48 protein-coding genes, 1 tRNA gene and 1 pseudogene (1 of these 50 running past the window's edge) are annotated in these 57,671 nt (G+C 31.8%); 31 read left to right on the forward strand and 19 right to left on the reverse strand.

Annotated elements, in window-relative coordinates; all coding sequences use genetic code 11:
• The first annotated feature begins 488 nt into the window (after positions 1–488).
• From rnr to FBFL15_RS16255, 4 genes are all read left to right on the forward strand, one after another.
• Positions 489–2,669 (forward strand): ribonuclease R, encoded by a 2,181-nt coding sequence (rnr, locus tag FBFL15_RS00030; protein ID WP_014082640.1) that lies wholly within the window; start codon positions 489–491, stop codon positions 2,667–2,669.
• Between the two features lie 21 nt (positions 2,670–2,690).
• A complete protein-coding gene (locus FBFL15_RS00035; RefSeq protein WP_014082641.1) occupies positions 2,691–3,356 on the forward strand; it encodes a head GIN domain-containing protein in 666 nt (221 codons plus the stop codon).
• 53 nt (positions 3,357–3,409) lie between these two features.
• Positions 3,410–4,084, forward strand: coding sequence for a LysE family translocator (locus FBFL15_RS00040; RefSeq protein WP_014082642.1), 675 nt, complete (start codon positions 3,410–3,412; stop codon positions 4,082–4,084).
• Between the two features lie 56 nt (positions 4,085–4,140).
• A tRNA-Cys gene (locus FBFL15_RS16255) sits at positions 4,141–4,211 on the forward strand.
• Positions 4,212–4,241: 30 nt separating this feature from the next.
• On the opposite strand, the gene folB is transcribed toward FBFL15_RS16255, so the two are convergent.
• Positions 4,242–4,601: a dihydroneopterin aldolase gene (gene folB / locus FBFL15_RS00045; RefSeq protein ID WP_014082643.1), complete on the reverse strand. Its 360-nt coding sequence runs from the start codon at positions 4,599–4,601 to the stop codon at positions 4,242–4,244.
• 418 nt (positions 4,602–5,019) lie between these two features.
• On the opposite strand from folB, the gene FBFL15_RS00050 reads away from it, so the two are divergent.
• Entirely contained in the window at positions 5,020–7,119 is a 2,100-nt protein-coding gene (locus FBFL15_RS00050; protein WP_014082644.1) for a glutamine--tRNA ligase/YqeY domain fusion protein, read from the forward strand.
• A 460-nt stretch (positions 7,120–7,579) separates the two neighbouring features.
• Here the strand turns inward: FBFL15_RS00050 and gltX are convergent, their stop codons facing one another.
• Complete coding sequence (gene gltX, locus FBFL15_RS00055; protein ID WP_014082645.1) at positions 7,580–9,091, reverse strand: glutamate--tRNA ligase; 1,512 nt, start codon at positions 9,089–9,091, stop codon at positions 7,580–7,582.
• A 324-nt stretch (positions 9,092–9,415) separates the two neighbouring features.
• On the opposite strand from gltX, the gene FBFL15_RS00060 reads away from it, so the two are divergent.
• The 6 genes from FBFL15_RS00060 to FBFL15_RS00085 all read left to right on the forward strand — a co-directional run bounded on the left by FBFL15_RS00060 (position 9,416) and on the right by FBFL15_RS00085 (position 19,784).
• Positions 9,416–12,571 carry a hypothetical protein gene (locus FBFL15_RS00060; RefSeq protein ID WP_338030117.1) on the forward strand — a complete coding sequence of 1,052 codons (3,156 nt, stop codon included), beginning with the start codon at positions 9,416–9,418 and terminating at the stop codon, positions 12,569–12,571.
• 3 nt (positions 12,572–12,574) lie between these two features.
• Entirely contained in the window at positions 12,575–12,994 is a 420-nt protein-coding gene (gene ybeY / locus FBFL15_RS00065) for an rRNA maturation RNase YbeY (RefSeq protein ID WP_014082647.1), read from the forward strand.
• A gap of 96 nt (positions 12,995–13,090) precedes the next feature.
• Complete coding sequence (mnmG, locus tag FBFL15_RS00070; protein WP_014082648.1) at positions 13,091–14,962, forward strand: tRNA uridine-5-carboxymethylaminomethyl(34) synthesis enzyme MnmG; 1,872 nt, start codon at positions 13,091–13,093, stop codon at positions 14,960–14,962.
• 105 nt (positions 14,963–15,067) lie between these two features.
• Positions 15,068–15,916: a class I SAM-dependent methyltransferase gene (locus FBFL15_RS00075; RefSeq protein ID WP_014082649.1), complete on the forward strand. Its 849-nt coding sequence runs from the start codon at positions 15,068–15,070 to the stop codon at positions 15,914–15,916.
• Between the two features lie 953 nt (positions 15,917–16,869).
• Positions 16,870–17,442: an OmpH/Skp family outer membrane protein gene (locus FBFL15_RS00080; protein ID WP_014082650.1), complete on the forward strand. Its 573-nt coding sequence runs from the start codon at positions 16,870–16,872 to the stop codon at positions 17,440–17,442.
• Between the two features lie 92 nt (positions 17,443–17,534).
• Positions 17,535–19,784 carry a helix-turn-helix domain-containing protein gene (locus tag FBFL15_RS00085; protein ID WP_014082651.1) on the forward strand — a complete coding sequence of 750 codons (2,250 nt, stop codon included), beginning with the start codon at positions 17,535–17,537 and terminating at the stop codon, positions 19,782–19,784.
• A gap of 27 nt (positions 19,785–19,811) precedes the next feature.
• Here FBFL15_RS00085 and FBFL15_RS00090 read toward each other — a convergent pair whose 3' ends face one another.
• The gene (locus FBFL15_RS00090; protein WP_014082652.1) at positions 19,812–20,558 is read right to left on the reverse strand and encodes a lysophospholipid acyltransferase family protein; all 747 of its coding nucleotides are present in this window, start codon (positions 20,556–20,558) and stop codon (positions 19,812–19,814) included.
• A gap of 228 nt (positions 20,559–20,786) precedes the next feature.
• Between FBFL15_RS00090 and FBFL15_RS00095 the strand changes: the two genes are divergently transcribed.
• The 5 genes from FBFL15_RS00095 to FBFL15_RS00115 all read left to right on the forward strand — a co-directional run bounded on the left by FBFL15_RS00095 (position 20,787) and on the right by FBFL15_RS00115 (position 25,654).
• On the forward strand, positions 20,787–21,797 hold the full coding sequence (locus FBFL15_RS00095) for a sugar phosphate nucleotidyltransferase (RefSeq protein WP_014082653.1): 1,011 nt from the start codon (positions 20,787–20,789) through the stop codon (positions 21,795–21,797).
• A gap of 69 nt (positions 21,798–21,866) precedes the next feature.
• Positions 21,867–23,213, forward strand: coding sequence for a tetratricopeptide repeat protein (locus tag FBFL15_RS00100; protein WP_014082654.1), 1,347 nt, complete (start codon positions 21,867–21,869; stop codon positions 23,211–23,213).
• Positions 23,213–24,001: a lipoprotein insertase outer membrane protein LolB1 gene (gene lolB1 / locus FBFL15_RS00105; RefSeq protein ID WP_014082655.1), complete on the forward strand. Its 789-nt coding sequence runs from the start codon at positions 23,213–23,215 to the stop codon at positions 23,999–24,001. The genes FBFL15_RS00100 and lolB1 overlap by 1 nt, the downstream gene beginning before the upstream one ends.
• Before the next feature lie 12 nt (positions 24,002–24,013).
• A complete protein-coding gene (locus tag FBFL15_RS00110) occupies positions 24,014–25,276 on the forward strand; it encodes a murein hydrolase activator EnvC family protein (RefSeq protein WP_014082656.1) in 1,263 nt (420 codons plus the stop codon).
• A 132-nt stretch (positions 25,277–25,408) separates the two neighbouring features.
• Positions 25,409–25,654, forward strand: a complete 246-nt coding sequence (locus tag FBFL15_RS00115; RefSeq protein ID WP_044031936.1) for a hypothetical protein — start codon at positions 25,409–25,411, stop codon at positions 25,652–25,654.
• 191 nt (positions 25,655–25,845) lie between these two features.
• Here FBFL15_RS00115 and FBFL15_RS16050 read toward each other — a convergent pair whose 3' ends face one another.
• Complete coding sequence (locus FBFL15_RS16050) at positions 25,846–25,977, reverse strand: helix-turn-helix domain-containing protein (protein ID WP_014082657.1); 132 nt, start codon at positions 25,975–25,977, stop codon at positions 25,846–25,848.
• 184 nt (positions 25,978–26,161) lie between these two features.
• On the opposite strand from FBFL15_RS16050, the gene FBFL15_RS00120 reads away from it, so the two are divergent.
• Together FBFL15_RS00120 and FBFL15_RS00125 are read left to right on the forward strand one after the other, a co-directional pair.
• Positions 26,162–28,828, forward strand: a complete 2,667-nt coding sequence (locus FBFL15_RS00120) for a T9SS type A sorting domain-containing protein (RefSeq protein WP_014082658.1) — start codon at positions 26,162–26,164, stop codon at positions 28,826–28,828.
• A 6-nt stretch (positions 28,829–28,834) separates the two neighbouring features.
• Complete coding sequence (locus tag FBFL15_RS00125) at positions 28,835–29,989, forward strand: hypothetical protein (protein WP_014082659.1); 1,155 nt, start codon at positions 28,835–28,837, stop codon at positions 29,987–29,989.
• 432 nt (positions 29,990–30,421) lie between these two features.
• On the opposite strand, the gene FBFL15_RS00130 is transcribed toward FBFL15_RS00125, so the two are convergent.
• The 3 genes and pseudogenes from FBFL15_RS00130 to FBFL15_RS00135 all read right to left on the reverse strand — a co-directional run bounded on the left by FBFL15_RS00130 (position 30,422) and on the right by FBFL15_RS00135 (position 32,307).
• Positions 30,422–31,132 carry a tRNA1(Val) (adenine(37)-N6)-methyltransferase gene (locus tag FBFL15_RS00130; RefSeq protein ID WP_014082660.1) on the reverse strand — a complete coding sequence of 237 codons (711 nt, stop codon included), beginning with the start codon at positions 31,130–31,132 and terminating at the stop codon, positions 30,422–30,424.
• A 10-nt stretch (positions 31,133–31,142) separates the two neighbouring features.
• Positions 31,143–31,304 (reverse strand): annotated as a pseudogene (locus FBFL15_RS17175) (restriction endonuclease subunit S); the annotation flags it as partial.
• A gap of 106 nt (positions 31,305–31,410) precedes the next feature.
• Positions 31,411–32,307: an IS1595-like element ISFbr1 family transposase gene (locus tag FBFL15_RS00135; RefSeq protein ID WP_014082661.1), complete on the reverse strand. Its 897-nt coding sequence runs from the start codon at positions 32,305–32,307 to the stop codon at positions 31,411–31,413.
• Positions 32,308–32,655: 348 nt separating this feature from the next.
• Between FBFL15_RS00135 and uvrC the strand changes: the two genes are divergently transcribed.
• The 5 genes from uvrC to FBFL15_RS00160 all read left to right on the forward strand — a co-directional run bounded on the left by uvrC (position 32,656) and on the right by FBFL15_RS00160 (position 37,124).
• Positions 32,656–34,455 carry an excinuclease ABC subunit UvrC gene (uvrC, locus tag FBFL15_RS00140; RefSeq protein WP_014082662.1) on the forward strand — a complete coding sequence of 600 codons (1,800 nt, stop codon included), beginning with the start codon at positions 32,656–32,658 and terminating at the stop codon, positions 34,453–34,455.
• 122 nt (positions 34,456–34,577) lie between these two features.
• Positions 34,578–35,393 (forward strand): SDR family oxidoreductase, encoded by an 816-nt coding sequence (locus FBFL15_RS00145; protein WP_014082663.1) that lies wholly within the window; start codon positions 34,578–34,580, stop codon positions 35,391–35,393.
• An 11-nt stretch (positions 35,394–35,404) separates the two neighbouring features.
• On the forward strand, positions 35,405–35,704 hold the full coding sequence (locus tag FBFL15_RS00150) for a putative quinol monooxygenase (protein ID WP_014082664.1): 300 nt from the start codon (positions 35,405–35,407) through the stop codon (positions 35,702–35,704).
• 17 nt (positions 35,705–35,721) lie between these two features.
• Positions 35,722–36,213, forward strand: a complete 492-nt coding sequence (locus FBFL15_RS00155) for a hypothetical protein (protein WP_014082665.1) — start codon at positions 35,722–35,724, stop codon at positions 36,211–36,213.
• Positions 36,214–36,215: 2 nt separating this feature from the next.
• Complete coding sequence (locus tag FBFL15_RS00160) at positions 36,216–37,124, forward strand: helix-turn-helix domain-containing protein (RefSeq protein ID WP_014082666.1); 909 nt, start codon at positions 36,216–36,218, stop codon at positions 37,122–37,124.
• 55 nt (positions 37,125–37,179) lie between these two features.
• On the opposite strand, the gene dprA is transcribed toward FBFL15_RS00160, so the two are convergent.
• Positions 37,180–38,286, reverse strand: coding sequence for a DNA-processing protein DprA (gene dprA, locus FBFL15_RS00165; RefSeq protein ID WP_014082667.1), 1,107 nt, complete (start codon positions 38,284–38,286; stop codon positions 37,180–37,182).
• A 104-nt stretch (positions 38,287–38,390) separates the two neighbouring features.
• Between dprA and FBFL15_RS00170 the strand changes: the two genes are divergently transcribed.
• On the forward strand, positions 38,391–39,341 hold the full coding sequence (locus FBFL15_RS00170) for an HU domain-containing protein (RefSeq protein WP_014082668.1): 951 nt from the start codon (positions 38,391–38,393) through the stop codon (positions 39,339–39,341).
• Between the two features lie 52 nt (positions 39,342–39,393).
• Positions 39,394–39,903: an acyl-CoA thioesterase gene (locus tag FBFL15_RS00175; protein ID WP_014082669.1), complete on the forward strand. Its 510-nt coding sequence runs from the start codon at positions 39,394–39,396 to the stop codon at positions 39,901–39,903.
• Between the two features lie 135 nt (positions 39,904–40,038).
• Here the strand turns inward: FBFL15_RS00175 and FBFL15_RS00180 are convergent, their stop codons facing one another.
• Positions 40,039–42,090, reverse strand: a complete 2,052-nt coding sequence (locus tag FBFL15_RS00180; protein ID WP_014082670.1) for a M13 family metallopeptidase — start codon at positions 42,088–42,090, stop codon at positions 40,039–40,041.
• 215 nt (positions 42,091–42,305) lie between these two features.
• Positions 42,306–43,328 (reverse strand): hypothetical protein, encoded by a 1,023-nt coding sequence (locus tag FBFL15_RS00185; protein ID WP_014082671.1) that lies wholly within the window; start codon positions 43,326–43,328, stop codon positions 42,306–42,308.
• Between the two features lie 102 nt (positions 43,329–43,430).
• On the opposite strand from FBFL15_RS00185, the gene FBFL15_RS00190 reads away from it, so the two are divergent.
• The 5 genes from FBFL15_RS00190 (at position 43,431) to FBFL15_RS00210 (ending at position 48,317) form a co-directional block, all read left to right on the forward strand.
• A complete protein-coding gene (locus FBFL15_RS00190; protein WP_014082672.1) occupies positions 43,431–44,015 on the forward strand; it encodes a thymidine kinase in 585 nt (194 codons plus the stop codon).
• Between the two features lie 14 nt (positions 44,016–44,029).
• Entirely contained in the window at positions 44,030–46,468 is a 2,439-nt protein-coding gene (locus tag FBFL15_RS00195; RefSeq protein ID WP_014082673.1) for a bifunctional UDP-N-acetylmuramoyl-tripeptide:D-alanyl-D-alanine ligase/alanine racemase, read from the forward strand.
• 64 nt (positions 46,469–46,532) lie between these two features.
• Positions 46,533–47,120, forward strand: coding sequence for a Uma2 family endonuclease (locus FBFL15_RS00200; protein ID WP_014082674.1), 588 nt, complete (start codon positions 46,533–46,535; stop codon positions 47,118–47,120).
• A 10-nt stretch (positions 47,121–47,130) separates the two neighbouring features.
• Positions 47,131–47,718, forward strand: a complete 588-nt coding sequence (locus tag FBFL15_RS00205) for a Uma2 family endonuclease (RefSeq protein WP_014082675.1) — start codon at positions 47,131–47,133, stop codon at positions 47,716–47,718.
• 11 nt (positions 47,719–47,729) lie between these two features.
• Positions 47,730–48,317, forward strand: a complete 588-nt coding sequence (locus tag FBFL15_RS00210) for a Uma2 family endonuclease (protein WP_014082676.1) — start codon at positions 47,730–47,732, stop codon at positions 48,315–48,317.
• Here the strand turns inward: FBFL15_RS00210 and FBFL15_RS00215 are convergent.
• The 3 genes from FBFL15_RS00215 to ruvC form a co-directional block, all read right to left on the reverse strand.
• On the reverse strand, positions 48,305–48,898 hold the full coding sequence (locus FBFL15_RS00215; protein ID WP_014082677.1) for a hypothetical protein: 594 nt from the start codon (positions 48,896–48,898) through the stop codon (positions 48,305–48,307). The two genes, FBFL15_RS00210 and FBFL15_RS00215, sit on opposite strands and share 13 nt — an antisense overlap.
• 3 nt (positions 48,899–48,901) lie before the next feature.
• Complete coding sequence (locus FBFL15_RS00220; RefSeq protein ID WP_014082678.1) at positions 48,902–50,251, reverse strand: ATP-binding protein; 1,350 nt, start codon at positions 50,249–50,251, stop codon at positions 48,902–48,904.
• Positions 50,252–50,425: 174 nt separating this feature from the next.
• Positions 50,426–50,980 carry a crossover junction endodeoxyribonuclease RuvC gene (gene ruvC / locus FBFL15_RS00225; RefSeq protein WP_014082679.1) on the reverse strand — a complete coding sequence of 185 codons (555 nt, stop codon included), beginning with the start codon at positions 50,978–50,980 and terminating at the stop codon, positions 50,426–50,428.
• A gap of 79 nt (positions 50,981–51,059) precedes the next feature.
• On the opposite strand from ruvC, the gene FBFL15_RS00230 reads away from it, so the two are divergent.
• Positions 51,060–51,986 carry a hypothetical protein gene (locus tag FBFL15_RS00230; RefSeq protein WP_014082680.1) on the forward strand — a complete coding sequence of 309 codons (927 nt, stop codon included), beginning with the start codon at positions 51,060–51,062 and terminating at the stop codon, positions 51,984–51,986.
• A 176-nt stretch (positions 51,987–52,162) separates the two neighbouring features.
• Here the strand turns inward: FBFL15_RS00230 and FBFL15_RS00235 are convergent, their stop codons facing one another.
• The 6 genes from FBFL15_RS00235 to FBFL15_RS00260 form a co-directional block, all read right to left on the reverse strand.
• Positions 52,163–52,816, reverse strand: coding sequence for a CoA transferase subunit B (locus FBFL15_RS00235; protein WP_014082681.1), 654 nt, complete (start codon positions 52,814–52,816; stop codon positions 52,163–52,165).
• 30 nt (positions 52,817–52,846) lie between these two features.
• Positions 52,847–53,545 carry a CoA transferase subunit A gene (locus FBFL15_RS00240; RefSeq protein ID WP_014082682.1) on the reverse strand — a complete coding sequence of 233 codons (699 nt, stop codon included), beginning with the start codon at positions 53,543–53,545 and terminating at the stop codon, positions 52,847–52,849.
• 240 nt (positions 53,546–53,785) lie between these two features.
• Positions 53,786–55,003, reverse strand: a complete 1,218-nt coding sequence (locus FBFL15_RS00245; protein WP_014082683.1) for a TCR/Tet family MFS transporter — start codon at positions 55,001–55,003, stop codon at positions 53,786–53,788.
• A 172-nt stretch (positions 55,004–55,175) separates the two neighbouring features.
• A complete protein-coding gene (locus tag FBFL15_RS00250; protein WP_014082684.1) occupies positions 55,176–56,402 on the reverse strand; it encodes a M23 family metallopeptidase in 1,227 nt (408 codons plus the stop codon).
• A 38-nt stretch (positions 56,403–56,440) separates the two neighbouring features.
• The gene (locus tag FBFL15_RS00255) at positions 56,441–57,379 is read right to left on the reverse strand and encodes a tryptophan 2,3-dioxygenase family protein (RefSeq protein ID WP_014082685.1); all 939 of its coding nucleotides are present in this window, start codon (positions 57,377–57,379) and stop codon (positions 56,441–56,443) included.
• On the reverse strand, positions 57,379–57,671 hold the final stretch of the coding sequence (locus tag FBFL15_RS00260) for a DUF3108 domain-containing protein (protein ID WP_014082686.1). Its footprint extends 484 nt past the window's final position; the window shows 293 of its 777 coding nt (coding positions 485–777); the start codon falls outside the window, past its right edge; its stop codon occupies positions 57,379–57,381. Before FBFL15_RS00260 ends, FBFL15_RS00255 begins: the two co-directional genes overlap by 1 nt.

Raw genomic sequence — 57,671 nt, forward strand, 5'->3', positions numbered from 1 at the left:
GGTTTTTTACAAAATTAATGTAATCAAAAATTGAAATTTAATATCCAAATTTAGTTTTGTTATTTTTTTATTTTTTTATCAACAGTTTTCAACAGTTTATTCCTATTTTTAAATAAAAAACTTATTTACATTTTGAATCCTTTTTTAGTTATCAACATAAGTGAATAATTGAATGTAATGTATTGTTTTTAAAATAATTATAAATAATAACATTGTTAATAACATCTTGATAAACTAAATGTTTCGTAAATTCAAAACTTTTGATATAAAAGTTATACTAACAATTAACAAGCCATAATAAGCACCATTTTTTATTTTAAAATTTAAAAAATCTTTTTTATTATTTAATTAATGTTGAAAACCTTTTACGTTAAAAAAATTTAAAATTTTGATTAGAATGTATTTCATAAATATTAAAACAATTATCTTTACTGAAATTTTAAGACATCGAATAGTCTTTTAAATAAAATAATGAAGTAATTGTACCAATGACAAGAAAGAAAAAAAAGATAGGCAATAAAGACAGCCATTTTGCCGATAAAATATTAAAAATTTTAGCAAAAGAAGCTAATAAAACTTTTGATTACAAACAGTTGGCCCTCAAACTCAAATTAGATGATACGCAAGGTAGGAATCAAATTATAAAAGATTTGAAAATATTAGCTTCGCAAAAAATAATTATCGAATCTGAACCTGGTAAATATTTGATTAAAGCTGAAAGCGAAGATTATTATGAAGGTGTTATTGACATGACAGGCAGAAAAACTGCTTATTTTGTTTGTCCTGATTTAGATGATGATGTTTTTATTCAAAATAATAATTTGAATCATGCTTTAGACAAAGATACGGTAAAAGTATATGTTTATAACCGTAGAAAAGGCAAAAAACCCGAAGGCGAAGTAGTTGAAGTGATAGAAAGACACAAATCGGAGTTTGTAGGAGTGATTGAAATTCAAAAAAATTTTGCTTTTGTTACTACTGCCAACCCTAAAATGTACACTGATATTTTTATTCCAAAGGATAAAATTGGCGATGCTACTCACGGCGATGTTGTTTTAGTACATATTGAAGATTGGCCAAAACGAGCCGATAGCCCTTTTGGTGCGGTTATTAAAGTACTTGGTAAACCTGGCGAACACAATACAGAAATTCATGCCATTTTAGCGGAATATGGTTTGCCTTCTGAATTTGATTTGGATGTAACACTATTTGCACAAAAAATTGATACTTCTATACAAGAATCTGAAATTGCTAATAGAAGAGATATGCGAGATACGCTTACTTTTACTATCGATCCAAAAGATGCTAAAGATTTTGACGATGCCTTGTCTTATAAGGTTTTAGATAATGGTAATTTTGAAATTGGCATTCATATTGCAGATGTTTCTTATTATTTGAAAGAAAATACGATACTTGACGATGAAGCTTATCAACGAGCCACATCTGTTTATTTGGTGGATAGGGTAGTACCCATGTTGCCCGAAGTTTTAAGTAATTTTGCTTGCTCTCTTCGACCAAATGAAGAAAAATATACTTTTTCTGCTGTGTTTGAAATCAATTCAAAAGCTCAAGTGGTTTCAGAATGGTTTGGGAGAACTGTTATTTATTCTAATCAACGATTTGCTTATGAAGAAGCACAGTATTTAATTGAAAATCAATCAGATACTATAATACCTTCTGCTATTTCTATAACAGGAACGGCTTATGAAGTAGCACAACCCGTTATAGATGCTGTTTTGAAATTGGATACTTTGGCCAAAATTTTACGAAAAAAACGCATGGCCGATGGTGCTATTTCTTTTGATAAAGTCGAAGTTAAATTCCATTTGTCAGAAGACGGCAATCCTGATGGGGTTTATTTTAAAATTTCCAAAGATGCCAACCATTTGATAGAAGAATTTATGCTTTTGGCCAATAGAAAAGTTGCTGAATTTATTGGAAAACAAAAGAAAACTTTTATTTATCGTATTCATGATGAACCAAACGAAGACAAACTTTTTGCGATGCAAGATTTAATTTCTAAATTTGGTTATAAAGTCAATTTCAAAAAAGGCGATGTTTCTAAAGCTTTAAATCAATTGATGCAAGATGTTCATGGCTCAAAAGAACAAAACTTGATAGATACTTTAGCCATTCGTTCTATGAGCAAGGCCAAATATACTACTCAAAATATTGGTCATTATGGGTTAGCATTTGATTATTACAGTCATTTTACATCACCTATAAGACGTTATCCCGATGTTATGGTACATAGATTGCTTCAATTCTATTTGGACGGCGGAAAATCTGTTGATGAGGACGAATATGAAACCAAGTGTTTGCATTGTTCTAATATGGAAAGTTTAGCTACTAATGCCGAAAGAGATAGCATCAAATATATGCAAGTTAAATACATGCAAGATCATAAAGATCAAGAATTTTTAGGCGTTATTTCAGGAGTTACAGAATTTGGAATTTATGTAGAAATTGTCGAAAATAAATGCGAAGGCATGGTTAGAACCCGAGACATCAAAGAGGATTATTATACTTTTGATGAAAAACAATATGCCCTTGTTGGGGCTTCTACAAAAGCTTTGTTACAATTAGGCGATCAAATTTTCGTTAAAGTTAAAAATGCAGATTTAATTAAAAAACAATTGGATTTTACGTTTATCAAACGTTTTGAATAAAAAACATTATTTTATTGAATTATGAAAAAAATATTTATTTTATTGCTTTTATCTCAATCTTTATCAAGTCAGATAACCAAAAACATGGGCGATTTTAATCAATTGAAGGTTTTTGATCAATTGAATGTACAACTTATTCCATCTGATGAAAATGTTATTGAAATTCAAGGCGATAGGGCAGAGGAGGTACAATTGGTAAACAACAATGGCGAACTTAAATTGCGAATGGGTTTCAAAAAGTTGTTAAAAGGCGAGGACATCACTATTAAATTGTATTTTAAAAACCTACAATACATTGATGCTTCAGAAGGTTCTTATATCATTTGTGATGAACCAATAAAACAAACCATGTTGGATTTGAATACCAAAGAAGGTGGTGAAATAATTATGATTTTAGATGTGGAACGAGCCAAAGTTAGAGCTGTTTCAGGAGGCAAAATATCTATTTCTGGTACATCCAGTGTATTAGATGCTACTATTGGAACAGGTGGTATTTTAGATGCTCAAAAGTTTGAAACTACTCAAACCGCAGTTTCTATTACTACAGGTGGCGAAGCAGCTGTTTTTGCAACAGATGTTGTAGATGCAAAGGTGAGGGCAGGAGGCACTATTACTATTTTTGGTAATCCTAAACAAGTCAATCAGAAAACGATTCTTGGCGGCAAAATTATTCAATCAAATCGATAATTTCGAGTAATTTATATTAATTCTATTATATTTGTCAGTATAAATTTTTTTTCATGATTCAAGATATTTTACTTGGTATTCCTTTAGGGTTTTTATTGGCTTTTATGATAGGCCCTGTTTTTTTTATTGTTTTAGAAACATCTGCTCTAAAAGGATTTCGTGCTGCCATGATTTTTGATTTAGGTGTAGTTTCTGCAGATATTTTTTTTATTGCTATAGCTTATTTTAGTAGTTATAGGTTAATAAATAATATCAAGGACGAACCTGCTCTCTATATTTTTGGTGGTTTAATTATGATTACTTATGGCATCATTTCTTATTTAAAATTAAAAAAAGCCGATCCAGAAGAAGTTGTTGATACGGAACTAATCAAAAAAAATTATCTTAATTTATTTATTAAAGGATTTATTCTCAATTTTATAAATGTGGGAGTGCTTGGCTTTTGGTTATTGGTTTTTATTACATTTGGTCCACAATTAGAACTCAAATCTTCTCGATTGTTTTTGTTTTTTAGTTCAGTTATTATAAGTTATTTATTAGTAGATGTACTAAAAATAGTTTTGGCAAAAAAGTTAAAAAACAAAATGACTGTAAAAAATGTATTATTAATCAAAAAAATTACTAGTTTTATATTAATTATTTTTGGCATTACAATCATGCTACAAGGCTGGTTTCCAAGTGATCAGAAATTAGTTAAAAATGCTTTAGAAAAAATTGAACCAAAGTAGATAATTTTATTTTTTTAATTCAAAATAAATAGTACATTTGCAGTCTATTATTTCAAGGCGTCGTGGCCGAGCGGCTAGGCTGGGCTCTGCAAAAGCTCCTACTCCGGTTCGAATCCGGACGATGCCTCTAAAAACCTCTCTTTTTGGGAGGTTTTTTTTATACTCTATATTCTTCCATTACAATGGTTACAGCTGCCACATCGCCACCAATTGGTGGATTCAATTTGGATACTGCTACTTTTACTCTTGATACAGCTGCCGATTCCTCAAAAATTCTCTTGATAATTCTATGTGCCACATGTTCTAATAATGCTGCTCTAATTGCCATTTCTTCTACTACAATTTGGTTTAATAATACATAATCAACTGTATCAGACAATAAATCACTTTCTGCAGAAATACGTAAATCTGTTTTTATTTCTAAATCTATTTTATAATTTGATCCTATTTTAGATTCTTCAATTAAACATCCATGATATGAAAAAGTTCTTATATTTTCTAATTTTATTATACCCATTTTTTATTTTTATTAACTTTGTTTTTATTGTTGATAATTTCACGTGATGACATGCATACTTTTTAATTTCCTTTTTCATTTACATAAAAAAATGAATAAAATATAAAATTTTTAAAGCTACAATTTTTCATAATCTTCTGATTTTTTTTTAAAATTGTTTATTCACTAATTCTTGTTCTCTTAAATCTACTTCCTATTAGCTTTTTTTTATTTAAGATAATTCTTGTATATTATATAATAATGTTTTAAATAGTCATCAATTTCATCTGTAATTGTTCTGTTATTTATCTCGTAGTTATTACTTATTAATTATTGATAATTAGTTGTCTTTACAAATTTACAAATATTTTCATTATCATTCTGTTATCCTCTTTACTTCTATCCTTTTTTTTTATCTTTGCTAAAATAATTATTATTTATGTCAGTAGAATCAAAATCTCTTCATTTTATAGAACAAATTATCGAGGACAACCTTCAAAATGGTTTTTCTCAAAATCAGTTACGTTTTAGATTTCCACCAGAACCTAATGGTTATCTTCATATTGGACATGCTAAATCAATTTGTTTGAACTTCGGTTTAGGCATCAAATACCAGGCTCCAGTCAATTTACGTTTTGATGATACCAACCCAGCAAAAGAAGAACAAGAATATGTAGATGCCATCAAAAAAGATTTGCAATGGCTTGGTTTTCAATGGGATAAAGAGTGTTATGCTTCTGATTATTTCCAACAATTATATGATTGGGCTGTTTTATTAATTCAAAAAGGTAAAGCATATATCGATTCACAATCTGCTGAAGAGATTGCCTCTCAAAAAGGAACTCCAACCCAACCTGGCACCGATAGTCCTTTCCGTAATCGATCAGTCGATGACAATTTGACTTTATTTGAAGCCATGAAAAGAGGAGATTTCCCCGAAGGCAGTCATGTTTTACGTGCAAAAATCGATATGTCATCTTCCAATATGCTCATGCGTGATCCTTTGATGTACAGAATTTTACACAGACACCATCACCGAACAGCAGATGAATGGAAAATTTATCCTATGTACGATTTTGCTCATGGTCAATCGGATTATATAGAGCAAATTTCACATTCTATTTGTACTTTAGAGTTTGTTATGCATAGGGAGTTGTATAATTGGTTTTTAGATCAAATTTATGACAATACTTTAGTACATCCTAATCAGTATGAGTTTGCACGTTTGAATTTGAACTATACTGTAATGAGTAAACGTAAATTATTACAATTAGTTCAAGATCAAATTGTTACAGGTTGGGACGATCCACGTATGCCTACTATTTCTGGTTTGCGTCGTCGTGGTTATACTGCAGCTGCTATTCGTAATTTTTGTGATAAAATTGGTGTTGCAAAACGTGAAAATATTATAGATATTTCCTTATTAGATTTTTGTTTACGTGAGGATTTGAATAAAACAGCCCCTCGTGTGATGGCTGTTTTAGATCCTATAAAAGTCATTATTACTAATTATCCAGATGACCATGTCGAATGGCTTGATGCCGAAAATAACCCTGAAGATGTTACTGCAGGTTCTAGAACTTTACCTTTTTCTAAAGAGATTTTTATTGAAAGAGAAGATTTTTTAGAAGTTGCCCCACCTAAATTTTTCAGATTAAGTTTAACTACCGAAGTGCGTTTGAAAAATGCTTATATTATTAAAGCTCAATCTGTTAGTAAAGATGAACATGGTAAAATTACTACTATTTTTGCTACTTATGACAATGATTCTTTAAGTGGTAGCGGTTCTGAAGCTAGTAAACGAAAAGTAGCAGGAACTTTGCATTGGGTTTCTGTTGCTCACGCTATAGAGTCTGAAGTTCGTTTATATGATCGTTTATTTTTAGACGAAGCTCCTGATAGTCATAAAGAAAAAAATTTCTTATCTTTTATTAATCAAAAATCTTTACAAACAGTTACTGCTTTTGTAGAACCTAGTTTACAAAATGTAGAGGCGGGACAACATTTTCAATTTCAACGTTTAGGGTATTTTGTTGTAGATACTTATGTAACTACCTCTAAATTAGTATTTAACAAAACTGTCGGGCTCAAAGATTCTTGGGAAGAAAAAGGTAAATTGGATGCTAATTTATTGATGAATACTCAAAAAGAAATTAATAAGTATGTTAAAGAACAAAATCATATTCATGCACAAATTATTTTAGATATTATCATTAAAAATATTCAAAGTATTGAGAATTTTTCTCTTTTGCATCAAAATATTATCAAAAATATAAAAAATGATAACAATGCTTTGTTATTTTCAAATTTAATATTTTTACATTCTAATGTACTTACTATTTCTGATTTTGAAAATGATCAAATTGATAAATTAATTTCGATGTCTTTAAAATCTAATATATATGTTGTTCGTTTGTATGCTTTAAAAGTTTTATCAAAATTTGCTTTAATTTTCAAATATCAAAATGAAATTAATCAATTGGCCTCTATCGAAAAAAATGATATTGTTTTGAATTTTATTCATGATATAAAAATCTAATTATAGTTATTATTTTTATAAATAATAACTATAATTAATTATTACTATTATTTTTATAATTATTATAAATTTCATTTATATAAAACAACACTATTATTTCAATTTTAATCTATTTATTTTTTTTAGTGTTATATTTTATTGTTTTTTATAAATTAGTGGCTTAAATTAACTAAAATGAAAAGAGACTCTTTTGAGTCTCTTTTTTTTAAGTAAATATTCATTTTTTTTTTATTATTTTTTATTATATAGTTTTAATATTTTATCATTAATTTTTATAATAAATATTATATATTGTAATTTAGTTTTTTATCAATATAATTTATAAATATTCATGCATTTTAATTACTTTTAAAGCCTTTTTAATTTTTAATTGAAATAGTTTACCTTTTAATTTTTTAAATGTCTTGAATGCAACTTATTTAATTTTAATTTTCTAAATTTAATAATTTTCTTAATATATTTAAATTTTTAAAGTATTTATAGCTAATTCAATTCTTCGGATTGTTTCCTCTTTTCCAATTATAGCTGCAATATCAAAAAGATGTATTCCTTTCAAATCTCCAACCAAACACAAGCGAAATGGTTGCATAATTTTTCCCATTCCTATTTCATTGCTTGTCATCCAGTTTTTTATTTTAGTTTCTATTGCTACCGATTCAAAAATTTCAATTTTATTTAATTCATTTATCAAATCCACCATCAATTTTGATGTATCAGCTTTCCAATTTTTCAAAGCCTTTTCTTGGTAATGTTTTGGAGCTTCAAAAAAATAATCTGTCAAAGCTTCAAAATCTTTTACAAAATAAGCTCGCTCTTTAGTTAATGAAATTATTTTTATTAATTTTTCATTTTCAATACTGATATTTTTTGTTGCTAGGGTAGGGGCAAACCATTTTGCTAAATCTTCCTCTTTTTGTTTTTGAAGGTATTGATGATTGAACCATTTGTTTTTTTCTGGATCAAATTTGGCTCCCGATTTATGAATTCTTTTCAAATCAAAATTAGCAGCTAATTCCTCCAATGTAAAAAGCTCCTTTTCTGTACCATCATTCCAACCTAGTAATGCCAAAAAGTTGATTACTGCTTCAGGAAAATATCCGTTTTCTTTATAACCACTCGAAATTCCTTCTGCTGTTTTCCATTCTAACGGAAATACTGGAAACCCCATTTTATCGCCATCTCTTTTGGATAATTTTCCATTTCCAATAGGTTTTAAAATTAATGGTAAATGTGCAAATTGTGGTGCATCCCATCCAAAAGCTTCATATAACATAACGTGTAAAGGCATAGATGGCAACCATTCTTCTCCTCTTATCACGTGAGTTGTTTCCATTAAATGATCGTCAACTATATTTGCCAAATGGTACGTAGGCATTCCATCACTTTTGTATAACACTTTATCATCCAATAAGTTAGAATCAAATTTTACTGATCCTCTAATCATATCTTCTAATACTAATACTTTATTTGAAGGTGTTTTAAAACGTATTACATAAGGAGTACCTTTTTCAATTCTCAATTGAACTGTTTCTTTTGATAATTGTAACGAGTTATCTAATTGTGCTCTATTTTCTTGATTATATATAAAAGTTTTGCCTGCTGTTTCATATTCCTTTCTGTACTTTTCTAAATCTTCAGTAGTGTCAAATGCGTAATAGGCAGCACCATTATCTATTAAAATTTGAATATATTTTTCATAAATTGCCTTTCTTTCTGATTGTTTATAAGGTCCAAATTTTTCATTTTTACCTATTGTTTCATCTGGAGCAATGCCTAACCATTCCAATGCTTCAAAAATATATTGTTCTGCTCCAGGTACAAATCTGTTTTGGTCTGTATCTTCTATTCTTATATAAAAGACTCCATTATTTTTTTTAGCAAATAAATAATTAAATAAGGCAGTTCTTACGCCTCCAATATGCAAAGGCCCTGTTGGACTTGGTGCAAATCGCACTCGTACTTGTTTTGACATTTCTTTTTTTTTCTTTGCAAATATACAATTCCTTTTCATTGTTAATATTTTAAATAATATTATTATTTTTACTTTATAATTATTACTTTTATCGGTTATTATAAACATGTTATTTTGGAAAATAATGTTCAATTAATTTACGATAAATTAGAACTTTTTATTAAAAAATTCTATACTAATGAATTGCTACGAGGCAGTATTTTTTTCGTAGGAATAGGGCTTTTATATTTTTTATTTACATTGATAATCGAATCTTTTTTTTGGTTATCCCCTTTTTTTCGTGCTATTTTATTTTGGTTATTCCTTTTTGTCGAACTTTTTTTGTTGCTTCGATTTATATTTTTCCCTTTATTTAAGCTATTCAAACTTCAAAAAGGTATTGATTATATAGCTGCTTCTTCCATTATTGGCACTCATTTTACCGATGTCGATGATAAATTATTGAATTTTTTACAACTCTCTCAAGATACTACACAATCTGATTTATTGTTAGCTGCAATACATCAACGTGCCCTTTCACTTAAACCTTTTAATTTTTCTAATGCTATTCATTTTTCTAAAAATAAAAAGTTCATTCCTTTAGCTTTATTACCTATTTTACTTTTTATTTTCTTTTATATAAGTGGACACGGTGTTTTATTAACACAAAGTTTCAACAGGGTAGTGCATTTCAATACCCCTTTTTCGCCACCAGCACCTTATCAATTTATTATTCAAAATGCTTCTTTACAAACCCAACAGCACGAGAATTTTACTTTAAAAGTTAAAACTACGGGTTCTGTTATACCAGATAATATTAGTATTTTAATTGAAAATGAAGCTTATTTTTTAGAAAAATCGAATCAAAATGAATTTTATTTTACATTTGAACATCCTTCTAAATCTCTTTCATTTCAATTGAGTTCTAACCAAGTTCTTTCTCCTTTATTTCATTTAGAAGTATTTACGGTACCTACTATTTCTAATTTTAATATGTTTGTACAGTTTCCTGCTTATTTGAATAAGAAACCGCAATCAATATCTGGTACAGGTAATGCCATCATTCCTGAAGGGGCTACTATTACTTGGACTTTACAAACATTAGCTACACAGCACATTACTTGGTTTGATGGTGTATATAATAGCCCTTTTTTACATGAAAATAATTCATTTAAATTAAGTAAAATTATTACTCAAAATACAGATTATCAGATATTTACATCGAATAACAAACTTAAAAATTTTGAAAAATTAAGTTATCAAATTGCGGTAATACAAGACCAATTTCCAACAATAAATGCCTCACAAGTTCCTGATTCATTACAGATCAATAAACCTTATGTAGTTGGTCAAATTGCAGATGATTATGGTTTATCAAAACTACAAATTGTATATTATCCCATTGGTCAAAATCAAAAGGCTACACGTGGAACAATGGCCATACAAAACAAGCTTGTTGATCAATTTGTATTTGCTTTTCCAAGTAATCTTCCTGTTCAAGCTGGTATTACGTATGAATATTATTTTGAAGTTTTTGACAATGATGCACCACATCATTTCAAATCTACAAAGTCTGATGTTTTTTCAAATACCATCCATACTGCATCTGAATTGAAAGTCCAACAATTACAACAACAAAACAATACTATTAACAGTATTTCAAAATCTTTACTTTCACAAAACAAACAACTTTCTGAACTAGATAAAATTCAAAAATTGAACAAAGAAAAGGATATTCTTGATTTTAAAGACAAACAAAAGATTGATAATTTTATTAAAAATCAACTCAAACAAGATGAAATGATGCATGATTTTACTGAAAAATTGAAATCTAATTTACAACAAAATCAGGATGCTAAACAAGATAAAATTAAAGATGAATTATTAAAACGCTTGGATAATTCCCAAAAAGACGTTGATAAAAACAAACAACTTTTAGAGGAATTAAAACAACTTAATAATAAATTAGAACAAGAGGATTTGCTTCAAAAATTAGATCAATTTAAACAGAATGCAAAAAACCAAGCAAAAACTTTAGAGCAATTGGTAGCTTTAACCAAGAAGTTTTATGTTGAAAAAAAGGCAGAACAAATTGCGGATCAATTGAACGATTTGTCTAATAAGCAAGATAAATTAGCACAAGATGATAAACAAAATGCTGCTGATAAACAAGAGGCTATCAATAAAGATTTTGATAAAATTAAAAACGATTTAGATCAATTAGATAAGGAAAACCAACAATTAAAATCGCCACTTGATCTTCCAAATCAAGAGGAGGAACAACAAAGTGTGTCTGATGATTTACAAAAAGCTAAAGAAGCATTGCAAAAAAACAGTAAAGAGAAGGCCAAACCCAAACAAAAAGATGCTGCAAAGAAAATGAAAGAGATGAGTCAAAAAATGTCTCAACAAATGGATGCTGGCGAACAAGAACAATTGGAAGAAGATATTAAAATCTTAAGACAAATTTTGGATAATCTTCAAACATTTTCATTTGCTCAAGAAGAGGTTATGAAAGATTTTCGTGGATTGAAATCAAATGCTATTGCTTTTAATAAAAATTTAAAACTACAACAAAACCTAAAAATTCAATTTAAACATATAGATGATAGCTTGTTTGCTTTCTCTTTAAGAAATGCTCGACTTACTGAAAAAGTTACAAAAGAAGTTGGTAATATAGCTTATTCTCTGGATAAGTCAATAACACATTTAGTAGAAGCACAGGTTTATCAAGCTGTTTCAGACCAGCATTATACCATTTCAAGTGCCAATATTCTTGCCAATATGTTGGCCTCTATGTTAAATAATATGCAAATGGATATGAATGGGGCTGGAAAAGGCTCCTCTAAATCTGGTAAAGGGTCTAGTTCTGGTATGCAATTGCCAGACATTATTAAGAAACAAGAACAAATTGGCGATAAGATAAAAAAACAGCAAAGCAAGGGCAAGCAACCTGGTGGCGAAACTGGATCAAAACCTGGTAATGGTGCTCAAGGTCAATCAGGTTCTGAAGGTCAGAAAGGTGAAGGATCTTCTGGAAAGAACGGAAATAACAATGATAGTAAAGGTAGTTCACAAAATGGATCCAATGGTGAATCTGACGCTGAAGCGATTATGCAAATTTATAAAGAACAGCAACTTTTACGTGATGCTTTACAGCAACAATTGGATAAAAATGGTGTAGGAGGTAGTGGTCAAAATGCTATCAATCAAATGAAAGATATCGAAAAACAAATATTAAATAAAGGTTTTAAAAATAATATACTTGAATCTATTAAAAATATAAAGCAAGAACTTTTAAAATTAGATAAAGCCATTCAAGAACAAGGTGAAGAGGAACAGCGACAATCCCAAACTAATACAAAACCGTTTGTTCCAAATCAAACACCTTTACCAATTCAAGTGCAACAATACATCAAAAGTATTGAATTATTAACACGTCAAAACATACCCTTTCAAACAGAGTTTCATCAAAGGGTACAATACTATTTTAAACCATAAATTATGATTGAATTTAATTACGAAACCGATTTTTCACTAGAGAATGAAACAGCTATTTCTCAATGGATCACACAAGTTATTGAATCAGAAAATAAAACTTTAGGAGAAATAAACTTTATTTTTTGCGTTGATGAATATCTTTTAGACATCAATAGAACACATTTACAACACGATTATTATACTGATATTATTAGTTTTGATTATACGTTTGGTAACGAAATTGCTGGTGATTTTTTTATAAGTATTGATAGGGTTCGTGAAAATGCTTTGGAATATCTGGAAACTTTAGCTAACGAATTGAATCGTGTTATGGTTCATGGTATTTTACATTGTTGTGGCTATAATGATAAATCTCCCGAAGACGAAGTTATCATGCGTTCAAAAGAAGACGAAAAACTTGCATTGTTTCACGTGGAACAATAGTTTCTTTGTTTATATAATATGTTCCACGTGGAACAAATAAGTGTTTACTAAAAAATTAATAATACTGTTCCACGTGGAACAATTAATATATAAAAAATGTTTCAAGAAGTTTACGATGTTATTGTAGTAGGTGGTGGACATGCGGGCTGTGAAGCCGCTGCAGCGGCTGCAAATTTAGGTTCCAAAACCCTATTGATTACGATGAGTTTACAAAATATTGCTCAAATGTCCTGTAATCCTGCTATGGGTGGTATTGCAAAAGGTCAAATTGTTCGTGAAATAGATGCACTAGGTGGTTACTCTGGTATTGTGTCTGACTTGACTGCTATCCAATTCAAAATGTTGAATAAATCTAAAGGACCAGCCATGTGGTCTCCTCGTGTTCAATCTGACCGAATGAGGTTTGCAGAAGAATGGCGTTTCATGCTCGAAAGAACTCCTAATCTTGATTTTTATCAAGATATGGCAACAGGTTTGGTTTTTGAAAATGGTACTGTAGTGGGTGTACAATCTTCTTTAGGGTCTATAATTAAAACCAAATCGGTTGTACTTACTAATGGTACTTTTTTAAATGGTTTAATACATATTGGCGAAAAACAATTTGGTGGGGGTAGGGCAGGAGAACGGGCTGCTTTTGGTATTACGGAAGATTTAGTAAAAGTTGGTTTCCAATCTGGTAGAATGAAAACGGGTACTCCTCCTCGAGTAGATGGTCGATCTTTGGATTATTCCAAAATGAACGAAGAAAAAGGGGATGCTATTCCTGATAAATTTTCCTATTCTAATCTAACCAAACCGCTTGCTATTCAAAAATCGTGTTACATGACTTATACTTCAAACGAGGTACATGATATTTTACGTGAAGGTTTTGATAGATCGCCAATGTTTAACGGAAGTATTAAAAGTCTTGGCCCCAGATATTGTCCTTCTATCGAAGATAAAATCAATCGTTTTGCAGACAAAGAAAGGCATCAATTATTTGTCGAACCCGAAGGATGGCATACTGTCGAAGTTTATGTGAATGGTTTTTCTACATCTTTACCCGAAGATATTCAATTTAAAGCCCTACGTTCTGTTGTTGGTTTTGAAAAAGTTAAATTTTTTCGCCCTGGATATGCTATTGAATATGATTATTTTCCACCCACACAACTCAAACATACACTAGAAACCAAATTAATTTCTGGTTTGTTTTTTGCTGGTCAAATCAATGGTACTACGGGTTATGAAGAAGCCGCTTCTCAAGGTTTGATGGCCGGAATTAATGCCGCTCTCAAAGTACAAAATAGAGATCCTTTTATCCTGAAAAGAGATGAAGCTTATATTGGGGTTCTTATAGACGATTTAATTACAAAAGGCACTGAAGAGCCTTATCGTATGTTTACTTCTCGTGCCGAATATAGAACATTGCTTCGTCAAGATAATGCAGATTTTCGTTTGACTCCAAAAGGGCATGCTATTGGTTTGGCATCTGATGAAAGAATGAAACGAATGGAATACAAATTTCTTGAATCTGAAAAAATGGTTCAATTTTTTAAAGAGACCTCTGTTACGGTTGCTGAAATTAATCCTATTTTAGAAGCTAAAGCTTCTGCTACTATTTCTCAAAGTGATAAATTATTTAAAATATTTTCACGCCCCCAAATGGAATTATCCGATATGCAACAATTATCCAAAGTACAATCGTATATTGAAACACATCAATTGGATACAGAAATTTTAGAACAAGCAGCCATTCAAGTCAAATACTCTGGCTATATTGAAAAAGAACGAAACAATGCTGATAAATTGACAAGGTTAGAAGATTTAAAAATTCCTGAACATTTTGATTATGACAAAATCAAATCGCTTTCTATCGAAGCCCGACAAAAATTAAACAAAATCAAACCTGTAACGGTTTCTCAAGCTTCTCGAATTAGTGGTGTTTCACCTAGTGATATTTCCGTTTTATTAATTCATATTGGAAGATAATAATGATTTAATATATAATGTTCCACGTGAAACTATACCGTGAAGCCTTGTATTGACTAGCTTTTTATAAAATAACAGAATATATAATACATAAAAAACATAATAATGGACATTTCAAAACACAAACATTTTTTAACAACTAAGGATTATTCGGTATCTCAAGAAACTTTTGAATTGTATCATGATCAAATGTTAGATATGCTGATTACATATCCTCAACCTGAATTAGATGTTTTGGATAAATACTACGAAAGCGAAGACTATATCTCTCATACCGATGCTAAAAGATCTTTGTTTGAAAAAGCATATCATGTTGTAAAAGGTATTGCTCTCAAAAACAAACTCTCTATCATTAATAATAATCAAAAACAAAAAGGAATGATTCTCGATATTGGTGCTGGAACTGGCGATTTTTTATTTGTTGCTCAACAAAATGGCTGGAAAACAGTAGGAGTAGAGCCAAACGAAAAAGCCAAAACAATAGCAAAAGCAAAAGGAGTACCTTTTGTTGATACTACCAATGAATTATCATCAGCATCTTTTGATGTAATTACGATGTGGCACGTGTTAGAACACGTGCCTGATTTGGAAAAACAAATTGTGGAACTCAAAAGATTACTCAAACCTACAGGTACATTGATTATTGCTGTGCCCAATTTTAAATCGTATGATGCCTATTATTACAAACAATTTTGGGCTGCTTTTGATGTTCCTATTCATTTTTGGCATTTTTCAAAAACGGCAATTCAAAAAATATTTTCTAAATACGATTTCAAATTACAATCTGTTTTACCAATGAAGTTTGATGCTTTTTATGTAGCCCTACTTTCTGAAAAATACCAATCTGGAAAAATGAATTTTATCAAAGCTTCCTGGATTGGTTTGAAATCCAATTGGAAAGCAAAATCCTCTGGAGAATATTCTTCTCATATTTATATTTTAAATAAAATTTAAAATAATACCAAATATATTTATAAAATAGACCAAAGATGCGTAGTTATTTTTTAGAAAAAATTTTCAAAAAAAATCGATGCATAGCTGGGCTACGGAACTAATTTTTTTTAATAATTTTAGCAAAAAAAGGAACAAGTAGATTGGACTATTTTATAGGTATATTTGGTATAAATTTCAAAATGCCTCTTTTTATCCTAAAAAGAGGCATTTTTTTAATTTTTAAAACCTAAAATCGATTATAAACCACTTATTTTGTTTTAAAAACCTTTAAAATGCGATACAATATCAATTTTTTTTAAAAATGCCTTAAATCGAATGTATGAAAGCCATTTTTTTGATGAATTATGAAAAAAATGGAAGTTTTAAGAAAGTTTGATTCGGATTTTAAAAAATAAAATAAACTAAATACAATTTGTTAATCTAATTTATTAAAGACTTTGTATTTGAAAAAAAATTGGATTTGTGTAACGATTAAATACCGAAAGTCGTTTTATAATAGATTGTAGCAATTATAGTTTTTTTTCTAACAAATTAAACATGTTGTTCGTGGTGGTGGCTTTTTATAAAAATGTATCATTGAAATATTTTTATAGTAATACAATATTCAGTGCTGTCTCGATTGGCGAAGTCCTAATTTAATGTTTTCTATTTTGGGCGAAATTTTAACTTTTATTATCAATTTTAACAACAATTTTTAATTAAAATAAATGAAGTGGATATACAATTCTATTTTGTTACATTTTTAAAAATATACTACTTGATTCCTCTTTTCTTTGTGGTTTTGTAACTTGGCGACTGTCATTTCACATAAACATCCAAAGATGCAAAGAAAATGAGATGCTTTCTCTATTTGGTAGGAGTAACGGAATGTCTTATAAAAAAAACAATTATTTTTCGTTTTATAATTAAAAATATATTATTTTTGAAAACTGAAAAAATTACATAAAAAAACAATGAAAAAATCTATTTTAATTATTGCATTAGCAATATCAATTATTTCTTGTGAAAAGAAAGTAGCCGAAGTTAAAGAAGTAAAAACGGCGTATATAGACACCGCAAAACTGATGGAAGAATATACAGAGTCTAAAGATATTCAGGCTAAATACAAAGATAAATCGGAAGTAATGGGCAAACAACTTGAAGCCGAAGCAAACAGATTAAAATCTGAACAGCAAAATTTTCAGGCAAATGCTCAAAAAAATGGGCAAGAATGGGCCCAACAAAAATATGCAGAATTACAAAAAAGAGACCAACAATTGCAAATGGCTCAACAACAAATGTTGCAACAATTACAACAAGAAAGCGGTGCTGAAATGGATTCTGTAGTAAAAACAGTTAAAAAATTCATTAAAGATTATGGTAAAGAAAAAGGCTATGCTTATATTTATGGAACTGGTGAAACAGCTACCGTATTGTATGCACAAGACCAATACGACATTACGAAAGACATTATCAAACTTTTGAATGATAAATACAAATCACCTGCCAAAAAGGAGGAACCAAAAAAAGAAGAAACCAAAAAATAACATTATAGCCTCCTATTTTTAGGAGGTTTTTTTTTGGGATACATTTTTCTAAATCAATTCTTTTTTTTAATTTTATGCTTTAATTTTATACCATGCAAACATTATCTGAAGCCGCAAATTTTACACTCAAATTTATCAACCAAACACAAAAATCTGTTTTTTTAACTGGAAAAGCAGGTACAGGCAAGACCACTTTACTTCACGAAATTATTAAAACCACACACAAAAACACCGTGGTTGTAGCCCCAACAGGAATTGCAGCGCTCAATGCAGGAGGTGTTACCATACATTCGATGTTTCAACTGCCTTTTGGAGGTTTTATTCCCAATTATAAAGAAATGACTTGGGAAGACAATGTCAAGTTTGAAAACAAAAATACCCTAGTAAAGCATTTTAAAATGAACAACATCAAGCGAAAAGTAATTCAAAATATGCAATTACTTATCATTGATGAAGTAAGTATGTTGAGACCCGATTTATTGGACGCTATAGATTTTATGATTCAAAATGTTCGAAAAAACAGCTACCCTTTTGGTGGGGTTCAAGTATTGTTTATCGGCGATTTGCTTCAACTTCCTCCAGTAATTCGTGAAGAAGAATGGCGAACTTTGAAACAATTTTATAAAGGCAAATTCTTTTTTCATGCCCATGTGTTGCAACAGCATCCGCCCTTGTATATAGAATTATCTACAATATACCGTCAAAACGACCAACTTTTTATAGATGTTTTAAACAATTTGAGAAACAATACTATTACCAAAAAAGATGTATTGTTTTTGAATAAATATGTAAACCCAAATTTCGATTTCAAACAAAATCAAGGTTATATTACATTAACCACTCACAATGCAAAGGCCGATAGCATCAATACCACTGCAATTGATGATTTGAAAGGAAAGTTGTTTACTTATCAAGCCGAAATACAAGATGATTTTCCCGAAAAAATGTATCCTTTAGACAAAGTTTTAAAACTCAAAAAAGGAGCTCAAGTGATGTTTGTAAAAAACGATTTGTCGAGCGAAAAACAATTTTTTAATGGCAAAATGGGGGTTGTTCACAGTTTAACAAGCGAAGCAATTTTTGTAGCATTTCCAGAAGATCAAACCATTATTGAAGTTGAAAAATACGAATGGGAACACATCAAATATACTGTAAACCCATTAACTAAAGATATTGAAGAGGAAGTTTTAGGCACTTTTGTTCATTATCCGCTCAAACTGGCTTGGGCCATAACAGTTCACAAAAGTCAGGGTTTAACATTTGATAAAGCAGCCATTGATGTGTCGCAGGTTTTTGTGCCAGGTCAGGCCTATGTAGCACTTTCTCGTTTAAGGTCGTTAAACGGGCTGGTTTTGCTTTCTACACTGCAAATGAATGGCATTTCAAATGATGCTGATGTCATGCAGTATGCCGAAAATAAAACCTCCGAAACGGTTTTACAATCTGTTTTAGAGACCGAAACTAAAAATTTTGTTCACCACTTTCTAAAAAATAGTTTCAATTGGAACCTTTTTGCCAACGAATGGCGGTCGTTTTTATTAGATTTTCCAGAGGAATCCGAAAAATCTTTTAAAACACAACAAGTAGATTGGGCCAAAAAACAAACGGAAATAATTTGGCAACTTATAGAGGCTGCCAATAAATTTATGGCACAGTTAGACAAACTTTTTGGTCAAAATCATTTGGATTTAGATTTTATTTTACAACGTTTTTTAGCAGCATATCAGTATTTTTTTGAACCGTTAGATGGTATGTATTTTGAAATTCTTTGGAAATTAGAGGCTGCCAAAAAAAATCAAAAAGCCAAAGGTTTCTTTGACGAAGTTTCGGATTTAGAATCTATGTTGTTGGACATTATTTTGCAATTGATGAAGGCTAAATTGATTATTCAAAATTATGCTAAAGGTCTTGCTATCAATAAAAACACTATGATTTCTGATGAAATTAACCATTATAAAAACAATAAAATTCAGTTTGTTGTAAAGGCATTTGACAAACAGTTTTTAGACCTTTCATCAACAGAAAAAATAGAAAAGAAAGTTACTAAAACTTCTTCAAAAAAGTCAACTTTAAGCCTTACTTTGGCACTTTGGCACGAAGGAAAAAAAATTCATGAAATAGCTCAAATCCGAAAGTTGTCGGAATCAACCATTTACACCCATTTTATAAAATTGGTAGCAAGCCAACAAATAGCCATTCAAGAAGTTGTATCTGAAGAAAAATGGCAAGCCTTGAAAGATACTTATGCTTTATATAACAACCTAACTATTCAAGAAATAAAAGAAAAAACTGGGAATACCTTTAGCTGGAACGATTTGAAATTGTTTCAAGCAAGTTTGTAAGTTTTTATAAGATAATATTTATGTTTTTTATTTTTTATTTTGTTCAAATTGTTGCAATTGATTCCAAATCAATTGAAATGTTTGCTCTTTAAGTGCTTTTTTGGCTTCTAATGTTTTACCTTCTGTTTGAATAAATGTATGTGCATGAACCCTCATGATACCAGGACTTCCGCTTAAAAATGTAAATGAAAAACGTTTTTTATTATCGGCAAATGTAAATGGAACTATTGGAATTTGATGCTCAATAGCCAATCGGAATGCTCCATCTTTAAAATCGTCAAGCATTACAGTCTCTTTAGGAACGCCTCCTTCTGGAAAAATACAAATACTCAGCCCTTGGTTCAATCGTTTTTGAGCTCTTTGAAAAACTTCAAACCTACTTTTGGAATTGCTTCTATCCACTAAAATACAGGTACGTTTGTAAAAAAAACCAAACAATGGTATTTTTGATAATTCTTTTTTTCCAACAAATACAAATGGATTTCTATTGATGGCCAACATCAGCATAATATCGGTCATAGAGGTATGATTGGCAACAAACATGTAGCTTTTATTAGGAAGAAGGGCAGCTTCTTTTTCTACTTTATAATAAAAACCCATACCATACAAGATGAATTTTGCCCAAATGCGAGCCATTACAAAAAAATAAGGGTACCATTTTTCTTTTAAAATAGAGATAATTAAAAATGGCAACATGGCCAAAATAGGCAAAGCCATTAGGATATAAAACCAAATCCGCCACAAAATCCAAAAACAAATTCTTAAAAATCGCATTTTTATTTTTTTTATGAATCGTCAAATATAATAATAAACCCATAAATTGTACAAGCTAAAAACTCTTTTTGAAAAAAAAGCATAAAAAAGCAACAAAGCATGGTCTAAAATATCCAAAACTTTACGAACTTTGCCCTAATTTTTAATAATATAACATTTACGTTTTGAATTTTAGTGTTTCAAAATGTAAATCGTTATGGATTGTATAACACTAAATACGCTTTTTTTATGAAGATAATTGTACCTATGGCTGGTCGTGGATCTCGATTGAGACCGCACACTTTGACTGTTCCAAAACCCCTAATACCTATTGCTGGTAAATCTATTGTTCATCGGTTGGTCGAAGATATATCTAGTGTAATCAATCAAAAAATTGATGAAATAGCCTTTATCATCCACAAAGATTTTGGGACTCAGGTAGAAAAAGACTTAATCAAAATTGCCGAAAACCTAGGTACAAAAGCCAGTATATATTTTCAAACAGAACCCCTTGGAACTGCACATGCCATAATGAGTGCCAAAGAAAGCATGACAGGCCCAATAGTAGTTGCTTATGCAGATACCCTTTTCCGTGCCGATTTTACTTTGGATACTACTGCCGATAGCGTTATTTGGGTAAAACAAGTGCCAGACCCTAGTGCCTTTGGCGTTGTACAACTAAATGAACAAAATGATATTGTTGATTTTGTAGAAAAACCAAAAGAATTTGTATCTGATTTGGCCATTATTGGCATTTATTTTTTTAAATCAGGCGAAACTTTACGTTCAGAGTTGCAATATTTGCTAGACAACAACGTTGTAAAAGGTGGCGAATACCAATTGACCGATGCTCTTGAAAACATGAAAGTAAAAGGATATCGATTTGTACCAGGACAAGTAGATGAGTGGATGGACTGTGGCAATAAAAATGTAACGGTGGAAACCAATAGCCGCATGCTACAATTTTTAGCCAACGATGGTCATGATTTGGTTTCTAAAAACGTAAAACTAAACAATGCCACTATCATACCACCCTGCTATATTGGCGACGATGTAGTGCTTATCAATGCAACCGTTGGTCCAAATGTGTCTTTGGGCAAAGGATGTCATGTGGTAGAGGCTACCATCAAAAATAGTTTAATTCAAAATCATGCACACATCAAAAATGCTCATTTGGATAATGCCATGATTGGTAATCATGCAAGTTTTGATGGCCATTTTACAAGTATCAGTATTGGCGATTATTGTGTTTTAGAATAATAAAATTGGTTTGAAAAAAGGGTATTGAAAGCAATGCCATATAAGCTATTGTAATAGTTTTTATACATCATGAATCATAAAGCAGCATGTGTTTGGATAAGTTTTTTTTGTTGTTCCAATGTACTTTTGGGACAAAATAATCCATTGGAAAAACAGTCGCCAGATGCTGCTTTTCAGTCGCATTATTTTGAATCGTTGAAACAAAAAGCAATTGAAAATTATGATAAATCGATTTTGGAACTCGAAAAATGCAACCAACTGATTCCCAATAATTCCGTTATATATTTTGAATTAGGAAAAAATTATTTGGCACAAAAAGATTATATAAAAGCACTAAACTTTTTTGAAAAAGCCACAAAGCAGGACAACCAAAACAAATGGTATTGGGTAGGGATGTATGATGCCTTATATGCGTTGAAAAATTATAAAAATGCCATTCCTATCGTAGAAAAACTAATCAGTTTTGACGTCATTTACAAAGAAGACCTTACCTCGTTGTACATGGAAACCAAACAGTTTGATAAAGCATTAATACTGATCAATGAATTGAATGAAACCATTGGTAGAACCGATAAAAGGGATTTGTATAAGGCCGACATACTTAAAAATAGTCCAACACAACCCTCGGATATAGCCCATTTGTTGCAACAAATCAAACAAAATCCTCAAAACGAAGCTAATTATTTAGATTTGATTTTCTTGTATTCCAAAAACAATCAAGACGATCAAGCAATAGCCATTTCAAAACAACTCGAGCAAGCCATTCCTGGATCTGATTGGGCTCAAGTAAGTTTATTCAAATCCTATTTGACAAACAATGAAGGCAACAAGGCCGTAAAAGCCATGAATATTGCTTTGCAAAGTCCCAAAATAGACATCAAAATTAAACACAGGATATTGAACGAATTTTTGATATTTGTAAAAAAAACACCTGAATTTTATCCCGATTTAGCTCCAGCTGTAGCATATTTGAAGGAAGATCAAGACGTTATGGTAACTAAAGAAGTAGCTAAATTTTTTCATAAAGCAAAAGAGTTTCAAAAAGCCATTACCTATTATGAAATGTATGTCAAAGAAAACCATGCCGATGATGTATCCACAACTCTTTTGTTGTTTGAATGTTATGCCGCTACACAGCAATTTGAATTATTACAAACAAAAGCGGAACAATGGATAGATTTATACCCCTCGCAACCCGAATTGTATTACTATGCAGGATATGCCAATAACCAACAAAAACAGTACAAAAAAGCCCTTATTTTGTTAGAAACAGGAATGGATTTTGTGGTTGCAAACAACAATTTGGAAATCAATTTTTACAAACAAATGAGCGACTCTCATAACGGATTAGGCAATATGGAAGAAAAAAATAAATATGCCACATTGGCCAATCAATTAATTAATAAAACAAAATAATGCAACGCTATATTGGACTTTTTCTTTTAATAGGTATGTTTTCTTGCAAAACAAAATCGGTAGTAGTAACTCCAGTAGTACCAGTAGATACTACAAATGTGGCAACAGCAAAAATGATTGCCCAATATTATACCAAAATAACCCCAAAATTTAATTCCATCAGCATCAAATCTAATGTAAAATATGCAGACGAAAGGATGTCTCAAAATGTCAATGCCGAAATTCGGATATTGAAAGATCAAAAAATAATGGTATTGGTGAGGGTATTAGGCATTACAATGGCAAAAGCATACATTACTCCAGATAAAGTACAGTATTACGAAAAAATAGGAGGCAAATATTTTGATGGTAATTTTGAAGTTTTAAGCCGTTGGCTTGGTACCGATTTAGATTTTCAAAAAATACAAAAATTACTCATAGGTGAAGCTTTAGACACGTTGAATAGTCAAACAGGTAACGTAAAAAGCGACATGGGTTTTTATAAAATAGAAACTGACAGCAACCAAGGGGTGCAAAAACAATTTTATATTGACTCTAATGATTTATTGCTCAAAAAAGAGCTCATTTTTCAGACAGAAAAAGACAGAATGTTACAAATATTGTATCCTACTTTTGCCACACACGAAAAAGCTTTTTTGCCCGAAAATGTATTGATAGAAGCCAGTCAGGGCACTAGCAAAACCAATATTGAAATGGAATACAAATCTGTTACTTTTGACGAAGAATTGACATTTCCATACCAAGTACCAAACGGTTATGAACCCATCATCATATCAAAAACAGAGTAAAAAAATAGCAACATGTTAAAGAAAATTTGTTTTTTTGGATTAATTATTTGTACTTCATGGAGTTGGGGACAGATGACGCAGGAAAAATTGGAAGAAAAAAAAGCGCAATTACAAGCTCAAATTCGAGAAAATGAAAAATTATTGCAGAACGTAAAAAAACAAGAAAAAACCGTTTTGACAATAATTAATTTAAAAAATCAAAAAATCAAACTCAAAGAAGAATTGATTAGAACAAACGAGTTGCAAGCCCAACTTTTGAATAAAAACATGCACAAAAACCAAGTCAAAATCCAGCAATTGCAAGGCGATTTGGAGTTACTCAAAAAAGATTATGCTGCCATGATAGTAAAGTCATACAAAAGCCGATCGGAACAAAGTAGGGCCATGTTTTTATTATCGTCTGAAAGTTTTTTGCAGGCATATAAAAGGGCCCAATACATGAAACAATATGCCAGTTTTCGAAAAATTCAAGGCGAAGAAATTGTTCAAAAAAGCAAAGAATTGAATGGTTTTAATAAAAAATTAACCGTTCAAAAAACGGTAAAACAAAAACTGATTAAAGAAAATTTAGACGAAAAATTAGTACTTGAACAAGAAAAACAAGAGCAATTAAAGCTGGCTAATTCAATAAAAAAAGACAAAAAGAAATTGGCTGCAGAAATCAAACAAAAACAACGAGAATCAAAAGCAATCGACCGACAAATAGATAAATTAATCCGAGATGCAATTGCAGAAGCCAATAGAAAAGCAGCCGCTAGGGCCGCAAAAGCCAATCCCAAAAAAGTAGTTACACCAGCAGCAAGCAAAGCCACAGAATCGTCCACCAAAATTGTGCTTACCTCTGAAGGAAAAATAGAGTCGGACAATTTTAAAAACAGTAAAGGCAAATTGCCTTGGCCTGTAGAACACGGTACGGTGTCGTTACGTTTTGGCGATCAAAGGCATCCAGAGTATCCGTCATTGACCATACACAACAGCGGGGTAGAAATTTCAACAGAACCCGGAGCCAATGCCAGAGCCGTATTTGCTGGCGAAGTAACTCAGGTTCAGGTAGTTTCGCCTGTAAACAAAGCAGTTATCATCAAGCACGGTGATTTTTTTACGGTATATCAAAACCTCAAAACAGTCAATGTTAGAGAAGGAGATAAAGTGTTTATCAAACAAAATTTAGGACAAATAAGAACTAATGGCGATACCGGCAAAACCATTATCAAATTTATGATTTCACAAAATACTACTTATGCAAACCCTGCCAATTGGATTCATGGGATGTGATGTTTTTTTAATGAACGTGAGATATATGAATAAGAAATAAATGTAATTTTATACATTTATTTCTTATATTATGAATGATAAATTAAGGTGTTTTCAAATTATGTTAGGGTTGAATTTGTACTTGTACTTGTAATGAACGATTATGATGCCGCTTACAAACTCATCGTAAACGGAAAAGTGCGTGTGCGTAACGAAGTATATGTCAAGGAAGCAGGACTAACTTGGCCCGACTACGTTTTTGCAAGCGACTACAAACTCATGCCACTACAACAAGTAGCACAACACATACAAGAAAAAGGCCACTTGCCTAACATGCCAAGTGCTACCGAGGTAGAAAAAGACGGCATAGCAGTAGGAGATTTACTTATCTTTTGCTAACTTCTTTTCTAATTCATCAATTCTTTTAATTAGAATTTGCAAAATATCTTCGGGAATATTATTAATTAGTACCGTTATTACACCCAACAACCCTACCATTATTTTTTTTTACTTTGTTTGAAGTTTTATCATCAATAAAATAATCAAAATCTACATCAAATTCATTACAAATTTTATTCATCAATAAAAAATCAATTATTAGTATTACCACTTTCAATACTACCTAATGTTGTTTGCTCTATACATATTTTCACAGCCAATTCATTTTGAGACATTTTTTTATTCTCTCTTAATTTTCTGATTTTAATTCCTATTGACGTCATACTATTTGTTTTTCCCTCAAAATTAGCATTATTTCTATTAGTTGCAAATTTAATAAGATTTAAGTTTGCTTTAACAATAAAAAATTATAAAAAATTATAAAAATTAAATAAAAAAGCAAAAACATTTGCATAATTAAAAAATAAGTGTTAAAATTACTTAAAAATAAATATAACACAAATAACTATGAAAACACTAAAAACACTTTCGCTTTTATTTTTTGCCATAATAAATAATGTGTATGCTCAAGACTCTTTTCTTGATGCAACTTTTGGCAACAGTGGAAAAGTAATTTTTAATAAGGTTGATGATACAGAGCAAGCTACGTGTTTAGCAAAACAGTCTGATGGAAAAATTATTGCAGCAGGTACATTTATTACTCGCTATAATTTAGATGGTAGTATTGATACTAGTTTTGGTGATAACGGATTTGTTAAAATATTACCTTTTAAATATCTAAATGAGAATGGAAATATAGTAACAAATTTTATTAAATGTAAAATTACTGCTCTTGGAGTTAATTCAGATAATAGTTTAATAATTGCTTATAAACCAGCTGAAAACATAGACTATTTTCTTTATAATGTACTAAAATTAGATGCGAATGGCACTATTGACAATAGCTTTGTTTATACTGTTCCTTATATATATAATTTAAACAGAAGTGTTAATGTTATTAAATGTCTTCCAAATGATAAAATTTTAATTGGAGGCGGGTCATACAGTCAAATGGGGCAATATTCAACTCTTTTTACTCAACTAAATGCAGATGGTAGCATAGATACTTCTTTTAGTACAGATGTTTACTTTCATGCAGGTATGGTGTCCGATATTCAAATTCAATCAGATGGCAAGTACATAATTGTGGGCAATAATCCTATTGGAGAGATGTATCAGAGTTCCTATTGCGGAAGAATTAATCCAGATGGCTCTACCGATGTGTATTTTGGAAATCTAGGCTTTATTTCAATAAGTCAATTTATCTCTAATGAAGTTTATAATTGTGTTATTCAATCGGATGGAAAAATAGTAATTTTTCAAAATAGTGGTTATTGGGCAAGCGTTCCGCTACCAAATAATCCTAATGAATTTATCTATGATGTAAATTACTTATCAAGATATAATAATAATGGTGCTATTGATACTACTTTTGGCAACAATGGTAGAGTGATTAAATATCAATCCATGAATAATGATTCACGAAGAAAAGTTTTTCTTGATAACTTACAAAATATTTATACCACTTACAGCTACAACAACAAAACTCAAATAGATAAATTTGACAGTAACGGACAGTTTTTAACTAGTTATGAAAAAGGGGCAAGTATGGTTTTCAACACTTTAGCCGATGTTTTGCAAACGACTGATGGTGATTTATACTTTTTAGCAACTTCCTATTTATTTTCCGATTTTTCATTGTTAAAAACAGATGCTAGTTTAACAAACAACACAAGTTTTGGAAACAACAGTTATGCAAATACAGGATTTGAAACAACAACAAGCAGTAATAATAACAATGGGCATGTTGTATATAATTCGGAATTGCAACCTGATGGAAAAATACTCGTATGCGGTAAATTAGGAAGCAATTTAATTAAACGATTTAATGCTGATGGTTCAGAAGATGTTGCTTTTAATAGTATAAGTAAATATACAGCAGAAGTAGCTAATGGTTATAATAATTCAAACAACTATAGTTTAGCATTGCTCTCAAGTAACAAAATAATTGCGGGTTATAATTATTCTTATTACGATAATCAAAACAATTATATTAATAAAACAAGACTATTTAAGTTAAATATTGATGGAACAGTTGATACAACATTTGGTACTAATGGAGTTTTAGAGTTTGTAAGTGTTTCAGGAAAATTTACTATTTTAGTTCAAAATGACAACTCATTTTTTATAGTTTGTAATACAAAAGTATATAAATTTAATGCCGATGGCACACCTGAAATAAGTTTTGGTACAAATGGTATTGCTACTTACTCGCAGTTAGAATATGCAACAGCTATTTTGCAAGGCTATGCTATATACATTGGAGGTACAAAAAATAATGATTTTGCATTATTAAAAATAGGAGCTTCAGGAACTGTTGACACCACATTTGGCACAAACGGAATTGTAACTACCGATTTTTCAATTAGAAACGATAAAATAACTAAATTACTTGCCACTTCAGATAATAAAATAATTACACTTGGTAGTTCAACAGGAACAAATAGTGTAACTGCCGCAGCAAAATATAATTTAGATGGTAGTTTTGATACCAGTTTTGGTATTTTAGGTCGTTTGCTAATTACTCAAAATGTGCCAGTAGATGCGGTTTTGCAAACCAATAACGAAGTAGTATTTTTAACAAACCAAACCACTAGTGGAAGTTATAACGACTTTTTACTAACAAAACTAACCACCACAGGACAAATAGACACCGCATTTGGCAACAACGGAATAATAACTACCGATTTTGGGTTTACAACCGGAAATGCTAAAAATTTACTCCTGCAACCTAACGGACAATTTATTGCAACAGGTTCTAATAATGCTATTTTAATGGCACGATATGGTGAAAATTTGTTAGCTAATGAAACTTTTAATGCTTTAATTTCAGATATAAAAGTATATCCAAATCCGTTTATTGATACTATTACAATAGACTTTAATACTACTACAAATGATGCTACATTTTCTCTTTTTGATTTAACAGGAAAAGAAATTAAAATTAACACTATAAAAACACAACAACATAATAATAGTGTTACTTTACAGATGCCACAAAATGTAACAACAGGATGTTACATACTTCAAATTAAAACAGATACAGCAACAAAAACTGTAAAAATAATAAAATAACAAACTATGAAAGCAACGATTATTTCATCCGTTCGACAAATTGGCTCGGGTTACGAACACAAAAAAACAATTTTACTACTTCTTATAATAACCTTATTAGGTTGCACAGAGGAAACTATTATCAACAACTATTCAGCCGAAGGACTTGGCAAAACCAACGTATATATTGAAGGGAATATTACTAACGAAGAAGCACAAGCTAAATTAATTGCTGAAATTGGTAGTCAAACCGAAAATATTTATGTGCAAGAAACCACACAATTAACTGATATTACTATAAATTTTTCTAAAAATTTAAGAGATATTTACTTTAATAATAACCAATATTTGAAAAATATTAACATAAAAGGAACAAATAACAAAATCAATAAAATTGAAATTGAAGATGGACATTATTTAAACAAAATACTAATTAATGGAGTAGTTGAAGCTAATCAATTAGATTTTGGACACATGGCTGGAGATTATAATTTGAATGAATTTATAGATATAGAATGTCATGATTTAGTTACTATTCAAGGAAATTTAAGATTATTTATTGGGCAATATGACCACCCTGTTTTTAATAAATTAAATTTTTATGATTTAAAATATATAAATAAAACGATTAAAAATAGCACATACAATAGGTGGCAAGGAAATTATTCAGAATTTAATATGCCTGAATTAAGAGAAGTTCATAATTTAGAGCATTATATACATGTTACTAATTTGGAATATCCAAATTTATCAAAAATAAATAATCTTGGTATAGACTATGGTCCAATTAATCAAGAAATAAATTTCCCTATATTAGAAATGAGCAACATTATTGGTATGGAGGTTTATTCAGGTGTAGTTAATTTACCTCGTCTTTTAACAACAAAATATTTTGCCGTATCTGGTAATAATTCTATTATTAACACCCCTATTCTAGAACGTGCTGATTATTTACACTGGTTAAGTAATGATAATATTATAATGCCAAATTTAAACTATTGTATAGAATATGAAAGATACCCTCCATCGTCTGAAGCTGTAAATAATGTATTAAATCAATTTATAAATATTAATCCAACAAGTGGAAAACATATCAAACTTTACGGCTATTTAGCTACAGGGCAGGGTATTATAGACAAACAAACGCTTATCAATCAAGGGAATACAGTAACCAATTATTAATATAAATTTTAGAAACATGAAAACACAATTTTACAATTTAAAATTCATACTTTTGGGTATGTTTTTTTCAACATTAATGCTAGCACAAACAGGTGACGTAGGTCCTACTCTAGAATAAATTATAACACAAATAATTACGCAGCCTCAAAAACAAATAGTTTTCAAATACCATCGGAATATAAAATGTATCAAGTAATACCAAATATATTTATAAAATAGTCCAAAGATGCGTAGTTATTTTTTAGAAAAAATTTTCAAAAAAAATCGTTGCATAGCTGGGTTACGGAACTATTTTTTTTGGATAATTTTAGCAAAAAAGAACAAGTAGATTGGACTATTTTATATGTATATTTGGTATTATTTTTAATTTTCAATAAATTTATAAAAATATTATTTTGTTAGGTAGTGTAAATCATTTGGTACAAACTAGCTTTACATTTTCAAATAAAAATCACGGGTCAATGCTATATATTCAGGTGTATATTGGTGCCTAGAAATTTCGATTATCAAGTCGTTTTCAATAAGTTTTTCAGCTTTTTGGGTCGAAAATGCTATCAAACTGCGTTTGAAAGCGGCATTTGCATGCCCTTTTACATGGGTTATTTTTTGAGGGTACAAATCAAATGTGCTTGCCATAGCAATAAAATTTGGGGCTTCTTTATACGGAACAATTACCGCAAAAATGCCATTGTCTGCCAATAATAAAGCGACACCTTCCAAAAGATGCTCAAAAGGCAAAGCCTCCTGAAAACGGGCCATATCTCGTTGTGGATTGTCGCTATACACCGTTTCCGAAAAAAAAGGCGGATTTGAAACAATCAAATCATAAAGTTCTTCGGGTTCGTCCATAAGTTCGTCCAAACCCGCATGAAAACAAAACAAGCGATCGTTCCAAGGTGCATTTTCAAAATTTTCTGTAGCTTGTTCATAAGCATCTTCATCTATTTCTATGGCGTCAATTTGTTGAGCATCAGACCGCTGAGCCAACATCAAAGCAATGATGCCCGTACCCGTGCCTATATCCAAAATGTTTTGTGGATCGTTGTCTATTGGTGTCCAAGCTCCAAGAAGCACCCCATCGGTACCAATTTTCATGGCACATTGGTCTTGATTTACGGTAAATTGTTTGAATTGAAAACTCATTTTTTGTGTTTTACAAATATTTCTTTAAAATTACTTTTTTCTGCTTTGGAATGGCAGCAATTTCAGTTTCTATAACTTTTATTTTTGCTTCTATTTTCTCAATTTCTGAAACTATTTTTTGTTGTTCGGAAAGTGTTGGAAGTGGGATTTTTATATTTTTATCGTTGCTAAATGTTCGTTTTTTGAATAATCTGTGTAAACTTCTATTTGATAACCATCAGGATTTTTTCTTGCCCAAACTAATGCTGTAACTCTAATAAAATAATAGAGTTATCCGTTTAGGTACTTACTATAATCTCACTATATTTAAGGGGTTTAGTAATTACCATCCTTTTAATTAAGTTATCAAATATAGTTTGTTTGCTATTTGATCTATTTAATCTGTAGCTGTACTCGTCCAAATATTTTTCAATATGTTCTTCATGCATCCATGAGAAAGTGCTTCTTAACCAAGCCTTAACTTGATGTATAATTGTATTTATCTCAAAAAAATCAGAACTATTACTCTTAATTTGGGTTATATCATACATCTCTTTTAATGGTTTGTATCCTGTCCATTCATCAGTTATTATTTTTGCCTCAGTGGATATATGTGCATCAAATATTTTTTCTAGTGATACCGAAGAATAATCATTTATTAGCTTAAAATAGGCTCTTTTTACACCACCGTTTTTATCTATTTCAACTGCAGCCACAATTTTCTTTTTCTTACTATCTGTACTTCTTCCTTGCTTGAGTGTTTCTTTACCACCAAAAACGAATTCATCAACGATTGCAGTACCTTTAATGGGATAACACTCGCTACTTTTCATTGCTTTTCTAACCTTACTCATAAACAACCAAGCCGTAGATTGCCTTATATTTAATCGCTTTGCCATCTGATTTGAAGAAATACCTTTTGTGGTTGCACTCATTTCAAAAACGATTGTAAAAGCTTTTCTCATACCAAATTTAACTTTATGGAACATAGTGTTAGCCGATGGACTTTCGATGTGATGACAGTTATTACAGTCTCTTGCAAAATTTGCTTTTCTAACAGTATATTTACTATTGCCACATTTTACACACTTATAACCGTTTGACCATTTCCGATCTGCTAGATATTCTAGACAATCTAAATCTGTTTTGAATTTATCAAAATACTCTATTATTCCTTGACCTAAGAATTGTTCCATAGCCTATTGTTTTAGTTATTACAAATATAAGTATTTAAATGGATAACTCTATAAAATAATTAAACCAATTTCTTTCACCTAAAATCTTAGGGTTAAGTTTGTTGGTTTTAATTGCATTTAGTATTTTAATTTGAAGTTTTGTCATGATTTGGGTTAAATAGCTAATATTGAAATGTTGTAACAAGAATATTTTCAGCAAAAATAAAAATGTTTTGCGACAATTTACGCTTTTTGGAATAAAAATCCATAATTTTCAATTTATTAAAAAGGTTTTGAAAATGAAAAAAAAATGAGGCCTTGAAATCTTATTATACAAAGATTCCATTATTTTTGCACCAAAAGATTCGCATGACAAAACCTGATTTGCAACTCCAAATTCAAACCCTCCCCGATAGTCCTGGAGTGTACCAATATTATGATAAGGAGGGCAAAATTTTGTATGTTGGCAAAGCCAAAAACCTCAAAAAAAGGGTGTCATCTTATTTTAACAAAGTGCACGACACGGCCAAAACCAACGTATTGGTCAAAAAAATTGTAACCATCAAACATATTGTGGTACCAACGGAAACGGACGCCCTTTTGTTGGAAAATAACTTAATCAAAACCTTACAACCTCGATACAATGTCCTGCTTCGTGATGATAAAAGTTATCCGTGGATTTGTATTAAAAAAGAACCTTTTTCGAGGATTTTTGCCACAAGACGCATGATCAAAGACGGCTCGGAATATTTTGGACCTTATACCAATTTCAAAACCGTTTCTACTATCTTGGAATTAATCAAAGAGTTGTATCCGTTGCGAACTTGTCAGTTCGATTTGAGCCAAAAAAATATTGAAAATCACAAATTCAAAGTGTGCTTAGAATACCACATTGGCAACTGTAAAGGGTGCTGCGAAGGTTTTGAGTCTTTGGATGATTATCAAAAACAAGTGGAGGCTATCCGACAAATTTTGAAAGGAAATTTCAAAGAAAGCATGAAAGATTTCAAACAATTGATGACCACTTATGCCGAAAATTTGCAGTTTGAAGAAGCACAAAAAATAAAAGAAAAAATGATGGTTTTAGAGCAATACCAATCACGCTCTACAATCATCAATCCAAAAATATCTAATATTGATGTTTTTTCTATTGTGTCTGATGAGAGTGCGGCTTTTGTCAATTTTTTACAAATTTCACATGGTGCCATCATTCGGTCTCATACTATGGAAATCAAAAAAAAGCTGGACGAAACAGACGACACTTTGTTGGAACTGGCCATTGTCGAACTTCGAGAGCGGTTTCAATTGTTGTCAAAAGAAATAATTGTGCCATTTATGGTCGATCTTGGTGAGCATATCAAAGTAACCGTGCCACAGTTGGGAGACAAGAAACAAATTTTAGACTTATCTATTCGAAATGCAAAATTCTATCGAATAGAACAACTCAAACAATTACAAATAGTTGATCCAGAAAGGCATACCAATAGAATCATGACTCAAATGCAAAAAGATTTGCGGTTGAGTGTTGCCCCAAGGCATATAGAATGTTTTGATAACTCCAACATTCAAGGTACAAATCCTGTTTCGGCTTGTGTGGTTTTTAAAGATGGAAAACCAAGTAAAAAAGATTACCGACATTTTAACATCAAAACAGTTGAAGGCCCTAATGATTTTGCCTCGATGGAAGAGGTGGTTTACCGCAGATACAAACGACTTTTAGACGAAAACGAACCTTTGCCACAACTGATCATCATTGATGGGGGCAAGGGGCAATTGTCATCGGCACTCAAAAGTATTGATGCCCTAGAGCTTCGTGGAAAAATTGCCATTATTGGAATAGCCAAACGACTAGAAGAGTTGTTTTATCCTGGTGATAGCACCCCTTTGTATTTAGATAAAAAATCCGAAACCCTCAAAATCATTCAGTATTTGAGAAACGAGGCACACCGTTTTGGTATTACTTTTCACCGAGACAAGCGAAGTAAATCGGCACTCAATTCTTCATTAGAGAGTATTCCAGGCATTGGCGAAAAAACCATGGAAGCCCTCATCAAGCATTTTAAAAGTGTCAAAAGAATCAAAGAAGCCTCAGAAGCCGATATTGCAACCCTTGTTGGTGCCTCAAAAGCAGCAAAAATAGCCCAATTTTATGCCTCAAAGGAGGGTTGATTTTTTACAAAAATACAGTACCAATTAATAAAACCACAATTAGCATACAAACAACCTGAATTTGTATCATCTTCTTCATAGATAAATGGCCCAATTTTGCACCATAATTTAAAATCAATAAAATGAAAAAAACAATTTTAATTACAGGTGCAAGTAGTGGTATAGGTAAAGAAACAGCTAACTTGTTTCATTCTAAAGGATGGAATGTAATAGCAACCATGAGAAATCCTGAAAATGAAATAGCGTTGAAACAATTAGAAAATTGCTTAGTAACCAAGCTAGACGTGTTGGATGTTAGCTCAATTGAAAATGCTTTTGATGCAGCAATTCAAAAATTTGGAACTATTGATGTATTGCTCAATAATGCTGGGTATGGTGCTTATGGCCCCTTAGAAGCTTTTAGTAAAGAAAGAATTGAGAGACAATTCAACACTAATGTTTTGGGGCTCTTGGATGTTACAAAGGCAGTTTTGCCACATTTTAGAAAAAACAAAAAGGGAATTATTATCAATATTTCATCAATTGGTGGCAAAATGACGTTTCCGTTGGGTTCGCTATATCATGGAACAAAATTTGCTGTAGAAGGAATATCCGAATCTTTGAATTTTGAAGTAGAACAATTTGGTGGACAAGTAAAAATTGTAGAGCCAGGTATGATTGCTACAGATTTTGCAGGAAGATCTTTTGATTTTACTAATGATGAAAGCATGGCAGAATATCAAAATATTGTTGGTGCCCTGATGGGTGCAATGCCTGCTATGACTGAAAATGCGTCACCAGCAAGCTTGGTTGCCGAGGTGATTTTTGAAGCAGCAACAGATGGCAAAAAACAATTGAGATATACCGCTGGTGAGGATGCCAAAACACTTGTTGCAAACAGAAAAGAATATGATGATGCCACATTTATTGGAGGTATAAAAGCACAATTTGGAATTTAAAAAATTAAAATATGACTAGCAAAATATATGTTACTGCAAAATTTACAGTAAAAAAAGAAAAGTTGGATGAAGCAATCGCCTTGATGAAAAATCTTACTAACGCAACCACACAAACAGAAAAAGGTTGTGTTGCTTATTATTATTTACAGAGTATTACAAATTCTTGCGAATTTACATCGTATGAAATTTGGGAAAATGAAAATGATGAAGCAAAACATTGGGAAACCGCTCATGTGCAAAATGCATTGACAGCACTACCCAATTTGTTGGAAACGCTTCCCGAAATTGTTAAATGGAAAGATTTGAACTAATAAAATAACGTTTGGTTATGAATGTGATTGAAAAATATTTTAATGGTGAAAAAGCCGAAAGTTTAGTTTTTATAACAATAGGAGTCCTTGCTTTGGCAATGGCTCTTTATTTTATATTTGTACTAAAAACTAGTTTTTGGAAAGGAGTTGCCATGCCTTTTATTGCGGTTGCTTTACTGGAAATTCTTGTGGGATATATCGTTTTTACAAGAAGTCCAGAAGATATAAATCGTGTGAAAACTTATGTTGAGAAAGACCCAAAAAGTGTTCAAACACAAGAAATACCTAGAATGGAACAAGTGATGCGCAATTTTGTTGTTTTTAGATTTGTAGAAATTGCATTGATTGTTTTTGGAATTGTGTTGATGTATAGCACTAAAAATGACACCTTCTGGCGTGGATTGGGGCTAGGGCTCTTTTTGCAAGCTAGTATGGTCTTGAGTTTGGATTTCTTTGCCGAAAGAAGAGGTCATGTTTATATCAATTATTTAAAACAAGAGAAGCAATAAATATGAAAGGATATATTCATCTTCAAAGTATAGCCGATTTGTACCAAATGTTTAATTTGGGTAAGGCTCAGCATCCTTTGGTTGCTGTTTTAGATTTTAGTAAAGTAACCGAACATGTTGTACAAAATACCAAAATCACGACCGATTTTTATTCCATAATGTTCAAAAATTATTGCCAAAATCATATTAAGTATGGACGAAAGCCAATAGATTTTCAGGACGGAAACTTGATTTGTATAGCTCCAAATCAAGTGATTGAAATAGATAATGAAGTAGAAGAAAAGGAAGATAAAATTGGGTGGGGGTTGTTTTTTCACCCAGACCTAATTCGTGCTACATCGCTCAACGAAAAAATAAAAGATTATACTTTTTTTGATTATGAAGTTTCAGAGGCACTCCATCTTTCTGATAAAGAAAAAAATATTTTGATAGAATGTATTCAGAAAATTCAAACCGAACAGCAAGAAAATATAGATATTCATAGTAAGCAAATTATCGTTTCTACTATCGAATTATTATTAAACTACTGTACTAGATTTTATGGCAGACAATGGATAACAAGAAGTGTATCAAACAAAAATGTAATTTCAGAAATAGAATATATACTAAAATCCTATTTTGAAAATGAGGATATAAAAGAAATGGGCTTGCCTACAGTAAAGTATTTGGCAAATAAGGTACATTTATCGTCAAGCTATTTGAGTGATTTATTAAAAAAAGAAACAGGTAAAAACGCACAAGAGCACATTCATTTTTATCTAATTGAAAATGCAAAGAGTATGCTTTTGAATTCTGAAAAAAATATCAATGAAATAGCATATCAATTGGGCTTTGAGTATCCGCAGTATTTCAATAAGCTTTTTAAGAAAAAAACAGGTACAACCCCTATGGAATTTAGAAATTTAAACTAAAAAAACGTATAATAATTGTAAATTAAAATTAAAAAAAACATTTAAAACAAAATTCTTATATTGCTTCAAATAGTTTGCCTGGCAAAGGTCTTATTACACCTTTCATCTCCATATTAAGTAACAAACCTGAAATTTTGAAAATAGGAAAATCACATTCGAGAGCAATGATATCGAGAAGTTCTTTGCCGTTTTGAAGCAAAAAATCATACACTTTTTGTTCATCAGCTTCAAGCGAAACAAACAATTGTTTTTGAACGGGTTTGAGTTGTTTTTGGACATCCCAGTTTAAATTATATATCAAATCGGCGGCCGAGGTTAGTAGCGTGGCTTTTTGGGTTTTAATCAAGTCGTTGCAACCCTGACTAGATTTGTCTGAAATTCGGCCTGGTACTGCAAAAACATCTCTGTTATATTCCACAGCCAAGTTGGCCGTAATCAAAGACCCGCCCTTGGCCGCAGATTCGATAACAACGGTGGCTTCGCTCATGCCTGCCACAATTCGATTCCGACGAACAAAATTTTCTTTCTCAGGGTTTGAATTGCTCCAAAAATCTGTCAAAAAACCACCATTTTCTTCCATTTTTGCCACATATTTTTTGTGTGGTTTTGGATAAATTTGATTCAAACCATGTGCTAAAACACCAATAGTTTGCAAACCTAAATCCATAGCTAATTGGTGGGCTACTATATCCACACCATAAGCAAAACCACTAACAATTACAGGATTTAAAGGGGCTAAATCTGTAATAAATTTTTTGCAAAATTCAGTTCCATAAGGAGTAATTTGCCGAGTGCCAACAATGCTAATTAATTTTTGATGATTAAGATTCATTCGGCCAGTTCCAAACAGCAAAATAGGACCATCAAGACAATGTTTGAGGCGGTCTGGATATTCCAAACTTTGATAATTCAATACTTGTAACTTTTGATTTTGAATAAATTGAAGCTCGGTTTCAGCTTTAAAAAAAACAGATTTGTCTTTTAGGTTTTTTATCAAAATACTACCAACGCCTTCAATAGCAGTAAGTTGAGTGCTTTTTGCTTCAAATACTTGTTGTGCATTGCCACAATGAGAGAGTAATTTTTTTGCCATTACATCGCCAACACCTTCCACTTTTTGTAAAGCTAATAAGTAAAATAATTCTTGGTCTGTTAATTCCATATATTAATTTAGACTGTTTTTGAGTTGATAAAAATACAAAAATTGTTAATAAAAAATGTTAATAAATATTTTGTAAACAACTTTGATTGTGTAATTTTGTAACTATGAAGATAGAACAATCCATATCACAGCTATTATACCGTTACCAGTGCGTCATCGTTCCTGGTTTTGGTGCGTTTCTTACTGAAATTCAGTCTGCAAAAATACAAGAAAATTCTAATACATTTTTGCCTCCAAAGAAACAAATTTCATTCAATTCACAAATTGTGAGTAACGATGGTTTATTGGCAAATTATATTGCTCAAACAGAAAAGAGTACTTATGAAAATGCCATGATATTTATTGAATTTGAAGTAGATAATTGGTTGAAAAAACTTCAAAATAACGAAAGTGTTTTGTTTAAAAATGTTGGTGAAGTAGGTTTAAACGAAAACCGAAACATGATTTTCAAACCTTTTGATGAGGTAAATTATTTGGCAAGTTCTTTTGGATTGTCGCAATATGTAGCTCCTGTTGTTGAAAGGGTTATCGAAACAGTTCCTGATCAAGAAAATTCAGTTGAAGAAACACCATCAATCGCTAAAGTTTCTGAGCCAACAATTTCAAAACAATCTTATGGTCATTATTTTAAATATGCTGCCGTATTGGTTCTTGCATCAGGCATTGGTACTGTTGGTGGTATCAATATGTATGAGAAAAAAATAGCCCAACAAACATTTGATGTAGAGAATGCTGTACAGAAAAAAATTGAAAATAAAATCCAAACAGCCACTTTTTTTATAGATAATCCGATTACAGAAAGTGCTTTAGAAACAGCTGCTAAACCTTACTACCACATAATGGCTGGTTCTTTTAAAAACGATGAAAATGCTCAAAAAAAGTATAACCAATTGATACAAGATGGTTATCAAGCAAAAGTATTGCCCGTAAACGAGCATGGATTAATTCCAGTTGTTTATGGTAGTTTTAGTTCTTATTCAGATGCCAAAACGGTTTTAAACAAAGTACAAAACAAAGAGAATCCAGAAGCTTGGATTTTAATTAAAGCATTATAAATTAAAAATCCCGATAAAAGTCGGGATTTTTTTTGAAATTAAATTCCATTTTATGAACCCAAAACATCCTTCAGAATCATTAACAGTTCTTACAGATTTGGTTTTGCCAAGCGAAACAAATCCTCTTAATAATCTTTTTGGTGGCGAGTTATTAGCCAGAATGGATAGGGCTGCCAGTATTGCTGCCCGCAGACACTCTCGTCGAATTACAGTTACAGCATCTGTAAACCATGTAGCATTTAACAAAGCGATACCTCTTGGAAGTGTTGTAACTGTAGAAGCCAAAGTATCTAGAAGTTTTAAGTCGTCTATGGAAATTTATTTAGATGTTTGGACAGAAGATAGAGAATCAGGTCATCGAACAAAGGCCAATGAGGCTATTTATACTTTTGTTGCCGTAAACGAAATGGGCATCCCTGTAGAAGTGCCACCTGTTGTGCCTCAAACAGAATTGGAACAACAACGCTATGATGCCGCTTTGCGTCGCAAACAGTTGAGTTTGCTTTTAGCGGGTAAAATAAAACCTAGTGAAGCTACAGAATTAAAGGCATTATTTGTTTAAATACTGGCAAATAATCCTCTAGTATTAAGATATAGTAAAGCAAAAGATGTATTATTCAAAATCTACCCAAAAAAAAGAGGATCGCTTTTAAAAGCGACCCTCTTTTTTTTATTTAAAAATCAATAGAAAGGTTGATTACCAAATTTTTACTCGTTTTTCTGGAGCAATATACAAAGCATCGCCTTCTTTTATTTGAAAAGCTTCATAAAACGAATCAACATTCAACAACGGTACGTAAGCTCTGTACATGCCAGGCGAATGTGGATCTGTTTTTACCTGATTTTTAATAGCTTCGTCTCTCATTTTGCTTCTCCAAATGGTGCCCCACGAAATGAAAAAACGTTGTTCTGGCGTAAATCCATCAATCAAAGGCATGTTTTTTTGATCTTTTAAATACAATTTCAATCCATCATAAGCTGCATTTACACCACCTAAATCACCAATGTTTTCGCCCAAAGTAAATTTTCCATCTACACGAATACCTGGCAAAGGTTCCAACATGCTGTATTGATCGGCCAATGCACCTGTTAGGGCTTCAAATTTTTTACCATCTTCTTCTGTCCACCAATCTACTAAATTACCTTCGGCATTGTATCGAGCACCCGAATCATCAAAACCATGCGAAATTTCGTGGCCAATTACAGCACCAATGCCACCATAATTAACGGCTTCGTCTGCTTTAAAATCATAAAAAGGAGGTTGCAAAATGGCTGCAGGAAAAACTATTTCGTTATAAGAAGGATTGTAATAGGCATTTACAACTTGTGGTGCCATTCCCCACTCGGTTTTGTCCACGGGTTTGGTTAGTTTTTTAATATCTTCTTGATACTCCCATTTAGATATATTAATCATGTTTTGAAAATAAGAGCCTCCCTCTGCCGGGTTTTGAATTGTCAAAGCCGAATAATCTTTCCATTTATCTGGATAACCTATTTTTATGGTCAGTTTATTGAGTTTTTCTACTGCTTTTTTCTTCGTATCTTGGCTCATCCACGATAAGTTTTGAATTCTATTTTCATAAGCCTTCATCACATTTTTTATCATCAATGCGGCTTTTGATTTGGCTTCGGCTGGAAATTTTTGCTCAACGTATAATTTGCCCAATGCTTCGCCAATGTTGCCATTTACGGTTTGTAAAGCCCTTTCATCTCTTGGTTTTTGCTTTACAGCGCCTGCTAGGGTTTTGCTATAAAAGTCCCAATTAGCCGTTTCAATATCTGTTGATAACGCATTGGCAGCATCATTTAGCAAGCTCCATTTCAAATAATTTTTCCAATCATCAACCTTGTTTTCAGCAAATATAGCTTGCAAGGCCTCTAAATATTTTGGTTGGGTAACAACTACCGTTTCGGTGTTTTTGAACCCAACAGTTTTTAGGTATAAGTCCCAATTGATGGCTGGAAATAATTTTTGAATGTCTGCTATCGACATAGGATTATACGATTTTCTGTCATCACGGGCTTCTACTCTATCAAAACGAGGTTTGGCCAATTGAATTTCAAAATCTAATATTTTTTGTGCATTGATTGCTGCTTTTTCAGGTGATTGACCAATAAATTGCAACATTCTTGTTAAATGTGCTACATATTTAACTCTTTTTTCTTTAGCATCTTTTTCTTCAGACACATAATACTCTCGGTCTGGCAATCCCAAACGGGCAGTACCAAGATATACTACATTTTTATTACTGTCTTTTGCATCAGATCCTACTCCAAATCCAAAAAATCCAATACCTCCTGATGGCTCTAATTCCATCATTAATTTTTGTAAATCGGCAACGTTTTGAACAGCATCTATTTTAGTCAAATAGGGTTTTAATGGTAAAATACCCATTTTATTTCGGGCAACAGTATCTAATATTGATTTGAATAAATTAATGGCTTTTCCCTGATCGGTGTTGGATTTGTATCGACTGCTTTGACTTGCGGTTTTCAATATAGCCATAGCGTCTGCATCGGTTTTTTTACGAAGTTCGTCAAAACTTCCCCATCGGCTTCTGTCTTTTGGAATCTCAGTATTGTCTAGCCACTTTCCATTTACAAATCTAAAAAAATCAGTGCCTGGTTTGACGCTTTTGTCCATCAGTTCAACCTTTATTCCTGGTTGTGCTTTTGAATTACCCGTTTGTGCTTCTACGGAATGTAATCCTAGTAAAAGCAAACTTGTTATAAATAAATTTTTTTTCATAAATTAATTGTTTGGTTTTGATTGTTTATAAATTCGAACAATAAGTCTATTCAATTGTATATTTGTTTCAAAATTATTGTTTTTTTTTTCTAAAATTTAAAAAAAAATGTTTTAAAATAAAAATTATTCAAATAATTAATACTTATGCTTGATTTTTTTTAGGCTTGAACCAACAGATTTGTCATGCCCTAAGCCCTTTATCTAAATCAAAACAATTACACGTCATACAAAAAATATTGTTTGATGGTATCTAAAAGTCGGGTTTCATAACTTTCCATGTCTTTCCAATGGTCGTATTTTGGTTTTACCTCGGTATCTATAAAAATTTTAGCTTCATCAAATGATGGTAATTGATCTATCTGGGCTACAAAAGTGTTAAATGCAATAAAACTAGCATCAAAAAGGTATTGTACAAAACCAATTTTATCATTTAGCCCAAAACGAGTTGCTAAAGACGTTCTTGCAAGCGGTGTTGAGGTATTTTCAATGGTTTTAAAATCATTTTTAAACAAATGATCTGTTGGTTTTTCAATTCTTTCAAAAACAGGATCTGCATAATCAAGTTCTACAATTGTCGTTTTGTTTGTTGCTGCCTCTGTAGCTAGTGTAGGTGTTTTTTCAACTTCAAATTTTTCCTCTTCTTGATGGTTTTCCTCTTCTTTTTGACTATTCAAAGGCTCTTCGGTACTATTGTTTAAAACTTCAGTTGGTTTTTCAGAAGATGGGTTATCTATAATTGGATTTTTTTCTACATCAATTTGTTCTAATATTTTATCAACTTGTATTGGTGTCTTTTCGTTGGCATCCAGGTCCTTCAAAGTTGTAGGGTTAGAGTCATTTTTAGTTTCATCAACCATTTCAACTGGCACTTTTGATGGACTCATCACAATTTCTGTTGATTCAAACTCTTTAATTTGCGGTGCATCTATAAAATGATCTTTTTCGGTTTGGATAGATTCCGTTTCAGCTAAAATAAGTGATTCTAATGTTTTTACAACAACTTCTTCAGCCTTTGTATCGGTATTTTGACTATAAATATGTTCTAATTTTTGAAAAATAGTCGAACTACCAATTGTAGGCACAACGTCATGAAAATGGTTTTCTACAAACATTAAAATCGAAATTTTTTCATACAATTTTAAACATTCTGCCTGTAACTGTGGCAATTCGGCATGGCCTTTGAGCCTTAAAATTTGGTGGGCAATGCTCATTAAGTCGGCTTCTAATTTTTTCTTCATAACTTTTAAAATTTAAGTAAATGGAACTAATAATTTTTGGTAAATTTGTTTGCGATACAAAGTAATACAAATAAATTAATTTTACAGTAAAAAAAATAAAAAATGTTTCTCGAAAATACAGTAAATCATAAAGAACAATTTGGATGGATAGAAGTGATATGTGGCTCAATGTTTTCGGGCAAAACCGAAGAATTAATTAGACGTTTGAAAAGAGCACAATTTGCAAAACAAAAAGTCGAAATTTTTAAACCCGCCATCGATACTCGATACGACAACGAGATGGTAGTATCACATGATAGCAACGAAATACGTTCGACACCCGTACCAGCAGCAGCAAATATTGCCATTTTAGCTCAAGGTTGCGATGTAGTGGGCATAGACGAAGCACAGTTTTTTGATGACGAAATTGTAAAAATTTGCAATGATTTGGCCAACAACGGTATTCGGGTAATCGTTGCGGGTTTGGATATGGATTTTAAAGGCAATCCATTTGGACCTATGCCTGCCCTAATGGCTACTGCTGAATATGTTACAAAAGTGCATGCGGTGTGTACCAGAACAGGCAATTTGGCTCATTACAGTTTTAGAAAAAAAGCCAATGACAATTTAGTCATGCTTGGCGAAACGAATGAATATGAACCTTTAAGTAGAGCCGCTTTTTTTAATGCAATGCCCTTAAAAAAATAAAAATAAATTCATATATGACAATGACTTTTTCTGAAATAATTCCTGTTATCAATGCTCATTTTGAAGGAGAAATTCCAATTATTTGCATCGATAATATTGTAATAGATAGTCGTTCGTTACAAAATGGAAGTCAAACGCTTTTTTTTGCTATTGTTGGTCCACATCACGATGCCCACCAATATATTGAAACCCTTATTTCAAAAGGGGTTACTTGTTTTGTTGTGTCTTATATTCCAAACGGACTTCAAAACAAAGCCCATTTTCTACTCGTCCAAAATACTTTGATAGCTTTACAACAATTTGCAGCTTTTTATCGCAATCAATACCATTTTCCTGTGGTTGGTATTACGGGCAGCAATGGTAAAACAATTGTAAAAGAATGGCTTAATTTTTTGCTAACACCAGATTATAATATCATCAGAAGTCCAAAAAGTTATAATTCGCAGGTTGGGGTGCCTTTGTCTGTATTGGCTATTAATGAAAATCACAATTTTGGTATTTTTGAAGCAGGCATTTCAACAGTTTTTGAAATGCAACATTTACAAAAAATCATAAACCCCAATATTGGTATTTTAACAAACATTGGCCCAGCCCACGACGAAGGTTTTAATCATAATTTGCAAAAAATTAGCGAAAAAATGGTGCTTTTCAAAAATGCAGAGGTCGTAATTTTTCGAAAAAACAAAGATGTCGAAGCCGCTTTGACCCAAAAAAATAAAAGCTTTACGTGGAGTTTGACGGATAGACAGGCTAGTGTTTTTATCCAAAAAAACGACCTATTATACACTTTTTTTGATACAAATGATCAAAAAATGGGCCATTTGCAAATGCCATTTACAGACGAAGCATCAATAGAAAATGTGATTTCTTGTATCATGCTGTTGTTGTATTTAAAATATGATTTTCAAACAATTCAAAAAAGAATCAGCCTTTTATTTCCATTAGAAATGAGGCTAACAGTTAAAAAAGGTATTGAAAATGCTACTTTAATTGATGATAGTTATAGTTCTGATTTTCAGTCTCTTAAAATTGCTTTGGATTTTATGGAAAATCATAAACAAGGCATTCAAAAAACAGTGATTTTATCTGACATCTATCAAAGTGGTTTGCCCGAAAAAGAGTTGTATCTCAAAGTGGCTCAATTGCTTTCAGGAAATCAAATCACCCGATTGATTGGAATTGGCAAAACCATCGAAACCTTAAAACCATTGTTCAAACAAAGTGTGTTTTATGAAAGTACAGAAACCTTTTTGAGGGCTATCAAAGACATGCGTTTTCAAAATGAAACGATATTAATTAAAGGAGCCCGACGGTTTGAGTTTGAAAAAATTGTTGCAGCTTTAGAAGAGAAAACACATGAAACGGTGTTGGAAATCAACTTAAATGCGATTAGTCATAATTTGAATTATTATAAAACTAAACTAAAACCTACTACCAAATTGATGGCCATGGTAAAAGCCTTTGGATATGGAAATGGTGGTTTTGAAATTGCTAAACTGCTCGAACACCACAAAGTTGATTATTTGGGTGTTGCTTTTGCCGATGAAGGTATTGCCTTAAAAAATGCGGGTATTAAACTACCAATTATGGTACTAAATCCTGAAAGTACCAGCTTTTTGAGCCTTATTCAATACGGATTAGAACCCGAAATTTATAGTTTTCGAGGATTACATTCTTTTTTAGAAATTGCCCGACATCAACAGCTTTTGGATTATCCAATACATATCAAACTTGATACTGGAATGCACCGTTTGGGTTTTCAAGAACCCGATTTGAACTCATTAATTGCTATTTTGGAGGCCAATAATTCTGTAAAAGTGCAAAGTATTTTATCGCATTTAGCAACAAGCGATGATTTGGACAGTCGTGATTTTGCTCAATTTCAAATTCAGTTATTTGAAAAATGCTCGTCCATGATTATGCAAAAATTGAAAATACAGCCTATCAGACATGTATTAAACACCTCAGGTATTAGCAATTATACAGAAGCACGGTACGACATGGTGCGATTAGGAATTGGATTATATGGCATTTCAAATGATCCAAATGAACAACCCTTATTGGCTCATGTTGGCACATTAAAATCTATTATTTCACAAATTAGAACTATTTATCCAGGTGAAAGTGTAGGATATAGCCGTAGATTTATAGCACAAAAGCCAACCACAATTGCCACTATACCAATTGGTTATGCCGATGGAATTTCGAGGCTGTGGGGCAATGGAGTGGGTTATGTAACCATCAACCAACAAAAAGCTAGTATTGTAGGCAGTATCTGTATGGATATGCTAATGGTAGATATAACCGACATCAACTGTTTAGAAGGAGATAATGTGATTATAATTGGCCAAAATCCAAGTGCCATATTGATGGCAAAAGCCTTGCAAACCATACCTTATGAAATTTTAACAAGTATCTCTCAACGGGTCAAACGGGTTTTTTATAGAGAATAACGTGGCTAGGATACTATTTTGAAAATGGTTTTTTTGTATATTTGTCTATTATTATAGAATTGGAATGAAAACAATTACCTTATTTTCAGATTTAGATTTGACTAAAGAATATACTTTTTCGGATTATTTGCAATGGCAATTTTCCGAAAGGGTAGAATTGCTCAAAGGTTTCATCAAGCAAATGAGCCCTACACCAAGCAGAAGACATCAAACGACATCGCAAAATTTGAATTTTAAAATTTATTCTTATTTCAATACTAAAAGATGCAGTGTATTTGTTGCCCCTTTCGACGTGCGTTTGCCAATTGCTTCCGCAAAAAAAGACACGACTGTAGTGCAACCCGACTTGTGCATTATTTGCGACGAAAGCAAACTAGACGATTATGGTTGCAACGGTGCACCCGATTTGATTGTTGAAATCGTTTCGCCCAACAACAGCAAATATGATGTAGATACCAAATTCAAGCTGTATCAAGAAGCGGGTGTTATGGAGTATTGGATTGTACAAACGGAGATGAAAACCGTGTTGGTGTACCGCCTGCAAAATGGCATTTATGTAGGTTCCAAACCATTTGCCGAAGGCGAAATTATTGAAAGTCCGCTGTTTCCAGAAATGTCAATTGCGGTGGATGAGGTTTTTTATAGAGTTTAAAAAAAAATATATGGCAGTAATTACCCATTTTTCAGAATTAGATTTGACCAAAGAATATACATTTTCGGATTATTTGCAATGGCAATTTTCCGAAAGGGTAGAATTGCTCAAAGGTTTCATCAAAAAAATGAGCCCCGCACCAAGTAGAAAACATCAGACGGTTTCAAGAAATTTATCAGGAATATTTTATAATTTTTTATATAAAAAACCGTGTAATTTTTTTTCAGCTCCTTTCGACGTGCGTTTGCCAATTGCTTCCGCCAAAAAAGACACAACGGTAGTGCAACCCGACTTGTGCATTATTTGCGACGAAAGCAAACTAGACGATTATGGCTGCAACGGTGCACCCGATTTGATTGTTGAAATCGTTTCACCTAACAACAGCAAATATGATGTAGATACCAAATTCAAGCTGTATCAAGAAGCGGGTGTAATGGAATATTGGATTGTACAAACAGAGATGAAAACCGTGTTGGTGTACCGCCTACAAAATGGCATTTATGTAGGTTCCAAACCTTTTGCCGAAGGCGAAATTATTGAAAGTCCGCTGTTTCCAGAAATGACAATTGCGGTGGATGAGGTTTTTTATAGAGTTTAAAATAAATAAATATGGCAGTAATCACTCATTTTTCAGAATTAGATTTGACCAAAGAATATACATTTTCGGATTATTTGCAATGGCAATTTTCCGAAAGGGTAGAATTGCTCAAAGGTTTTATCAAAAAAATGAGCCCCGCACCAAGTAGAAAACATCAGACGACTTCGCAAAATATTAATAAATATTTTTTGAATTTTTTTACTTGTAGTTCTTGTTCTATTTTTTCAGCTCCTTTCGACGTGCGTTTGCCAATTGCTTCCGCAAAAAAAAACACAACGGTGGTGCAACCCGACTTGTGCATCATTTGCAACGAAAGCAAACTAGACGATTATGGCTGCAACGGTGCTCCCGATTTGATTGTTGAAATCGTTTCGCCCAACAACAGCAAATATGATGTAGATACCAAATTCAAGCTGTATCAAGAAGCGGGTGTTATGGAGTATTGGATTGTACAAACAGAGATGAAAACCGTGTTGGTGTACCGCCTGCAAAATGGCATTTATGTAGGTTCCAAACCATTTGCCGAAGGCGAAATTATTGAAAGTCCGTTGTTTCCAGAAATGACAATTGCGGTGGATGAGGTTTTTTATAGGGTGTGAAAACTATCTAAGTTTAAATTCATTTCATTTTCAATTACGGTTATAAAACTTAATTCTTCGGGATGTTTTTTAAAATAGGTCAAATAAAAAGTAGCGTCAAAGTTTTCAAAAATATCATATAATCTATCTAAATGTTTTTTTCTTTGATTATACAAACTAGGATGGTTTAAACCTAAAAAGGCAATAAAATCAATAGCTTCTTGATCGTTTTCATCTTTGGCTTCAAAGATAAATTCGCATTTGATGTATTGAATTCGGTTATTTAATTCTTCACTATTTTGATAAAATTTAGTTTCAAAAAACCGATTGTTTCTGTATTTTTCATCTTTTTTATATAAGTTAGGTTTTGATAAAACGGCATAATAATTATAATAATCATCTTGATATTTTTTGGAACTATCAAAATGTTCAACCACAACACTATCCAAATCCTTAAAATATTTTTCGGTATAAGCACAGAAATTAAACTGTTCTTGTATTAAAATTGATCTAATAATAGCATTGTTTTTAGGGTTGGATTTTTTATAAACCAAACCTTTACACACAATTTCAGATAGATGGTTTTTTGAGAAAAATTTCATAGTTTAAAAATTGTATGAGGTACCAATAGCGGTTATTTTGTCGCTCAACTCCATTTTTTCATCCTCATTTGTGGACTTTCTTAAAGCTTGTTTGAGTGCTAAATATTTCTCCCAAAACTCCATTCCTTTTTTACCCATCAAATTTGGTAATTTGAAATCTCTTTCCAAAATATCGTTGGGATCATCGCCCGCAGGAGTTATTCCTTTGGAAGCTTTTACAGTTCCATTTTCGTTCCAATCTAAAATAATCCGTTCATAAGGTTCAAATTGTGCTGCAATTATTGGATTATGGGTAGTCATGAAAATTTGGGTATTGTTCTCGCCATTTTTATCATTAACAATTTCTTGATAGGTTTCAATAAGTTCAAACAAAAAATCAGGAAAAAGACTGTTTTCGGGTTCATCAATCAATAAAAAGCCTGTTTTTACTTCTTTGTTAAAGTATAATGAAAAAATATGCCCCACTCTAAAAATAAAATTTCTAATTCCGGTGCTTAATTCACTATAAGGAATATTTTCTTTAGTGCCTTTTAGCCTGATGTAAGCTTTTAAATTATCTGTTAATTGAATGGGATTGTTGGCATTTTCAACATCAAATTCAAGACCTGCCTTGTCTAATATTTTATTCCAAAGAATAGCTATTTTATCTAAAATTTTAGGATTTATTTTTTCAAATTCAGCTAATAATTCTCTTTTTGTTTTTGAAAGATTCTCGGGTTTGTTTTCAAAAAGTTGTTGTTCTTCCTCTCTTTTTTTGATAAGATAAATTAAAAGCGTCCAAAAATATTGAATGTTTTGATCAGAAACCTCGTGATAATTTGGGAAATTATGAAACAGTTGAAGTGCTTCGTTTACAGAACTTTGAGGTACATCTTCAATATTTATTAAATGATTTTGATGTGATTCCGAAGGAGCGTAGATGTGTAAAAAATCTTTTTTTTTCCAAAAATCATGCACTTTACACATAATGTCATCGTTTGCAACATTTATTTTGTTTTGTGAAATAAATTCTTTAAAACTATCTTCTGTTCCATCTATTTCAGCAAAACATTTTTCAATTTCAGAATTATATAAAAAAATGAAATTTTTAAATACTAATAAAAATTGATCATTTATTTTAATTTTGATTAAAAAACTTATATTTAAACAGTTTTTCCAAAAAAACTTATCAATATTAAAATAATCACAATCAACAAACTCATTAATTATTCTAAGAATTGTTGTTTTTCCAGTTCCATTCTTACCAATAAAACATACTTTATTTACCGGTTCGCCAGTTTCAGGATTGGTAAAATCGATGTAAGTATCTTGAAATTGTTTGTATCCTTTGATGTGTATGCTGCAGATTTTCATTATTTTCCAAATTTTACAACAAATATAAACATTTGACATTTAAAATACAATTAGAATTTTATTTAAACATTTTATTAAGTAATTACATGTTTAACATATCCTAATTGAATTTTATTATTGTAGTTGTAATGTTATAAACGCATCATTTTTTATTTTTTTATAAAAATATTATAGCTATTTTTTAATTCTATTTTCATTTTGTTTTACAAAGGCATCCCAGCCAGTATAATTTTTTCCTATTTCTTGTTTGCCAGAATTAAAAAAATGACACACAGCAGCCGCTAAACCATCGGTTGAATCCAAGTTTTTGGGCAAGGTTTTTAAATCTAATAATTGTTGTAACATCTTGGCTACTTGCTCTTTGCTGGCATTTCCGTTGCCTGTTATGGCCATTTTTATTTTCTTGGGTTCATATTCTGTAATGGGAATCCCCCTAGACAAACCCGCTGCCATAGCTACTCCTTGGGCTCTACCTAGTTTGAGCATTGATTGGACATTTTTACCAAAAAAAGGTGCCTCAATGGCTATTTCGTCTGGATGATGTGTTTCTATAAGTTCGATGGTACGTTCAAAAATAATTTTTAATTTTTGATAATGATTATCGTATTTGGATAATTGTAACTCATTGAGTTGTAAAAAAGTCATTTTTTTTTGGACAACTTTGATCAGTCCAAATCCCATTATGGTTGTTCCTGGATCTATTCCAAGTATGATGCGTTCGTGTGTCAAAAGTCTTGTTTTTAAGGTATTAAAATGTAAAAAACATAAATTGTATTGGCAAGTCTAAAGTTTTCCTTTACTTTGTACCATGATAATTATTGCAGACAAAGTTAAACATTTATTGGTTTTTGCTATCAAAATTTTAATTGTTTTGGGAGCTTTCTATTTTATTTATAATCAATTGGTTCACAATCCCAAATTGGATTGGCAAAAAATCCAAAAATTAGTTTTTCAAAAAGCTACTTTTTTGGGAGTGATAACCATGTTTTTTTTGAGTTTTGTAAACCGTTTTTTAGAAATTATAAAATGGCAAAATTTAGTTTCTACTTTCAAATCCATTAGCTTGGCCGAGGCTACAAAACAAGTTTTGAGTGCCTTAACAGCAGGTTTGTTTACCCCAAATGGTTTGGGCGAATATGCTGGAAAAGCCTTTTATTTTAAAGCAACCGAGACCAAAAAAGTTATTTTTTTAAATCTGGTTTGCAATGGCATACAAATGATAATTACCATTTTTTTTGGAACTATTGGTCTCTTTATTTTAGGTTACAACAAAATAGGCGGGCTTATTCTATTGGTAGTTGGGATACTATGTGTAGTCTTATATTTTGTAAAAGATATTAAATTTAAAAAATATTCTTTAAAAAATATTTATACCGAATGGCATCGTATTCCAAAAATTATACATACAAAAAATTTATTTTTAGCCTTGGGTCGCTATATCACTTTTTCGCATCAATATTACTTGTTATTTATAGCTTTCGATGTGCAGGTGCCTTACATTACGCTAATGGCCTCCATAGCATCGGTTTATTTTTTGGCCTCATCTTTACCGTCATTTCAGTTTTTAGATTTTGCTGTAAAAGGCAGTATAGCGGTTTATTTTTTGCAACAACTTGGAGTTCAGGAGTGGATAGCCGTTTGGGTAACAACGCTTTTATGGCTGCTTAATACCGCTATTCCTGTTGGTATTGGTAGTTTTTATGTAATGCAATTCAAGATAAATAAAAATCTTTGAAATTGCTATTAACAACTTGTTTGTTGCAAACAAACGCCAATAAACAAAAGGCGGTAACATATTTGACCAAATTACAAATATGAAAATTGGAACACCCCTTTTTTATTACAATGAATGATACAACAGCAGATCATCTTTGCCAATGATTCATATATTTTGACAAAGATGATGGCGTATTAAATAATCATTTCAGGTATGTTGCCTTCTATAATCAATTGGGCTTCTGTAGCAGCAATAATGTGTTCTACACTTACACCAGGAGCTCTTTCGAGCAACTGAAACCCTTTTGGTGTTACTTGTAATACGGCCAATTCTGTTACCACTTTTTTTACGCAACCAACACCTGTAAGTGGAAGGCTGCATTTTTTTAAAATTTTACTTTCGCCTGCTTTGTTTACGTGCATCATGGCTACAATTATGTTTTCTGCAGAGGCTACTAAATCCATTGCTCCACCCATGCCTTTTACCATTTTGCCTGGTATTTTCCAATTGGCAATATCGCCATTTTCCGAAACTTCCATAGCTCCCAAAATGGTCAAATCAACGTGTTGCCCACGAATCATACCAAAACTAAAGGCAGAATCAAAAAAACTAGCACCTGGCAAGGTTGTAATAGTTTGTTTGCCAGCATTGATGAGGTCTGCATCTTCCTGGCCCTCTATTGGAAAAGGCCCCATACCTAATACTCCATTTTCGCTTTGAAATTCGACCGAAATATTTTGCGGCACATAATTAGCTACAAGTGTGGGGATGCCAATTCCTAAATTTACATAAAACCCATCTTGAACTTCTTTGGCAATTCTTTTTGCAATATCTTCTTTTGTTAGCATCTTGTTTTTCTTAAAAATATTTTCAAAATTTTATTTTTTTCGAACAGTTCGTTGTTCAATTCGTTTTTCGAAGTGATTGCCCTGAAAAATTCTTTGTACTAATATGCCAGGAATGTGTATTTGATTTGGATCTAAACTTCCGGCGGGTACTAATTCTTCTACTTCGGCAACAGTAATAGCCGCAGCACCACACATGCAGGGATTAAAATTTCGAGCTGTACCTTTAAAAATAAGATTTCCAGCTTCGTCTCCTTTCCATGCTTTTACAATGGCAAAATCTGCCTGAAAGGCATGCTCTAAAATGTGCATTTTACCATTAAATTCTCGAGATTCTTTGCCAATGGCTACTTCTGTGCCATATCCCGCTGGCGTAAAAAATGCTGGTATGCCTGCTTGTGCTGCTCGACATCTTTCTGCCAAGGTGCCTTGTGGAATCAAATCAACTTCCAGCTCGCCCGATAGCATTTGACGCTCAAACTCGGCATTTTCGCCTACATAAGACGATATCATTTTCCGAATTTGTTTGTTTTGAAGTAATAAACCTAAACCAAAATCGTCCACACCTGCATTATTAGATATACAAGTCAAATTGTTAATTTTCATATCAACAAGTGCTGCAATTGCATTTTCTGGAATGCCACACAATCCAAAGCCTCCTAACATCAAGGTCATGTTGCTTTGAATGCCTTCTAGTGCCGCTTGTACGTGGGCTACTTTTTTTGAAATCATAATTTTTTAGGGACTTTATTTATTATCAACTTATTAAATATTTGTATATAGTATAAGGCCTTTTTTTGTGGCTGTAGCACTTTTTTTTGCCTTATTTCAAAATGATTTCAATTATAATTTTCAGTTTATACCAAAAAAATTGAATTTATAACAAAATTAAGGTTTTAAATGTAATAATAAAATAAAAACATCATTTTTTATTCAAAAAAAATGATGTTTTTAAATTGGGGAAATGTATGATTATGATTTGCTTTTTTGAAAAGAGAAATAAGCTATCAACGTACTGATAAACATTAAAATGCCTCCTAAAACAAATGGAGCTCCTGGAAATATAAAAGGGGCTTGGTTGTGAGTAAAATAATAAAAAACAGAGCTCATCATGGGCGGGCCTATGATGGCAGAAGCACTCATCAAACTTGACAAAGTGCCTTGAATTTCGCCTTGTTCGTTTGCGGGTACTTGACTAGACACAACCGCTTGCATGGCCGGTCCTGCTATGCCTCCAAGACAGTAAGGAATTAAAAACACAAACATCATCCAACTTTTGGTAGCGGTGGCAAACAAAAACATTCCTACACAATACAATGCCATACCTAAATATATACTTTTTTCGTTGCCCAATTTTGGATTGATAACTCGAATCAAACCCCCTTGAACAATTCCTACTAAAAGTCCAATGGCACCAAGCGAAAAGCCTACCATTTTTTCGTCCCATTTGAATTGGTACATTGTAAAATAGCTCCAATTGCTATGTACTGCGTGAGAGGCTATGTAAAGTAAAAAAATAGAAAATACTAGTCCTATAAGGTGAGGGTATTTTTTGAGATGTAAAAAAGCTCCAATTGGATTGGCTCTTTTTAGATTGAATGGCCTACGGTTGTCAATGTCTAATGATTCTGGTAAAATAAATAGGCCATACAAAAAATTAACCAAACAAAGTACAGCTGCCGCATAAAAAGGGACTCTAGAGCCATATTGTCCTAAAATGCCACCAATTACAGGGCCAATTATAAATCCTAGCCCAAAAGCTGCTCCAATCATTCCAAAATTTTTGGCTCTATTTTCGGGTGTGCTAACATCTGCAATATAGGCAGAGGCAGTAGTAATGCTAGCTCCCGTTAGTCCAGCAATAATTCGACCTACAAATAACCATTGGATTGTTGGGGCAAATGCCAAAAGCAAATAATCCATAGAAAAAGCAAATAAAGAAATCAAAATAATGGGTCTTCGTCCGTATTGATCACTTAAATTTCCAATTAATGGTGCAAATAAAAACTGTGTTATGGCATAAGCAAATGTCAGCCAACCGCCATATTTTGAGGCTTCGCTAATGTCGCCGTGTATCAATTCCTTGATTAATTTTGGAATTACAGGTATAATGATACCCCAACCCGTAATGTCTATTAGCATGGTGATAAAGATGAATCCAATTGCAGCAGATTTTTTATTAGATGACATAAAATGTTGTTTGATAATTGTTTTTTAGAAAATGTTGTTTCTTTTGTATTTACAAGACTATATTTTTGAAAAAATAAACCCTATTTCTTCAAATACAAATGTTGCAAATAAAATGTGAATGTATAAAAAAAAAGATAATATTTTGATATATTTATTAATATTTGTTAAAAAATTACATTTTAAATTTTAAATCTGCAATACTGTCTAATTCATTTTTTAGCGGCAACATATATTTGTTAAATGCAGGCTTACTGTTGTTATCCATTGGGGTAGAGGTGGGTAGTTTTAATTTTAAGGCATCCACCTGAACACCGTTTTTCCAAAATCGATAACAAACGTGAGGGCCTGTGGCTAATCCTGTGCTGCCCACTTTGCCAATGATGTCGCCTTGTTTGACTGTTTGCCCCCTACGAACTACTATTTTGGACATGTGAAGGTATTGTGTGGCATAAGTACGGTCGTGTTTGACTTTTACAAAATTGCCATTTCCAGCCGTATATCCTGTTTGTTCTACTACTCCACTTGCTGTTGTCATGATGGGAGTGCCTTGTGGTGCAGCATAATCTGTTCCGTTGTGTGCCTTCCATATTTGTTGCACAGGATGAAACCTGCTTTTGGTGTAATGCGAGGTGATGTTGATGAATTTTAGCGGAGCTTTTAGGAAAAAATTCTTTAAGGTTTTGCCATTTTCATCATAATAATCAATGCGACTGCGGGGCGAAATTTGGTATGGGAAAGCATATATCTTGCGGCCTTTATATTCAAAAAATGCTGCTTTTAAGCTGTCCACACCATCATAAATAGTGTCGTCTATATACCTTTCGGTAATGGTAATGGCAAACTTATCGCCTCGCCTCGATTTGAAAAAATCGATAGACCAAGCATACATTTTTGTGATTTTATTGGCTAAATTGGCATCAATGCCATATTTGTTAAGTGTATAATATAGCGAGCCATCTAACCGACCTGCAATAGTACGTTGTTTATAAGAAATAGGCTTAGATTTGTTGTAAACCAACAATGAATCTCTAAAATCAATTAATGTAAAATGGCCTCTATCCTTTTGATATACAAAATATTGCAACTTTTTGGAGGCATATTTTGTTCTCAATAACCAGTAGGGTTTGCCCACTTTTATGGTTTTGACGTCAAATGAATCTTTAACCGTTTCGATGACTTGATGAACTTCTCGTTTGCCAAGGTTTTGTTTTTCTAATATTGCTCCAAAAGAATCTCCGTTTTTGATAGTATCTTGTATGACGTCAAAATTGTTTAGTACCAATCCAAAATCGACTACAATGGGAGCCACTTTTGGTTGGGGCAATACGACGACTTCGTTGTTGTTTTTACAAGATATAAATCCAATAAAAAACAATATGGGAATTGTTTTTCTAAACATAATATTCTATTTTATTTGGCAATAATAATAAAAATTTTTTATTCGCCCCAATGTTTGAGTTCCTCTTCCGACCAAAGTTCTGGAAAAAAGATCCTGCGTTGGTATTTAGGGTGCATGTATTTTTTCCAATCGCTTCCTCCTGTTGCCTCTCCGTTGCCCAAGCCACTTTGTTCGATGTATTTGATGGCGGTATTCAAATGTTGCATTACCCATGTTACATTTACCGTATGGTCATAATGTTTCATGGCTTGTATCAATTGGGGATTTTGCTGGGCCGATTCGGGCAATTGCTTGAACTTTTGCCAAATGTTAATGTCTTTATAATCAGACATATATTGTAAAAAAAGGGCTTTGTATTTTTTTTCAAATTCTAAAATCAAATACGATTTTTGACCCGTTTGATGGTCTTTGCCAGCTGCTTGCCAATACAAATGTTCAAATGCTGTTTGGTAATTAGTGTCTATTTGAGGGGTGTTTCGATACCTAAAATCTATCAAATTGATTACATCTGTTGATACAAATTCTATCAAACGGTATTGGGCACTCTGAAAACCACTAGCGGGTGTTAAAGTGGTTCTAAATTTCATATATTGTGCTACTTCCATCCCATTTCCCATGATATCAAACGAAGTAGTAAGCATGTCAAAATACCGACTCATTCGGCCCAATTTGTCTGTAAATAGTTCAGTTGCCTCTGTAGGGTTTTTTGAAAAATCATGATGGCAAATTTGATTCATCTCCCATAATATCATTTTAAATAACAATTCGTTAATTTGATGATACATGATAAATACCATTTCGTCTGGCAAAACAGTACGCTGTGTTTGTAAATTGAGCAACGCATCAGTTTGAATGTAATCCCAGTAGGTGATGGGTTTAGCCCACAACAATCCTTCCAAATGGGTTTCGGTATGTTGATTGATGTTTGAAAATTTGTCGTTTAATGCAGCAATAATCTTCGGAATGCTATCTTCCATTAGTTTGTTTTTATTTTAAATGAATTATTTAGTCCTTTGAAACTTTGTAAATCGGCTTTTAACGAACCCACTACTAAACTGGCCTTGATGCGAATCGGTATTTTATTATCATCGTCGGAAATCCAAACGGTTAAACTTTCTTGTTCTTTAAAAACCCGACCTGTTTGAACTAAAGGACGAAATATTTTGGTAGGTACTACTCCAAAATCCGTGTCTAAATCTTCTTTTCCTAAATATTTGAGTTTGAATTTGGTTATTTCATCATCAAAAAACATATCAATAGCAATAGATT

Origin of the sequence: Flavobacterium branchiophilum FL-15, from assembly GCF_000253275.1 — a bacterium.
GTDB classification, from domain to species: Bacteria; Bacteroidota; Bacteroidia; order Flavobacteriales; family Flavobacteriaceae; genus Flavobacterium; species Flavobacterium branchiophilum.

What these genes read in the sequence shown, in the direction of transcription:
- rnr (WP_014082640.1), top strand. Translation starts at nt 489, where the DNA reads ATGACAAGAAAGAAAAAAAAGATAGGCAATAAAGACAGCCATTTTGCC.
- FBFL15_RS00035 (WP_014082641.1), top strand. Translation starts at nt 2,691, where the DNA reads ATGAAAAAAATATTTATTTTATTGCTTTTATCTCAATCTTTATCAAGT.
- FBFL15_RS00040 (WP_014082642.1), top strand. Translation starts at nt 3,410, where the DNA reads ATGATTCAAGATATTTTACTTGGTATTCCTTTAGGGTTTTTATTGGCT.
- folB (WP_014082643.1), bottom strand. Translation starts at nt 4,601, where the DNA reads ATGGGTATAATAAAATTAGAAAATATAAGAACTTTTTCATATCATGGA.
- FBFL15_RS00050 (WP_014082644.1), top strand. Translation starts at nt 5,020, where the DNA reads ATGTCAGTAGAATCAAAATCTCTTCATTTTATAGAACAAATTATCGAG.
- gltX (WP_014082645.1), bottom strand. Translation starts at nt 9,091, where the DNA reads ATGTCAAAACAAGTACGAGTGCGATTTGCACCAAGTCCAACAGGGCCT.
- ybeY (WP_014082647.1), top strand. Translation starts at nt 12,575, where the DNA reads ATGATTGAATTTAATTACGAAACCGATTTTTCACTAGAGAATGAAACA.
- mnmG (WP_014082648.1), top strand. Translation starts at nt 13,091, where the DNA reads ATGTTTCAAGAAGTTTACGATGTTATTGTAGTAGGTGGTGGACATGCG.
- FBFL15_RS00075 (WP_014082649.1), top strand. Translation starts at nt 15,068, where the DNA reads ATGGACATTTCAAAACACAAACATTTTTTAACAACTAAGGATTATTCG.
- FBFL15_RS00080 (WP_014082650.1), top strand. Translation starts at nt 16,870, where the DNA reads ATGAAAAAATCTATTTTAATTATTGCATTAGCAATATCAATTATTTCT.
- FBFL15_RS00085 (WP_014082651.1), top strand. Translation starts at nt 17,535, where the DNA reads ATGCAAACATTATCTGAAGCCGCAAATTTTACACTCAAATTTATCAAC.
- FBFL15_RS00090 (WP_014082652.1), bottom strand. Translation starts at nt 20,558, where the DNA reads ATGCGATTTTTAAGAATTTGTTTTTGGATTTTGTGGCGGATTTGGTTT.
- FBFL15_RS00095 (WP_014082653.1), top strand. Translation starts at nt 20,787, where the DNA reads ATGAAGATAATTGTACCTATGGCTGGTCGTGGATCTCGATTGAGACCG.
- FBFL15_RS00100 (WP_014082654.1), top strand. Translation starts at nt 21,867, where the DNA reads ATGAATCATAAAGCAGCATGTGTTTGGATAAGTTTTTTTTGTTGTTCC.
- lolB1 (WP_014082655.1), top strand. Translation starts at nt 23,213, where the DNA reads ATGCAACGCTATATTGGACTTTTTCTTTTAATAGGTATGTTTTCTTGC.
- FBFL15_RS00110 (WP_014082656.1), top strand. Translation starts at nt 24,014, where the DNA reads ATGTTAAAGAAAATTTGTTTTTTTGGATTAATTATTTGTACTTCATGG.
- FBFL15_RS00115 (WP_044031936.1), top strand. Translation starts at nt 25,409, where the DNA reads ATGAACGATTATGATGCCGCTTACAAACTCATCGTAAACGGAAAAGTG.
- FBFL15_RS16050 (WP_014082657.1), bottom strand. Translation starts at nt 25,977, where the DNA reads ATGACGTCAATAGGAATTAAAATCAGAAAATTAAGAGAGAATAAAAAA.
- FBFL15_RS00120 (WP_014082658.1), top strand. Translation starts at nt 26,162, where the DNA reads ATGAAAACACTAAAAACACTTTCGCTTTTATTTTTTGCCATAATAAAT.
- FBFL15_RS00125 (WP_014082659.1), top strand. Translation starts at nt 28,835, where the DNA reads ATGAAAGCAACGATTATTTCATCCGTTCGACAAATTGGCTCGGGTTAC.
- FBFL15_RS00130 (WP_014082660.1), bottom strand. Translation starts at nt 31,132, where the DNA reads ATGAGTTTTCAATTCAAACAATTTACCGTAAATCAAGACCAATGTGCC.
- FBFL15_RS00135 (WP_014082661.1), bottom strand. Translation starts at nt 32,307, where the DNA reads ATGGAACAATTCTTAGGTCAAGGAATAATAGAGTATTTTGATAAATTC.
- uvrC (WP_014082662.1), top strand. Translation starts at nt 32,656, where the DNA reads ATGACAAAACCTGATTTGCAACTCCAAATTCAAACCCTCCCCGATAGT.
- FBFL15_RS00145 (WP_014082663.1), top strand. Translation starts at nt 34,578, where the DNA reads ATGAAAAAAACAATTTTAATTACAGGTGCAAGTAGTGGTATAGGTAAA.
- FBFL15_RS00150 (WP_014082664.1), top strand. Translation starts at nt 35,405, where the DNA reads ATGACTAGCAAAATATATGTTACTGCAAAATTTACAGTAAAAAAAGAA.
- FBFL15_RS00155 (WP_014082665.1), top strand. Translation starts at nt 35,722, where the DNA reads ATGAATGTGATTGAAAAATATTTTAATGGTGAAAAAGCCGAAAGTTTA.
- FBFL15_RS00160 (WP_014082666.1), top strand. Translation starts at nt 36,216, where the DNA reads ATGAAAGGATATATTCATCTTCAAAGTATAGCCGATTTGTACCAAATG.
- dprA (WP_014082667.1), bottom strand. Translation starts at nt 38,286, where the DNA reads ATGGAATTAACAGACCAAGAATTATTTTACTTATTAGCTTTACAAAAA.
- FBFL15_RS00170 (WP_014082668.1), top strand. Translation starts at nt 38,391, where the DNA reads ATGAAGATAGAACAATCCATATCACAGCTATTATACCGTTACCAGTGC.
- FBFL15_RS00175 (WP_014082669.1), top strand. Translation starts at nt 39,394, where the DNA reads ATGAACCCAAAACATCCTTCAGAATCATTAACAGTTCTTACAGATTTG.
- FBFL15_RS00180 (WP_014082670.1), bottom strand. Translation starts at nt 42,090, where the DNA reads ATGAAAAAAAATTTATTTATAACAAGTTTGCTTTTACTAGGATTACAT.
- FBFL15_RS00185 (WP_014082671.1), bottom strand. Translation starts at nt 43,328, where the DNA reads ATGAAGAAAAAATTAGAAGCCGACTTAATGAGCATTGCCCACCAAATT.
- FBFL15_RS00190 (WP_014082672.1), top strand. Translation starts at nt 43,431, where the DNA reads ATGTTTCTCGAAAATACAGTAAATCATAAAGAACAATTTGGATGGATA.
- FBFL15_RS00195 (WP_014082673.1), top strand. Translation starts at nt 44,030, where the DNA reads ATGACAATGACTTTTTCTGAAATAATTCCTGTTATCAATGCTCATTTT.
- FBFL15_RS00200 (WP_014082674.1), top strand. Translation starts at nt 46,533, where the DNA reads ATGAAAACAATTACCTTATTTTCAGATTTAGATTTGACTAAAGAATAT.
- FBFL15_RS00205 (WP_014082675.1), top strand. Translation starts at nt 47,131, where the DNA reads ATGGCAGTAATTACCCATTTTTCAGAATTAGATTTGACCAAAGAATAT.
- FBFL15_RS00210 (WP_014082676.1), top strand. Translation starts at nt 47,730, where the DNA reads ATGGCAGTAATCACTCATTTTTCAGAATTAGATTTGACCAAAGAATAT.
- FBFL15_RS00215 (WP_014082677.1), bottom strand. Translation starts at nt 48,898, where the DNA reads ATGAAATTTTTCTCAAAAAACCATCTATCTGAAATTGTGTGTAAAGGT.
- FBFL15_RS00220 (WP_014082678.1), bottom strand. Translation starts at nt 50,251, where the DNA reads ATGAAAATCTGCAGCATACACATCAAAGGATACAAACAATTTCAAGAT.
- FBFL15_RS00230 (WP_014082680.1), top strand. Translation starts at nt 51,060, where the DNA reads ATGATAATTATTGCAGACAAAGTTAAACATTTATTGGTTTTTGCTATC.
- FBFL15_RS00235 (WP_014082681.1), bottom strand. Translation starts at nt 52,816, where the DNA reads ATGCTAACAAAAGAAGATATTGCAAAAAGAATTGCCAAAGAAGTTCAA.
- FBFL15_RS00240 (WP_014082682.1), bottom strand. Translation starts at nt 53,545, where the DNA reads ATGATTTCAAAAAAAGTAGCCCACGTACAAGCGGCACTAGAAGGCATT.
- FBFL15_RS00245 (WP_014082683.1), bottom strand. Translation starts at nt 55,003, where the DNA reads ATGTCATCTAATAAAAAATCTGCTGCAATTGGATTCATCTTTATCACC.
- FBFL15_RS00250 (WP_014082684.1), bottom strand. Translation starts at nt 56,402, where the DNA reads ATGTTTAGAAAAACAATTCCCATATTGTTTTTTATTGGATTTATATCT.
- FBFL15_RS00255 (WP_014082685.1), bottom strand. Translation starts at nt 57,379, where the DNA reads ATGGAAGATAGCATTCCGAAGATTATTGCTGCATTAAACGACAAATTT.